General features: G+C 30.9%; 65 protein-coding genes (2 of these 65 only partly in view). 39 read left to right on the forward strand and 26 right to left on the reverse strand.

From position 1 onward, the window contains the following. On the forward strand, positions 1-488 hold the 3' portion of the coding sequence (locus tag ACZ5LY_RS03190) for a phosphatase PAP2 family protein (RefSeq protein WP_013413986.1). 97 nt of this gene lie to the left of the window's left edge; the window shows 488 of its 585 coding nt (coding positions 98-585); its start codon lies off the left edge, out of view; the stop codon is at positions 486-488. Here ACZ5LY_RS03190 and prf1 read toward each other — a convergent pair. Beyond that, positions 468-1,586: a peptide chain release factor aRF-1 gene (prf1, locus tag ACZ5LY_RS03195; RefSeq protein WP_464577920.1), complete on the reverse strand. Its 1,119-nt coding sequence runs from the start codon at positions 1,584-1,586 to the stop codon at positions 468-470. The genes ACZ5LY_RS03190 and prf1 overlap by 21 nt on opposite strands. Positions 1,587-1,718: 132 nt before the next feature. Between prf1 and ACZ5LY_RS03200 the strand changes: the two genes are divergently transcribed. After that, the gene (locus tag ACZ5LY_RS03200) at positions 1,719-2,168 is read left to right on the forward strand and encodes a DUF308 domain-containing protein (RefSeq protein WP_013413988.1); all 450 of its coding nucleotides are present in this window, start codon (positions 1,719-1,721) and stop codon (positions 2,166-2,168) included. Between the two features lie 11 nt (positions 2,169-2,179). On the opposite strand, the gene ACZ5LY_RS03205 is transcribed toward ACZ5LY_RS03200, so the two are convergent. Further along, the gene (locus ACZ5LY_RS03205; protein WP_245526727.1) at positions 2,180-2,380 is read right to left on the reverse strand and encodes a DUF2116 family Zn-ribbon domain-containing protein; all 201 of its coding nucleotides are present in this window, start codon (positions 2,378-2,380) and stop codon (positions 2,180-2,182) included. Position 2,381: 1 nt separating this feature from the next. After that, a complete protein-coding gene (pyrH, locus tag ACZ5LY_RS03210; RefSeq protein ID WP_013413990.1) occupies positions 2,382-3,053 on the reverse strand; it encodes a UMP kinase in 672 nt (223 codons plus the stop codon). Between the two features lie 82 nt (positions 3,054-3,135). Here pyrH and ACZ5LY_RS03215 point away from each other — a divergent pair, with 82 nt between their 5' ends. The 7 genes from ACZ5LY_RS03215 to ACZ5LY_RS03245 all read left to right on the forward strand — a co-directional run bounded on the left by ACZ5LY_RS03215 (position 3,136) and on the right by ACZ5LY_RS03245 (position 9,116). Further along, the gene (locus ACZ5LY_RS03215) at positions 3,136-3,312 is read left to right on the forward strand and encodes a hypothetical protein (protein ID WP_187286180.1); all 177 of its coding nucleotides are present in this window, start codon (positions 3,136-3,138) and stop codon (positions 3,310-3,312) included. Between the two features lie 77 nt (positions 3,313-3,389). Continuing rightward, the gene (locus tag ACZ5LY_RS03220; protein WP_464577922.1) at positions 3,390-4,016 is read left to right on the forward strand and encodes a hypothetical protein; all 627 of its coding nucleotides are present in this window, start codon (positions 3,390-3,392) and stop codon (positions 4,014-4,016) included. Between the two features lies 1 nt (position 4,017). Further along, positions 4,018-5,106 (forward strand): rod shape-determining protein, encoded by a 1,089-nt coding sequence (locus ACZ5LY_RS03225; RefSeq protein WP_013413992.1) that lies wholly within the window; start codon positions 4,018-4,020, stop codon positions 5,104-5,106. Then, positions 5,103-5,705, forward strand: a complete 603-nt coding sequence (rnhB, locus tag ACZ5LY_RS03230; protein ID WP_464577924.1) for a ribonuclease HII — start codon at positions 5,103-5,105, stop codon at positions 5,703-5,705. The genes ACZ5LY_RS03225 and rnhB overlap by 4 nt, the downstream gene beginning before the upstream one ends. A gap of 2 nt (positions 5,706-5,707) precedes the next feature. Further along, the gene (locus tag ACZ5LY_RS03235) at positions 5,708-6,859 is read left to right on the forward strand and encodes a radical SAM protein (RefSeq protein WP_464577926.1); all 1,152 of its coding nucleotides are present in this window, start codon (positions 5,708-5,710) and stop codon (positions 6,857-6,859) included. A 235-nt stretch (positions 6,860-7,094) separates the two neighbouring features. Then, complete coding sequence (gene hmfA, locus ACZ5LY_RS03240; protein ID WP_013413995.1) at positions 7,095-7,304, forward strand: histone HmfA; 210 nt, start codon at positions 7,095-7,097, stop codon at positions 7,302-7,304. Between the two features lie 33 nt (positions 7,305-7,337). Then, positions 7,338-9,116 (forward strand): ribosome biogenesis/translation initiation ATPase RLI, encoded by a 1,779-nt coding sequence (locus tag ACZ5LY_RS03245; RefSeq protein ID WP_464577927.1) that lies wholly within the window; start codon positions 7,338-7,340, stop codon positions 9,114-9,116. A gap of 90 nt (positions 9,117-9,206) precedes the next feature. Here ACZ5LY_RS03245 and ACZ5LY_RS03250 read toward each other — a convergent pair whose 3' ends face one another. The 3 genes from ACZ5LY_RS03250 to radB are packed head-to-tail and all read right to left on the reverse strand — an operon-like array spanning position 9,207 to position 11,396. Then, positions 9,207-9,509: a hypothetical protein gene (locus ACZ5LY_RS03250; RefSeq protein WP_013413997.1), complete on the reverse strand. Its 303-nt coding sequence runs from the start codon at positions 9,507-9,509 to the stop codon at positions 9,207-9,209. Between the two features lie 4 nt (positions 9,510-9,513). Then, positions 9,514-10,650, reverse strand: coding sequence for a pyridoxal phosphate-dependent aminotransferase (locus ACZ5LY_RS03255; protein ID WP_464577928.1), 1,137 nt, complete (start codon positions 10,648-10,650; stop codon positions 9,514-9,516). Between the two features lie 41 nt (positions 10,651-10,691). Continuing rightward, positions 10,692-11,396, reverse strand: a complete 705-nt coding sequence (gene radB / locus ACZ5LY_RS03260; protein ID WP_013413999.1) for a DNA repair and recombination protein RadB — start codon at positions 11,394-11,396, stop codon at positions 10,692-10,694. 70 nt (positions 11,397-11,466) lie between these two features. Between radB and amrS (ACZ5LY_RS03265) the strand changes: the two genes are divergently transcribed. Beyond that, positions 11,467-12,510 (forward strand): AmmeMemoRadiSam system radical SAM enzyme, encoded by a 1,044-nt coding sequence (gene amrS / locus ACZ5LY_RS03265; RefSeq protein ID WP_013414000.1) that lies wholly within the window; start codon positions 11,467-11,469, stop codon positions 12,508-12,510. Continuing rightward, entirely contained in the window at positions 12,507-13,061 is a 555-nt protein-coding gene (locus ACZ5LY_RS03270) for a DUF483 domain-containing protein (protein WP_464577929.1), read from the forward strand. The genes amrS (ACZ5LY_RS03265) and ACZ5LY_RS03270 overlap by 4 nt, the downstream gene beginning before the upstream one ends. 311 nt (positions 13,062-13,372) lie before the next feature. Here ACZ5LY_RS03270 and ACZ5LY_RS03275 read toward each other — a convergent pair whose 3' ends face one another. Next, positions 13,373-13,630, reverse strand: coding sequence for a UPF0147 family protein (locus ACZ5LY_RS03275; RefSeq protein ID WP_013414002.1), 258 nt, complete (start codon positions 13,628-13,630; stop codon positions 13,373-13,375). A 346-nt stretch (positions 13,631-13,976) separates the two neighbouring features. Here ACZ5LY_RS03275 and ACZ5LY_RS03280 point away from each other — a divergent pair, with 346 nt between their 5' ends. Next, the gene (locus tag ACZ5LY_RS03280; RefSeq protein WP_464577931.1) at positions 13,977-15,155 is read left to right on the forward strand and encodes a GMC family oxidoreductase N-terminal domain-containing protein; all 1,179 of its coding nucleotides are present in this window, start codon (positions 13,977-13,979) and stop codon (positions 15,153-15,155) included. A gap of 174 nt (positions 15,156-15,329) precedes the next feature. Beyond that, on the forward strand, positions 15,330-16,217 hold the full coding sequence (locus tag ACZ5LY_RS03285) for a pseudomurein-binding repeat-containing protein (protein ID WP_464577932.1): 888 nt from the start codon (positions 15,330-15,332) through the stop codon (positions 16,215-16,217). A gap of 79 nt (positions 16,218-16,296) precedes the next feature. On the opposite strand, the gene ACZ5LY_RS03290 is transcribed toward ACZ5LY_RS03285, so the two are convergent. Further along, positions 16,297-16,419 (reverse strand): hypothetical protein, encoded by a 123-nt coding sequence (locus ACZ5LY_RS03290; RefSeq protein ID WP_464578035.1) that lies wholly within the window; start codon positions 16,417-16,419, stop codon positions 16,297-16,299. A gap of 37 nt (positions 16,420-16,456) precedes the next feature. On the opposite strand from ACZ5LY_RS03290, the gene ACZ5LY_RS03295 reads away from it, so the two are divergent. From ACZ5LY_RS03295 to ACZ5LY_RS03320, 6 genes are read left to right on the forward strand one after another with little or no spacing between them, the layout of a single operon-like run. Continuing rightward, positions 16,457-17,599, forward strand: coding sequence for an ATP-grasp domain-containing protein (locus tag ACZ5LY_RS03295; RefSeq protein ID WP_464577934.1), 1,143 nt, complete (start codon positions 16,457-16,459; stop codon positions 17,597-17,599). After that, a complete protein-coding gene (locus ACZ5LY_RS03300; protein ID WP_464577935.1) occupies positions 17,587-18,015 on the forward strand; it encodes a DUF61 family protein in 429 nt (142 codons plus the stop codon). Before ACZ5LY_RS03295 ends, ACZ5LY_RS03300 begins: the two co-directional genes overlap by 13 nt. A 1-nt stretch (position 18,016) precedes the next feature. Beyond that, positions 18,017-18,172: a hypothetical protein gene (locus tag ACZ5LY_RS03305; protein ID WP_464577936.1), complete on the forward strand. Its 156-nt coding sequence runs from the start codon at positions 18,017-18,019 to the stop codon at positions 18,170-18,172. A gap of 9 nt (positions 18,173-18,181) precedes the next feature. Beyond that, entirely contained in the window at positions 18,182-19,342 is a 1,161-nt protein-coding gene (locus tag ACZ5LY_RS03310) for a hypothetical protein (protein WP_013414009.1), read from the forward strand. A 28-nt stretch (positions 19,343-19,370) separates the two neighbouring features. After that, complete coding sequence (locus tag ACZ5LY_RS03315; protein WP_464577939.1) at positions 19,371-20,384, forward strand: cobalt-precorrin 5A hydrolase; 1,014 nt, start codon at positions 19,371-19,373, stop codon at positions 20,382-20,384. After that, a complete protein-coding gene (locus ACZ5LY_RS03320; RefSeq protein ID WP_464577940.1) occupies positions 20,384-20,932 on the forward strand; it encodes a class II aldolase/adducin family protein in 549 nt (182 codons plus the stop codon). Before ACZ5LY_RS03315 ends, ACZ5LY_RS03320 begins: the two co-directional genes overlap by 1 nt. A gap of 1 nt (position 20,933) precedes the next feature. Here the strand turns inward: ACZ5LY_RS03320 and ACZ5LY_RS03325 are convergent, their stop codons facing one another. From ACZ5LY_RS03325 to ACZ5LY_RS03335, 3 genes are all read right to left on the reverse strand, one after another. Then, entirely contained in the window at positions 20,934-23,126 is a 2,193-nt protein-coding gene (locus tag ACZ5LY_RS03325; protein ID WP_464577989.1) for a DEAD/DEAH box helicase, read from the reverse strand. Between the two features lie 765 nt (positions 23,127-23,891). Further along, the gene (locus ACZ5LY_RS03330; RefSeq protein WP_464577941.1) at positions 23,892-24,335 is read right to left on the reverse strand and encodes a hypothetical protein; all 444 of its coding nucleotides are present in this window, start codon (positions 24,333-24,335) and stop codon (positions 23,892-23,894) included. Positions 24,336-24,444: 109 nt separating this feature from the next. Next, positions 24,445-25,305, reverse strand: coding sequence for a stage II sporulation protein M (locus tag ACZ5LY_RS03335; RefSeq protein ID WP_464577943.1), 861 nt, complete (start codon positions 25,303-25,305; stop codon positions 24,445-24,447). Between the two features lie 445 nt (positions 25,306-25,750). On the opposite strand from ACZ5LY_RS03335, the gene ACZ5LY_RS03340 reads away from it, so the two are divergent. The 6 genes from ACZ5LY_RS03340 to ACZ5LY_RS03365 all read left to right on the forward strand — a co-directional run bounded on the left by ACZ5LY_RS03340 (position 25,751) and on the right by ACZ5LY_RS03365 (position 30,951). Further along, on the forward strand, positions 25,751-28,228 hold the full coding sequence (locus tag ACZ5LY_RS03340; RefSeq protein ID WP_464577945.1) for a right-handed parallel beta-helix repeat-containing protein: 2,478 nt from the start codon (positions 25,751-25,753) through the stop codon (positions 28,226-28,228). 151 nt (positions 28,229-28,379) lie between these two features. After that, positions 28,380-28,508: a hypothetical protein gene (locus ACZ5LY_RS03345; protein ID WP_464577946.1), complete on the forward strand. Its 129-nt coding sequence runs from the start codon at positions 28,380-28,382 to the stop codon at positions 28,506-28,508. Further along, positions 28,471-28,635 (forward strand): hypothetical protein, encoded by a 165-nt coding sequence (locus tag ACZ5LY_RS03350; protein ID WP_464577947.1) that lies wholly within the window; start codon positions 28,471-28,473, stop codon positions 28,633-28,635. The genes ACZ5LY_RS03345 and ACZ5LY_RS03350 overlap by 38 nt, the downstream gene beginning before the upstream one ends. Positions 28,636-28,735: 100 nt before the next feature. Then, positions 28,736-29,527 (forward strand): cysteine peptidase family C39 domain-containing protein, encoded by a 792-nt coding sequence (locus ACZ5LY_RS03355; RefSeq protein ID WP_464577949.1) that lies wholly within the window; start codon positions 28,736-28,738, stop codon positions 29,525-29,527. 68 nt (positions 29,528-29,595) lie between these two features. Further along, positions 29,596-30,363, forward strand: a complete 768-nt coding sequence (locus ACZ5LY_RS03360) for a stage II sporulation protein M (RefSeq protein ID WP_464577951.1) — start codon at positions 29,596-29,598, stop codon at positions 30,361-30,363. Between the two features lie 276 nt (positions 30,364-30,639). After that, the gene (locus tag ACZ5LY_RS03365; protein ID WP_013414018.1) at positions 30,640-30,951 is read left to right on the forward strand and encodes a hypothetical protein; all 312 of its coding nucleotides are present in this window, start codon (positions 30,640-30,642) and stop codon (positions 30,949-30,951) included. Between the two features lie 110 nt (positions 30,952-31,061). Here ACZ5LY_RS03365 and ACZ5LY_RS03370 read toward each other — a convergent pair whose 3' ends face one another. After that, a complete protein-coding gene (locus tag ACZ5LY_RS03370) occupies positions 31,062-31,964 on the reverse strand; it encodes a hypothetical protein (protein ID WP_464577956.1) in 903 nt (300 codons plus the stop codon). A gap of 45 nt (positions 31,965-32,009) precedes the next feature. Beyond that, the gene (gene bchH / locus ACZ5LY_RS03375; RefSeq protein WP_464577957.1) at positions 32,010-35,567 is read right to left on the reverse strand and encodes a magnesium chelatase subunit H; all 3,558 of its coding nucleotides are present in this window, start codon (positions 35,565-35,567) and stop codon (positions 32,010-32,012) included. Positions 35,568-35,709: 142 nt separating this feature from the next. Between bchH and ACZ5LY_RS03380 the strand changes: the two genes are divergently transcribed. Then, complete coding sequence (locus ACZ5LY_RS03380) at positions 35,710-36,042, forward strand: hypothetical protein (RefSeq protein ID WP_013414020.1); 333 nt, start codon at positions 35,710-35,712, stop codon at positions 36,040-36,042. Here the strand turns inward: ACZ5LY_RS03380 and ACZ5LY_RS03385 are convergent. The 5 genes from ACZ5LY_RS03385 to ACZ5LY_RS03405 are packed head-to-tail and all read right to left on the reverse strand — an operon-like array spanning position 36,037 to position 38,568. Next, positions 36,037-36,594 carry a ZPR1 zinc finger domain-containing protein gene (locus ACZ5LY_RS03385; protein WP_013414021.1) on the reverse strand — a complete coding sequence of 186 codons (558 nt, stop codon included), beginning with the start codon at positions 36,592-36,594 and terminating at the stop codon, positions 36,037-36,039. The genes ACZ5LY_RS03380 and ACZ5LY_RS03385 overlap by 6 nt on opposite strands. Continuing rightward, positions 36,572-37,549, reverse strand: coding sequence for a 3H domain-containing protein (locus ACZ5LY_RS03390; RefSeq protein ID WP_464577960.1), 978 nt, complete (start codon positions 37,547-37,549; stop codon positions 36,572-36,574). Before ACZ5LY_RS03390 ends, ACZ5LY_RS03385 begins: the two co-directional genes overlap by 23 nt. 13 nt (positions 37,550-37,562) lie before the next feature. Then, positions 37,563-37,910: a roadblock/LC7 domain-containing protein gene (locus ACZ5LY_RS03395; RefSeq protein WP_013414023.1), complete on the reverse strand. Its 348-nt coding sequence runs from the start codon at positions 37,908-37,910 to the stop codon at positions 37,563-37,565. A 45-nt stretch (positions 37,911-37,955) separates the two neighbouring features. Continuing rightward, a complete protein-coding gene (locus tag ACZ5LY_RS03400; RefSeq protein ID WP_464577963.1) occupies positions 37,956-38,171 on the reverse strand; it encodes a hypothetical protein in 216 nt (71 codons plus the stop codon). Further along, entirely contained in the window at positions 38,155-38,568 is a 414-nt protein-coding gene (locus ACZ5LY_RS03405) for a hypothetical protein (protein WP_464577966.1), read from the reverse strand. Before ACZ5LY_RS03405 ends, ACZ5LY_RS03400 begins: the two co-directional genes overlap by 17 nt. A gap of 89 nt (positions 38,569-38,657) precedes the next feature. Between ACZ5LY_RS03405 and cbiM the strand changes: the two genes are divergently transcribed. The 6 genes from cbiM (at position 38,658) to ACZ5LY_RS03435 (ending at position 43,639) form a co-directional block, all read left to right on the forward strand. Continuing rightward, positions 38,658-39,341, forward strand: coding sequence for a cobalt ECF transporter S component CbiM (gene cbiM / locus ACZ5LY_RS03410; RefSeq protein ID WP_464577969.1), 684 nt, complete (start codon positions 38,658-38,660; stop codon positions 39,339-39,341). Position 39,342: 1 nt separating this feature from the next. Continuing rightward, entirely contained in the window at positions 39,343-39,630 is a 288-nt protein-coding gene (locus tag ACZ5LY_RS03415; protein ID WP_013414026.1) for an energy-coupling factor ABC transporter substrate-binding protein, read from the forward strand. Between the two features lie 31 nt (positions 39,631-39,661). Then, entirely contained in the window at positions 39,662-40,441 is a 780-nt protein-coding gene (gene cbiQ / locus ACZ5LY_RS03420; protein ID WP_013414027.1) for a cobalt ECF transporter T component CbiQ, read from the forward strand. Between the two features lie 75 nt (positions 40,442-40,516). Further along, positions 40,517-41,509, forward strand: a complete 993-nt coding sequence (gene purE / locus ACZ5LY_RS03425) for a 5-(carboxyamino)imidazole ribonucleotide mutase (RefSeq protein WP_013414028.1) — start codon at positions 40,517-40,519, stop codon at positions 41,507-41,509. Further along, positions 41,509-42,765 carry a UbiD family decarboxylase gene (locus tag ACZ5LY_RS03430; RefSeq protein WP_013414029.1) on the forward strand — a complete coding sequence of 419 codons (1,257 nt, stop codon included), beginning with the start codon at positions 41,509-41,511 and terminating at the stop codon, positions 42,763-42,765. The genes purE and ACZ5LY_RS03430 overlap by 1 nt, the downstream gene beginning before the upstream one ends. Positions 42,766-42,793: 28 nt before the next feature. Further along, positions 42,794-43,639 carry an MBL fold metallo-hydrolase gene (locus ACZ5LY_RS03435; RefSeq protein WP_464577972.1) on the forward strand — a complete coding sequence of 282 codons (846 nt, stop codon included), beginning with the start codon at positions 42,794-42,796 and terminating at the stop codon, positions 43,637-43,639. Here ACZ5LY_RS03435 and ACZ5LY_RS03440 read toward each other — a convergent pair. From ACZ5LY_RS03440 to thiL, 4 genes are all read right to left on the reverse strand, one after another. After that, a complete protein-coding gene (locus ACZ5LY_RS03440; protein WP_464577974.1) occupies positions 43,629-44,723 on the reverse strand; it encodes a glycosyltransferase family 2 protein in 1,095 nt (364 codons plus the stop codon). The two genes, ACZ5LY_RS03435 and ACZ5LY_RS03440, sit on opposite strands and share 11 nt — an antisense overlap. 115 nt (positions 44,724-44,838) lie before the next feature. Further along, complete coding sequence (locus tag ACZ5LY_RS03445; protein WP_048060580.1) at positions 44,839-45,192, reverse strand: hypothetical protein; 354 nt, start codon at positions 45,190-45,192, stop codon at positions 44,839-44,841. A gap of 65 nt (positions 45,193-45,257) precedes the next feature. After that, positions 45,258-46,262, reverse strand: coding sequence for an AmmeMemoRadiSam system radical SAM enzyme (gene amrS, locus ACZ5LY_RS03450; protein WP_464577975.1), 1,005 nt, complete (start codon positions 46,260-46,262; stop codon positions 45,258-45,260). 15 nt (positions 46,263-46,277) lie between these two features. Beyond that, positions 46,278-47,270 (reverse strand): thiamine-phosphate kinase, encoded by a 993-nt coding sequence (thiL, locus tag ACZ5LY_RS03455; RefSeq protein ID WP_013414034.1) that lies wholly within the window; start codon positions 47,268-47,270, stop codon positions 46,278-46,280. Positions 47,271-47,365: 95 nt separating this feature from the next. Here thiL and ACZ5LY_RS03460 point away from each other — a divergent pair, with 95 nt between their 5' ends. The 7 genes from ACZ5LY_RS03460 (at position 47,366) to fen (ending at position 53,084) form a co-directional block, all read left to right on the forward strand. Next, positions 47,366-47,764, forward strand: coding sequence for a Zn-ribbon domain-containing OB-fold protein (locus tag ACZ5LY_RS03460; RefSeq protein ID WP_013414035.1), 399 nt, complete (start codon positions 47,366-47,368; stop codon positions 47,762-47,764). Then, complete coding sequence (gene cfbA / locus ACZ5LY_RS03465) at positions 47,736-48,176, forward strand: sirohydrochlorin nickelochelatase (protein ID WP_464577977.1); 441 nt, start codon at positions 47,736-47,738, stop codon at positions 48,174-48,176. The genes ACZ5LY_RS03460 and cfbA overlap by 29 nt, the downstream gene beginning before the upstream one ends. Positions 48,177-48,267: 91 nt before the next feature. Further along, entirely contained in the window at positions 48,268-49,002 is a 735-nt protein-coding gene (locus ACZ5LY_RS03470) for a tRNA (adenine-N1)-methyltransferase (protein WP_464577978.1), read from the forward strand. A gap of 123 nt (positions 49,003-49,125) precedes the next feature. Further along, the gene (locus ACZ5LY_RS03475) at positions 49,126-50,298 is read left to right on the forward strand and encodes a homocitrate synthase family protein (RefSeq protein WP_013414038.1); all 1,173 of its coding nucleotides are present in this window, start codon (positions 49,126-49,128) and stop codon (positions 50,296-50,298) included. Positions 50,299-50,310: 12 nt separating this feature from the next. After that, complete coding sequence (gene hacA / locus ACZ5LY_RS03480; RefSeq protein ID WP_013414039.1) at positions 50,311-51,549, forward strand: homoaconitase large subunit; 1,239 nt, start codon at positions 50,311-50,313, stop codon at positions 51,547-51,549. 5 nt (positions 51,550-51,554) lie between these two features. Further along, positions 51,555-52,079 carry a chorismate pyruvate-lyase family protein gene (locus ACZ5LY_RS03485; protein WP_013414040.1) on the forward strand — a complete coding sequence of 175 codons (525 nt, stop codon included), beginning with the start codon at positions 51,555-51,557 and terminating at the stop codon, positions 52,077-52,079. A 21-nt stretch (positions 52,080-52,100) separates the two neighbouring features. Beyond that, the gene (gene fen / locus ACZ5LY_RS03490; protein WP_464577981.1) at positions 52,101-53,084 is read left to right on the forward strand and encodes a flap endonuclease-1; all 984 of its coding nucleotides are present in this window, start codon (positions 52,101-52,103) and stop codon (positions 53,082-53,084) included. Here the strand turns inward: fen and ACZ5LY_RS03495 are convergent. The 4 genes in view from ACZ5LY_RS03495 to ACZ5LY_RS03510 are tightly spaced (at most 26 nt apart) and all read right to left on the reverse strand, a layout consistent with a single transcriptional unit that may run on beyond the window. After that, entirely contained in the window at positions 53,053-55,053 is a 2,001-nt protein-coding gene (locus ACZ5LY_RS03495; protein WP_464577982.1) for an IGHMBP2 family helicase, read from the reverse strand. The genes fen and ACZ5LY_RS03495 overlap by 32 nt on opposite strands. Before the next feature lie 9 nt (positions 55,054-55,062). After that, positions 55,063-55,665 carry a DUF2119 domain-containing protein gene (locus tag ACZ5LY_RS03500; protein WP_048060581.1) on the reverse strand — a complete coding sequence of 201 codons (603 nt, stop codon included), beginning with the start codon at positions 55,663-55,665 and terminating at the stop codon, positions 55,063-55,065. 26 nt (positions 55,666-55,691) lie between these two features. Continuing rightward, positions 55,692-56,945, reverse strand: coding sequence for an adenosylhomocysteinase (gene ahcY, locus ACZ5LY_RS03505; RefSeq protein ID WP_464577984.1), 1,254 nt, complete (start codon positions 56,943-56,945; stop codon positions 55,692-55,694). 8 nt (positions 56,946-56,953) lie between these two features. Further along, positions 56,954-57,671, reverse strand: the end of a protein-coding gene (locus ACZ5LY_RS03510; RefSeq protein ID WP_013414045.1) for a CDC48 family AAA ATPase. Its footprint extends 1,481 nt past the window's final position; the window shows 718 of its 2,199 coding nt (coding positions 1,482-2,199); its start codon lies off the right edge, out of view; the stop codon is at positions 56,954-56,956.

A 57,671-nucleotide genomic window follows, 5' to 3' on the forward strand; every position in this document is an offset into this window, starting at 1 on the left:
CAATTACCAATTTTGGAGCCCCTAGTGTTTTATGTTTATTTTTTATAGTAATGTTTTTCCTTAGCAATAAGAAAGATAAAAAAATAGCTTTACTTTCTGTTTTAAGCATAATTATTGCGGAAAGCATCGTCACAATTTTAAAATATACTGTCAACGAACCTAGACCATTCCTTGTGATTCCAAACGTAGATCTTTTGGTTGTAGAAAAAGGTTATTCTTTTCCATCAGGCCACTCTGCAGCTGCATTTGCAGTAGCAATGATACTTGGAAATAAATATTATATTAAATTAAAAGGGAGAAACATTTCAATGTGTTTAACACTGTTTTATGCAATCTTGATAGCATTTTCAAGAATTTATATAGGAGTTCATTATCCTATAGACGTGGTTGGTGGAGGAATTGTAGGAATTTTCTCTGCATATGTTATTTTAAAATTTGAAAATAACATTTACATGATTTTGAAAAAATTAATCAACTCTATACCTTAAAATAGCAGCTATACCTCCAAAAGCCTGCATTAGTTGTTTACCTTCATCGGTATCTGTAGATACAAATATTATCTCAGCTCCAGTATTTTCTGCAAGATCCATTAATTTTTTAACAAATTTTTCATTTTTTGACCCAAATTCTTCAGAAATTAGAAGAGTTTCTACAGCACCCATTTCTAAACATTTTAATATTTCATTCTTACCATATGCCGCAAGTCCTTCATCTTTTACTAACTCATTTAAAAATTTTTGCACAGCTTTTTTCTCCTGAACAATACTAATTTCAGAGAGAGTATCTGTAGCTTTATTTACAAGTTCTTTCAATCCAAATTCTCCTGTATATGATATATCAAAAGTACCAATTATCTTTTCTTTGAGTTCATAATGCAGATAATCTCCCTTTGCAAAATCTTCTTTTGTTGGGCCAGGACCACCTATTAATATACCTTTCAATTCATCTTTCATAGGTAAAAATAATTCATTCATGTGTTCACCGATCCTTTTTAAAAATTCATGTGCTGCCCACTCTATTATCCTGTCAAATCGTCTTTGTGACTGTCCTCCTGCTTTATGTTTCCCAGGGACACCACTAGTTAATACCTTAAGTACTTCAATTCTTTTACCTTTAAGTAATCCAATAGTAGCTTCTCTACGATCTATAACAGCCAACCCATATACGTCCTTTTCTTCTAACATTTCCTTTAAAGGTTCTAAATAAAATTTAGAATTGCAATGATATACATATGATGTTATTGGCTCTGGTGGCTCAAGAACATAAGTTTCCATTTTTTCTGTACCAGGTCCACCTTTAGGAATCATCCCTGTAAATATAACAAGTCCATTTTTTGGAGGTTTATCAAAAAGTTTCAGTCTTTGCATTATCACCTCTATTCCTGACTGCACGTTTTTTCTTGTTTGTTTACTTTTTATATTAGCACTTTGGCTCAATTCTTCACGCATATGTTTCATAACATCGCTAATTTGTCTGTCAGGTGGTATATATACAGATATTAATTCTGTACCTCTACCTTTTTTCTTGGATAATTTCTCTATAGTTCTTTTAAGTTCATATCTGTCCCTAGATGATTTGCTGTCCACAATTTTCCTCCTAGTTTTTTATAATATTGAATTTTTGATTTTGCCTTTATAACTTTTTTCGAAACAAAACATAAAAAATTTAAAAAACATTGTCGAAATAAACCATTGTATAAAAAATGTTGAGGTGAAGAAATGTTGTGGAGAGGAATACTATACATAATATTGGGGATTTTATTTTTAATGTCTCCAATTGGCGGTGTTAAACTTTTAAGTATATGTACGGGACTAATACTTCTATTAATTGGTATACGACTGATTTTAACAGCAAAAGGCTTATTACCATTGAGAATATATCATCTAATTTTGGGAGTTATTTTAGTGATAGTCAGTGTCTTATTAATATTCCAAATTATTCCTATTAGCATATTCCTGACAGCAGGATTGTACATTGCAGGCATCTTAGTGATTATTGCCGGAATATTCATGTTTACATTAAATCTCAGGAATATTGGTGTTCTATCTCTGCTAATAGGAGTTCTCTATATAATAACCGGAACTTTATTATTAAATCCATTCTACCTTGGAACAATAATTGGACTAATATTTTTAATACATGGAATTATTCTATTAAGGACATTGTAGATTTAAGCGATTCAATGTTTACTAAGCATCATATATATCCAGACTGCAATGAAAGCTAGAAGTGCTAAATACATTACCATCCTTGTTTTTTTAATTCTTTCGTGATTTTCGATTAATATTCTTTCACATTCAGGAGAACAAGTTCTCTTGTCAAGTGGTATAGGTTTACCACAAACAGGACAATGTTTATGTGGCTCTACCAATTTAAACACCTCACTTTGGAATGACTGTTGTACCTACTTCACCTTTAAGGACCCTTAAAAGATTTTGTGGGTCTTTTCCATTTGCAATTTTTAATTTTATTTTTGACCTACTAACAACATCTAACGCGGTTCTATCAAAAAATTCATAAGTACCTGCCATAGATTTGTTATCTAAAACCTCTAACATTTTACTTATAGTTACTTTACTATAAAATTTCGCATCCTTATATTTTTTTGGGTCTTTATCATAAAAACCATCTACAGATGTTAAGTTAATTAAGATATCTGCATCCACAAACTCTGCCAATATCGCTCCAACAGCGTCTGTACTATGTGCAGGTTCTGTTCCTCCCATTATAACTATTTTCTTGCTTTCAGAAAATTTCAAAGCCTCTTGAAAATTTTTAGCTATTTCTGGATATGCACTGTCTCCCAAGGCTATTTTTAATAATTTTGCATTAAGTCTAGTTACATCAATTCCAATATCATCACACTGTGCTTCATTAGCTCCTAAAGATCTTGCTAAGGCTATATATTCTCTTGCAGGTTTTCCACCACCAATAACTATCCATATTTTGTGATCTTTACTTAAATCTCTCAGTATTTTTGCATATTCTCTGAATTTTTTGGGATTAGAATCTTCCATAAGTACTGATCCACCGATGATGATAACGATCTTCATATTACCACCTTGCTACAAATAAATCTGTAACATTTATATCAAAGCACTTTATATAAAAAGACATAAGTTTTAGGTGAAAACTATGGAAGAAGATGACCTTTTCGATTTCGAGGAAGAGAGTAGAAGGTTCACCGAAATTGTAAATGAAATTCGAGAACGGCGTATTAAAGCCGAAAGAAGGCGCAAATTTATTAGAATATTTTTCCCCATCCTTGTTGTTATGGGGATGTCCATAGCTATCTTATTTTTACTCTTATAAAAATAATTTTATTAAACTAGTTTAGATTATTAATTTGTCAGTCAAATTTATTTTACTAGCTTAATGTGGAGGATATAATGATAGAGGATAAAATAAAACTACTTAGAAAAGCTGCACAGGTATCTACAACAGAAAGTGCAGAAAATGTATGGTGTGTCATAGTAGGAAACAAAGAAGTAATAGACACAATAGTTTATGAAGTAATGTCATTAAAAGAGAATGTCAAAATATTATTAAAAAGAAAGATGAAATTAAATGAATTATTCATAACTCGAAAATTTAATTTAATGGTGCTATATGGTGAAGAATCACAAATACGTGAATTAAGTTTAATATGTAAAGAAATAGGAGGTTTAGCATTAAAAATTGCGCCATATCATGTTAAAAACAATTCCAATTTGGTACTTATTGTGGGCTTACTACCTCATGTAAAAAAATATATTGGTAAATTAGAAGATAAAAATATAAAATTTTCAATAATCTTAAGAGAAGAAACAAGTAGTTTTATAGACACTGACGTCAGATTACTAAAATATTTGCCAAACTTTGTTAAAGATATATTGGATCCACTTTTTAAAGTTACTGATGTCCTAGTATCTACAATTTTACTATCAATAGATAAAAAAGATTTTGAAAAAATAGATAAAATAAAAAGCAAAGATGTGTTCGTCTTGAAATTCAGAGAAATAATGGGAGAGAAATAAAATGTTTTTTAAAAAAGAGAGCGAAAAAAAAGAGAATAAAGAAAAAGTGACAAGAAAAAAAGTCTCAAACGTAAAATCTTTAGGAATTGACCTAGGTACCTTAAATACGGTTGTAGCAGTTCCAGCAGGAGATAAATTTGAAATATATGAAATACCATCTGTAGTAGCTGTAAAAAAAGAAGATCCATCACATGTATTAGCTGTTGGAGAAGAAGCCAAATTAATGCTTGGAAGAACTCCTGAAGATATAATAGCTGTAAGACCATTGAGAAGAGGAGTAATAGAGAGCATTTCACAAGCTAAGGCCTTACTCATTCATGCGGTGAAAAAAGGTTCAAAGAACGATGTTTCTTCTGTTGAAAGAATAGTAGTTGGTGTTCCTGGAGATGTCTCAGAAGTAGAAAGAAAAGCTGTAGAAGAGATTAGCAAGGAAATCGGAATAAAAAATGTTATAACTATAAGTGAAGCATTGGCAGCTGCAATCGGTGAAGGTTTACCTATTGCAGATGCATCTGGTACAATGATTATTGATTTGGGTGCAGGATCCAGTGACGTCGCTGTTATATCACTTGGAGGAATTACAGATATTGAAACTTTCAGATATGGTGGAGACAATATCGATGAAAATTTAGTTAGGCTTGTAAAAGAAAAATATGATGTAGAAATAGGATTACATGAAGCAGAAAAATGTAAGATCAAAGTGGGAATGGTTAAATGCAACAAAGAATTAGAAAATAAAAAAATTAAAATAATTGGAAAATGTTCAAAAACAAATAAACCAAAAGAAATAACTGTGGATTCTAAGATGGTAGCAGAAGCTGCTGAGCCATTAATGAAAAAACTTATAAATGCATTATCTGACATCTTAGAAAGATTGTCTCCAGAATTAATTTCCGGTGTTTATAAAAGATCTGTTGTAGTTGGAGGAGTCTCACAGATAAGGGGGTTAAAGGAAAGAATATACGAGGAAGTAGGAATTCCTGTAAAAATCTCTAATGATCCATTGAAAGTTGTAGCTAAAGGGGCAGCCATAGTAGCTGCAGAACCTAGGGCATTAGAGCCAGAAATAAGATTGAAGGCTATGAAATGAGCATACTTGGGATAGATGAAGCAGGTAGAGGTCCAGTTTTAGGCCCATTAATAGTTTGTGGTGTTTTGGTTGACGATGAAAATAAACTAAAAAAATTAAATGTAAGGGATTCTAAATTATTAAGTCCTAGAAGGAGAAAAATTTTAGCAAAAGAAATAAAAAAGGTGTCAAAGTGCTTTATAGTAAAAATACAAGCATATGAAATTGATAAATTGAGAATTGCAGGTATTAGTTTAAATGAAATTGAAAGGATAGCTATGAGCAAAATTATTAAAAATGCAAAGCCAAAGAAAGTAATAGTGGATTCAATAGACATTAAACCTAAAAGATTAAAGAAAAAACTACAGAAAGAAAACATTGAAGTTATTGTAGAACATAAAGCAGATGAAAAATATCCAGTAGTTTCAGCGGCTTCAATAGTTGCAAAAGTTGAAAGAGATTCTGAAATAGAAAAATTGAAAAAAAGATACAATTGTGATCTGGGTTCAGGTTATCCTAATGATCCAAAAACTATAAAATTCTTAAAAAAATTTAAAAGGAGTGAACTACCTGATTTTGTTAGGAAAACATGGAATACAGTGGAAAAATTATGTAAATAAGCATGAACATCAAAGAATTTGAAAATAAAGAAGAAAAAGTGTTTCTTATAAGGAATATAATAGAAGTTAGGATTCCAAAGAAAAGCTATCTTAAACTTATAAAAAAATATCCAAAAGAATACATAATTTCCTTTTCTAAAGAAAAAAAGATTTTTCATAGCATCACACATAGACCTCTCTACTATATAACAAAGGAAAGTGGAATACCTCTACTTGGATATAATGCATTTGGATTGATAGACAGAGGAACAAATTTAATACAAGTTAGGCCAATAACTGGATGTAATTTAAATTGTATATTTTGTAGTGTTGATGAAGGAAGGTTTAGCAGGAGCAGATTTGTGGATTATATTGTAGACGTTGATTATTTAGTTGAGGAATTTGAGAAAATATCTAAATTTAAAGGAAAAAATTTAGAAGCACATATAGATGGGCAAGGAGAACCATCCTTATATCCCTACTTAGTTGAATTAATAGAAGGTTTAAATGATTTAAAGGAAGTAAGCATTATTTCTATGCAAAGTAATGGTATTCCATTAAATAAAAAAATAATAGATAGACTAGAAGGAAAGTTAGATAGAATAAATTTATCTATTAGTGCATTAGATCAAAAAATAGCAAATAAGCTTCATGGTGTTAAATATCCGCTGAAAAAGATCCTGGAACTTGCGGAATATATAGCTAATTCTAAAATAGATTTATTAATAGCTCCAGTATGGGTTCCTAATTATAATGATGAAGAAATTACAAAAATAATAGAATTTGCTTTAGATTTAGGCGCTGGTAAAAGATTTCCACCATTAGGAATACAAAAATATATACCTCACAAACATGGTAGGAGACCAAAAACAACTGTAATGACTTTTAAAGAATTTTATGCAAAACTAAAGGAACTTGAGAAAAAATATGATGTAAATTTAATACTTAAACCAGAATATTTTGGAACTGAAAAAAGAAAAAGAATTCCAAAGCCAATAAGAAAAGGAGAAAGTTATAATGCTAAAATAGTCTTACCTGGAAGATTAAAGGATGAAAAACTATGTATTGTCAAGAACAGATTAGTTTCTATAAGAAGTAATAAAAGAATTGGAAGTTTTGCAAAAATTAAAATAATTAGAGATAAAGATGGTATATTTTTTGGAAAAGAAATTTAATATGATAAAATTTTTTAATTTTGACGGAGTTTTTCTGAAATTTTTATAAAATTCTGGTAAAAATATTATACAAAAATTATATTATAATTTAAAATTTCTGTTTATTTTTTATTTTACTTTTTCTATTCTATATTCTTGCTAAGTAGATCACAACAGCTAGCAATGTTTACTGCAGTAAAGGAAACCGATAAATTTAAATATTAGGACAAGTTGATGTGATAGTGGAGGTGATAACGTGGGTGAGTTACCAATTGCCCCAATCGGAAGAATCATAAAAAACGCTGGTGCTGAAAGAGTTAGTGACGATGCAAGAATTGCATTAGCAAAAGTTTTAGAAGAAATGGGCGAAGAAATAGCTTCAGAAGCTGTGAAATTAGCAAAACATGCGGGAAGAAAAACAATAAAGGCAGAAGACATTGAATTAGCTCGAAAAATGTTCAAATAATTTCTTTTTCCTTTTTAATTTTTTGGTGATAAATTGAGCAGGCTTGCAATACTAGATAAAGACAGGTGCCAACCAAAAAAATGTGGATATTTATGTCTAGAATATTGTCCTGGAGTTAGAATGGGTGAAGATACTATTGTAATCCATAAAAAAACAAAAAAACCTATTATTTCTGAAAAATTATGTTCTGGTTGTGGAATATGTGTAAAGAAGTGTCCATTTGACGCCATCAATATTATTAATTTACCTGAAGCTTTGGGTGACCCTGTATATAGATATGGAGAAAACATGTTTGAATTATTTGGATTACCTATTGTCACCGAAAAAGAAGTTGTTGGATTATTAGGTCCAAATGGAATTGGGAAATCTACGATACTTCGTATATTAAGTGGTGAACTTAAACCAAATCTTGGTAATTATCAAAATCCTCCAAGCTGGGAAGAAATATTTGAATTTTTTAGAGGGTCTCAGTTACAAGATTATTTTAAAAAATTAGCAAATAAAGAAATAAGAGTAGCACATAAACCACAAGCTGTAGATTTACTACCAAAATATGTGAAAGGAAATGTAAAGGATTTATTAGAAAAAACAGACGAATTAAATAAACTGGATGAAATCTCAGATCTTCTTAATTTAGAAATATCTCTGAAAAAAGATATTAAGGAATTGTCTGGTGGAGAATTACAAAGAGTAGCAATTGCAGCTACATTGTTAAAGGATGTTGATTTTTATTATTTTGATGAACCAAGTTCATGGTTAGATATATACCAAAGATTAAACATGGCAAAGGTTATAAGAAGATATGCTGAGAAATTTAAAAAATCTATATTGGTTGTTGAGCATGATTTATCAGTTTTAGATACAATTTCTGATTATATACATGTATTGTATGGTGAACCGAATGCATATGGAGTTGTATCAAATAAAAAAAGTGTAAGAGTTGGAATAAATGAATATCTTAAAGGATTTTTAAGAGATGAAAATGTAAGGTTTAGAAGGGAAGAGTTGAAATTCCATGTATCTAGAACAATTGAAACAACAAAAAAAGGAACAATAATCAAGTATCCATCATTTGTAAAATGTTATAATGGATTTAAACTATATGTGGATTCAGGAGAATTATATGAAAATGAAGTTGTAACTGCTTTTGGTCCAAATAGTATTGGTAAAACAACTTTTGCTAAAATATTAGCTGGGGTTGAAAAACCTGATAAAGGTAAAATTGAAGAAAATATAAACATAGCATATAAACCTCAATATATTTCTATAGAATTTGATGGTACTGTAGAAGAATTTTTACATAAAAATGTAACATATTATGGAACAACAGCATTTAGAACAGAAATATTAAAGCCATTCAAACTGGAAAATTTACTTCATAGAGAGGTTAGTACATTAAGTGGTGGAGAATTACAAAGGTTGATGATAGCAACTGTTTTAGCGGAGGATGCAGATCTTTATGTACTTGATGAACCTACAGCATTTTTAGATGTTGAAGAGAGATTAAGTGTTGCAAAATCAATTAGAAAAATTGTTGAAAATAAACATGCTGCAGCAATTGTAATTGATCATGATATTCTATTCCTTGATTATATTGCTGATAGAGCAATGGTTTTTTATGGAAAACCAGGTGTAGAAGGTCATGCTACTAAACCAATGTCCCTGAGAAATGCAATGAACAAATTTTTATCACAAGTTAATATCACATTTAGACGAGATAAGGAAACTAAAAGGCCAAGAGCTAACAAACCAGACAGTTACTTAGATAGAAAACAAAGAGAAGTTGGTGAATATTACTACTATGATACATGAGTCATCAAATACTAAATTAAGATAAGAAAAAGGTTTTTCAGTTCACCTCCTTTTCATCATGAAATCAGTGTGGAGTCTCATCATTCAAAATTATATTTTTTCTATACAAAAAATTAAATCTTTCTCTTTATCAACTATCCAATAATTTGAAATATTTTTCTTTACGTTGCCTATACATTCATTAATTATTTTGAGAACTCCGTTTACATCTTCTTCTCTCAAGTAAGGCTCAGACAGACTCACCTGACGTGTTTCAATTTTGTATTTGTCTTTATCCTTATACACCACTATAAAATGATATTGATTTAAAAATTTTTTAACATAAACAAATTTTTTTCCTTCTTTTAAATCTTTTAAAATTTTTTCTGCAGTTGATTTCACACCTCGTGTCAAATTTTCACCTACTGCTTCTAGAACTTAATTTTTTCATTCCCGAAACAAATTTTTCTGCAAATTTCATTACTTGTTCTTTTGGAATAGAAAAACTTACTCTAACATATTTTTCGCCATGTAACCTGCTTGTGTATGTTCCTTCTCTTATGAAAATATTATGTTTAAGTAAATAGTTAGCTATATCTGAAGGCCTAACACCTGTTTTGTGGATATCTACTACTAACATATTAGCATTAGAAGGGTATACTGGTATAAAGGCTCCATCAATTTCATCCACAGCATCTTTTATTATTTTTTGATTTTTTCTTGTGCGTCTTTTAACCTTGTCAACCCACTTATTTTTATGTTTTAATGCTGCAATAGCTCCTCTTTGAGCTAAAACATTTGTACCTAAATCATTAATTATTGATGAACGAACAGATTCCATAAACTCTGCAGGAACTATTAAGGATCCAACCCTTAGTCCAGCAAGGCCACAAATTTTTGAAAAACTATATACTGTAAAAGAACGTTCTGGAGCATATTTAGCTACAAGATAATGTTTTTCGGCAAAATCCCGATATGTAATATCATGCAAAAGATATATATCGTATTCTTCAGCTATTTCAGCAAAAGCTTTTATTTCAGATTTAGTATAACATGATCCTAATGGATTTAAAGGATCTATAAGTGATATTAATTTTGTATTTTTAGTTATATTTTCATTCACTAAATCAGGTGTTAATTTATAATTACAGTCTTCATTGTAAATTGACACTGAAATTACTCTTCCAAATCTTCTTGCAAAATTATCTATGATAAGATAACCCGGATCAGATGTTATTATTTCATCTTCAGAATCTAATAAAGTCTGCATTGTGATGTAAAGTGATTCCGTGCCACCAGCAGTTATCAAATTATCAAATTCACCATTGTTTAATTTTAAATCTTCTAAAACCAATCTTTTAAGTTCTTTAAATCCTTCAGGAGGAGGATATTTACAATATTCATGATTGAGTATTGAATCTATTATTGCATTTATGATCCTCTCATCATGATTTAAATGATTTGTATTCTGACCCATCCATATCATTTCTTTTTTATGGAAGATATAATCAAAAAATTCATTTGAAGGTTTAAGTCCTTCCGATAATGTCTTCATATTTAAAAATTCGGGGAAAACCATATTAATCACGATCCTCTTTATTTCGATAACCCATTTTCAACAATTTTAAACCTAACTTTTAAACCTTCTTTTTTATTTTTATGTCTTTTAAGTATTGCATATCTTTCACCACTTGACGACCCCATCTTTAATTCTACTATAATTTTACTCCAATATTTTAATGTTGTTCCTCCGACTGGTTCTATATTAGAACCATCCTCGTCAAACAAAGAATATATATGGTTCGTTATTACCACTGCCAAATTATATTTTCTGGCAATTCTAAGTAATAAAGCCATTTGTTTTCCTAACTCAACATTTAATTTGGAGGAATTTCCTTCTTTTAATCTGTAAAGTGCTACTGCAGAATCTAAGATTATTGCGTCAAATTTTTTGCCTTCTTTTTTTAATAATGAGTTTATTTTTTGTATGACAATTCCCTGTTCATAAAAGGATGATGGCTCATAAATTAATATATTGGGAGCTACCTTGTTAAAGTTATCTCCTGCAATTTGTTTCACCCTTTCTATAGATAATCCGCCTTCAGTGTCTATAAATATTACTTTTTTACCTCTTTTTGCAACTTCTACTGCTAATTTTATTGCAATATTTGTTTTTCCAGAACCTGGTGGACCATAAAATTGTGTAATAGTTCCTTTTTCTACTCCTCCACCTAATATTTCATCTATAGGTGAATTTGTAGGTATTTTCTCTGTTTCTGCTATTTCAGAAAGTGGCTTCATGTTTCTCAACTTCAATGCTTTACATCCCTAGAAAATCTTTAAGATAAAAGAAATATAAAAAAATTTTGTGATGAAAGCATTAAAATATCCAACTGTTAGAGAAGCACTCCTTTATAAAAATACAGATTCTGAATCTGTAATGTGTGAATTATGTAATAGAAAATGTATTATTCGTGATGGTCAAATGGGATTTTGTAAAACTAGAATCAATAGAGAAGGAAAATTATACACTTTAGTGTATGGAGATATTAATGCATTAAGTAGTAGGCCAATAGAGATAAAACCATTTTTTCATTTTTATCCTGGCTCAACATCACTAACATTCTCTACATGGTCGTGTAATTTCACATGTCCATGGTGTCAAAATTATCATCTTTCAAAGAAAGCACCAAATCCTAAAAAAGCAAATTACATATCTCCAGAAAATATTGTGGACCTTGCTTTAAAAATGGGAGATGAAGGTGTCTGCGTTAGTTTTACAGAGCCAACATTACTATTTGAATATAGTTTAGACGTATTTAAGCTTGCAAAAAAGCATGGTTTATATACTTCCTATGTATCAAATGGGTATATTACTGAGAAAGCGTTGGTTCTATTAAAGAATGCAGGAATGGATGCAATAAATATAGATATAAAAGGAGATTCTAAGACATATAAGAAATATTGTGGAAACATTAAAGCTAAATTTGTGTGGAATACTGCAAAAAAAGCTTTAGATATGGGTATTCATGTTGAAATTGTAAATCTCATAGTTACTGGAGTGAATGATAATTTAAAAACAATAAAAAACATAGTGAAATTACATTTAAAAAATTTAGGACCTGAAGTACCAATCCACTTTACTAGATATTTCCCTGCTTTTAAATTTAACGAACCACCAACTAAAATTGAAGTACTTGAAAAAGCATATGAAATTGCAAAAGATTTTGGTATTTTATATCCATATCTAGGAAATGTACCAGGGCATAAATTTGAAAATACTTATTGTCCAAAATGTGGTGAATTATTAATAAAAAGAAGAAACTTTAAAATCCTTAGATGGAAATTAAAGAATTTTAAATGTCCTAAATGTAAATTCCCAATAAAAATAACAGGAGAGTATGTTGCCAAATGAATGGTGTGGAAGCATTGAATAAAATATGTAAAAAAATACTGAAAATTAGGAAAGGACAGAGGAAAGATATAGGACCAGGTATAATTAGAAATATGGAAGATTTCCATTTTAATTACTTAATTGATAGGCTTAAACTGGAAATAGAAATAGTAAAGAAATATTCCCCGAAAGTCAGGCCTGCAATAGATCCTGTGGTTTCAACTGAGTTAGGTATATATAGAGGGTATGACGTGGAAGTTGGAAAACTTTTAGGATACCCTATTTGTTGTATAAAAAGTTTTCTGGGAGGTAGGATAAGTATAGATGAAAATCATTTAAAAGAAATTTCAGAACTTAAAGTACCTAAAAATGCTTATGCAATTATCATGCCTTCTGGATTTATCCCATGTAGCTTAAAATGTAAAAAAGCTTGGAAAAGGAGACTAATAAATTTTGTGACAAAAAAAGAATATGAAAATATACTTAAACTAGAAAAAGAATTAATTACAAATTTACCTCATTTTCATCCAGCTTACGATGAATACTATGAAAAAATCTTACTTTCTGAGTGATCAAAATTATAGTAGTCAATGTAATCAATTGAGTATTTAAATTTTCTTTTTGGAGCTATAGAAAGATATAAGATTCATTAATTTGGCATTTAGGCGATTTTGTTATAAGTACTCCTCCAGTAAGTGTATGATTTCTAGATAAATTCCATATGCTTGGGGAGATTGCCAACAGAACTAGCAATGTTGAGAGGATTAATACAGATTTATATGGAAAAGAAAACACTATGAGAATATAAAACAGCTAAAAAAGGCCAAGTAATTAATTTGGATTCTTTTTATCTAAAAAAAGAAAAGTAAATAGAATTAAAAATTTACTCTTTCAATGCCTCTAATTCACTTAAAACTTCCCATATCAATGTTCTAGCATGTACAGGAATATTAGGATCATTACTAATTTCGTCCAAAATCGATATAACGCTACTTGTCCTTACACTCAATTCTTCTTCTTCATTATTTAAAATTTCTTTTGATTCTTCAGCGGCTCTTCTAATATTTCGAGGTATACTCGTATCATTAACAATATTATCTAATATTTCATTAACATGTTGAATTGTTTCTTTCTCACTCATGGATAGACCTCCCAAAAAATAATATATATCTAAGATTCTCATTACTTAGCAAAGATATATAATTTGCTGAGACTTTACTCACAAGATACGTTTTTAATAAAAAGTACAAATTTTTAGCTTCTAATACTTTTTAATGAATCCTGGAACACTGAGGAATTTATGATTCACAGACCTATTATTGTTAGTAGTAGTTTTTAATTGATAAATATAAAAAGCTTTCGTAACAGATCTTTTTTGGTTATAAAAACTAAATTTTTTATAAATATGGAAATAAACAAATTATAATGTTACTTTATGTGAACTATTTTTTTAACTCTCCACATATAGAAGGAAACAAAGTGATTTGATGGTTGTAGTTATTGGATCGGGGGCAGGCGGTGCAACTGTAGCTAGAGAATTATCAAAAGCAGGAATAGATGTCAAAATATTGGAAAAAGGACCATATATTTCACCAAAGAAAGCATATAAATGTTATGAGAAGGATGATAAAGTTTTAAGGACTTCTTGTGTAGGTGGAACAACATTAGTATCAATGGGAAATGCTCTAAGGACTTTAGAAGATGAACTTCTCAAATATGGTATAGATTTATCAAATGAATTTAGAGAACTTGAAAAAGAATTATCTATTTCACCACTTCCAGATTCTCATTTTGGTAAAGGTACAAAAATGCTTATGGATGCTGCTAAATCTTTAAATCTTCCTGTTAAAAAAATGCCAAAATTTATAGACCCAAACAAATGTGAACCATGTGGCAAATGTCCATTTGGTTGTCCAAAAGATGCAAAATGGACATCTTTGAATTATATAAATGAATCTTTGAAATATGGGGCAAAGTTATATTCTAATACTGTAGTTAAAAAAATACTTGTTAAAAATGATGAAGTTTGCGGTGTATTAACAAATAAAGGGAAAATAAAAGACAAAAATGTTGTTGTCGCTGCGGGCGCAATAGAAACTGCAAAATTACTTAAAAAAGTGGGTATAAAAGCTGGTGAAAAATTTTTTATGGATACTTTTATTACAGTTGGAGGTATTCTCAAATCAATAAATTTTCATAAAGAAGTCCAAATGAACATGTTCATTGAGATGGATAAATACATTTTGTCTCCACATTTTTCAACATTGCTTAGAGATAAGTTAAAATGTAAAAACAAGGATATAATCGGGATAATGGTCAAAATTAAGGATGACAGTTGTGGTAAAATTAAAAATAAAAAAATTATAAAGTATCATACAGAGAATGACATAGAAGCATTATGCGATGGTAGTGTACTGGCTACATCATTACTTGAAAAAATTGGAGTATCTCCTAACACTATCGTATCAACAATTCCTCGAGGTGCTCATCCTGGAGGAACAGCCCCAATTGGAGAAGTAGTAGACAACAACCTCCAGACTAAAATTTCAGGTTTATATGTTGCTGACGCAAGTGTATTACCTGAATCTCCTGGTGCACCGCCTATTTTAACTATAATGGCCCTTGCAAAACGGCTTTCTAAATATTTATTGAATTCATTACGATGAATCTCTAATTCTAAATAATTTTAATAAAAGTAAAGTAAGTTTGATATCCACGATAAAAACCGAAAAATATATATAGGGACGAATTCTGGATATTTTGGAGTGTTTAGACCCTGAAAGAACAATTAAAAAAGAAAAAGAGGAGGAAGTTATATTAAGCGAAGATCGCCGTATAGTGTGCCACTTGCACTTATATTGGCATTAGTATGTGTAAGTGGCGCACATGCTATAGATGATACAAACATGACAAAAACGCCAAAAGATGTTGGTAATTTATTTTTAAATGACAAAAATTCTAAAATAAATAGTGTTTTGGATGGAGCATCTAAAGCCTATGATTTTATAAATGAAAAAAACAGTGTTCCAGATTGTTTAGAAACTTCTGATGGTGAAACTGTTAAAAAACCACAATTTATACATCTAATGGCAAAAACAATACTCTATTTAGACGATCCAACACAAAATGAAATTGTGGAAAATGACTTCAACAACAATATAAAACCAGCTTCCACACCTTATTATGGTACTAGTTATTGTGAACTTAAAAAAACTGAATATCTAGATATAGCAAAGAGACTTGTGAATTTTGTTGAGAAGAACAAAAGGTTGCCAAACTATATTAGTACCAAATCAGGGAAAATAGGATGTGATCTATTATTTGCAGTCTTTTCAAATGTATTGACCACATACAAAAATACAGGAGAATTGCCAGAAAATGTAAAAATTTGTTTAGCAGATAAATATCAGGTTATTGGTCAAATAATGATGAAAGCAGCAAAATACAGATACATTAGTGGAATTAGCACTCTTGAAGAGTTTTTAAGGGCAGGTGGAGGCGACTGCTGGGCTATGAGTGAATATTTATTTAATGAACTTACAAAAGCTGGAATAAAGGCTAGAATAATTCAATATGCAACTGCTTATGCGCCAAACCACAGAACTGTACAATATTTCAAAGATGGACGGTGGATTGACCTCCCATACAGAAGTTACCCAATAAATATGCTGTTTTGGAATACCTACAGTAAGCCATGCATGTGTGTAATAAAAGTAAACAACTGCTAATTTCCCCCCTCTTTTTATTTTTTAACTATTTACCATGTATCAGCATTGATGGATTTTTAACAATCATTGTTCCAGATATTTAAATGGGATATCCACCAAGGATTATTGTTTTTGTTTCATTTGGCTTTAGAGTTATTGTTAATTCCTTATACCTGACTTTAGTTCCATTAACCGGATTTGTGATGTAATATTTTTTATGCATTAATCTCTATAAGTTTTCTCAAATATAAAAAAATTCTATGAAACTATTAATAGTTGGTATAAATACTAGGCCAATAGCTCATGCTGCCTATAACCTGGGTCATGAGGTATATTCTGTCAGCTATTATTGTCCTATAGATTTCAAAGCTTACAAAGATAGAAAATGCATTTTAAAGTATAAACCATTTAAATCCTGTGGAAAATTATCGGAACGTTTTAAAGAAAGATATTTAGAAGAAATGTCCAAAGAATGGATAGATAAAGTAGATTATATAATTCCATATACAGGTGCTCCTGTCAACAGCTACCCACAAAGAAAAATCTTAGGAAATAACAAAATAGAAAAAATAGAAAATAAATATAAATTGTATAAAATTCTTAGAAAACATTTTAACGTGCCAAAAACATATTTATTGTCGGATATTGATGAAGCTAAAGAAATAATTAATAATCATCCAAATAAGAAATTCCTAATAAAACCTGTGAAAGGTTCTGGTGGTTATGGGATATTCCATGCCAACAATTTTTCAAATAATTTTGGCAATAAAAAATTCTTATTACAAGAATACATAGATGGCGTTGACGTCAGTGCTTCTGTAATTAGTAATGGAAAAGAAGCTAAAACTATTTTTACGAGTAATCAATTACTAAATTTAAATGTAGCAGGATGGGAAGGACATTTTATTTATGAAGGCAACATAGTGCCTTCAATTTATGAAAATGAAAAAATGAAAAATATTGCAGAAAATGTTATTAAAAAACTTTCGTTGGTGGGATCTAATGGTGTAGACATGGTAATGACACATGACAAAATTTATGTTATTGAAGTTAATCCCAGGTTGCAAGGAACATTTGAATGTGCAGAATTACTAGGTATAAATGTTCTTGATGCGCATATAAAGGCATGTAAGGAGGGTATCTTAATAGATAGGATGAATATTAATGAAATAGCTATTAAAAAAATAATATATGCTAAAAATAAATTATTTGTGAAAAATACTGATTTTCCAAAAAATGTTCATGATATTCCTGCTAAGAATGTCATAATAGAAAAAGGAGAACCTGTTGTTACCATTCTTTCAAAGGCTAAAAAACTTAAGACCGCACTTAATAAATTAAATAAAACTAAAGAAATAATAAACAAAAATTTAAAGAAAGTAAGATTACTATGCGAGATTTAGATAAATTAGGTAGGATCTTAAAAAAAGAAATATTGAGTCTTAATCGCCACGTGCCAAGACGTAGAAAAACCTTAAAAGAATTACTTGAAGAAAAAAAGCCACATGTTATTGGTTTAAATGGGAAAAGACACAGATTCAAAAAAAATGAATTAAAGCTTATTGCTTCTATTTTATCTCCTGAGGAATATGAAAAGATCAAACTTCCAATATATCTTGAAATGGGTACATCAACATCGGGGATAAGGATTAGAGGGAAATTAGAGTCCCGTGTCATATTATATGTACTTGGCAAAGAAAAAGAGATAGATGAACTTAAGAATGAAAATGAAATCTACATATATAAACCAGAGCTTAGAATTGTAAGACAAAAACTTCCAACCACTACACAATACATCTTTGTAACAAAAGGTGTTTAAAATGTATAAAGATCCATTGACTGAACTTTTAGAGGATCCTGATAAAAGAGCTAAGTTATCCGTAATATTTGTTGGATTAGTAATTCTTTCCACAGTAATGATTGTTTCGGGCATGATTATTTTTATATACCTGTTACTTAAGAAATATGGTCACTAGGTGATAAAAATGAAAAAGATAATCGCATTTGTAATTTTAATTATTGCTGGATCACTATTAGCATTTAGTTTTTTTACCAGTAAAAATACGAGTAAATCATTATTTGAAGATATAGAAACAGATCCTGCACATGCTTCATACATAATTTTAGGTGCCTCTTACATAAAAGTTCCAAAAGGCGCAACAGTTGTTACACAAGTTGATAGGGTGATAAGAGATAAATCATCAAGATACAATGTCAATGTTCCACCAAATCACATTCCAAAATCTCCTAAAGAACTTGTACCTTGGATGGAAGGAGCAAGAGTTGCAGAATTAATGAAATATGCTAATGTTAAAGTTATACCAGCCACTGGTGTAGTTATTAAGAAAATTAATGGAACATGGTATGGACCAGATGAAAAAGGAAATTATATATTTGAAGTAGATCCAAGTAAAGCAGGCCCGCCATTTTCCAAGAAAATAAATGAAAACACAGCAATAGAAATTGACACTCATGGCATGAACGTCATGGTACCCACTGCCATAAAAGAGCATGCATTTTTAGTTATTGCATGTGGAGATTTGATTGGTAAAGCCAAAGCAGAGATGTACATGGCAAAAAGAGGTATAAATTGTTATGCAGTATGTGATAGATATACACCTTATTGTTTAGGTTATCAAGGGCCAGGTGTCATTCTTGGTGGTGCCCCTATAAGACCTATTAAAGAAGGAGCAATCATAGGTGCTCAACCAGTATATATAAACACCAAAGAATTAATAGTGGCACAAACAACTCATGTAGCTTACCCATACCAATACTGTGATACTCCAGCAAGATTTTTCAACATGTTACAAAAGAAATATGGAATAAAATTAAATGTAAAGATTGTAGATTCAACAAATGCTGTGAAAGTCGTTGAAGAAGCAGAAAAAACAGGTGCAAATGTTATTGGTGTCAGAGTTGTTACATATCAAGATAAAAAGGCTGTTGAAAAATGGCTGAAAGAAAATCCTAACCATAGGGCAATATTGTTCCACTCTGCAGCATATGAACCTGGGTACAAATTATTCTTTGAGTTTCCACAACAAGTCACTGGTCAGGATCCAAGACCAATATTTGTAAAAGACATCCCAATTGAAGAATTACAGAAAAAATTGGAAGAGATAAGAAAACTATGGACAACATAACTTTTTGCCAATGTTGGATGGATAATCCATGCGTGTCATGATAATTTCAATAACAGAACAAGGGGAAAAAATAGCAGACAAGATATATAATAAATTTAAAAATGATCCCAGAGTTATCAAAGTAAGCAAATTCCACAAAAACGTCAAATCAGTGCTAAAAAAATATTTTAAAGAATATGATGTAATTATAGGAATAATGGCAACTGGAATCATGGTAAGAAGTATTGTAAACCTTTTGTCAAAAAAATATAAAGATCCTGGTGTAATAGTTATAGATGATGCAGGTAAAAATGTTATAAGTCTTTTATCTGGACATTTAGGCGGTGCAAACGAATTAACAAAAGAAATAGCAGAAATAATAAATGCAAATCCAGTTATAACGACGTCTACCGATGTACATGGATTTGTTGGGATAGATTCTTTAGCAAAAAAATATTATTGGAAAATATTAAATCCAGAACTAATAGTTGAGTTTAATAGTGCAATTCTAAAAAATAAAACTATTAAATTATTATCTCGAAAAAATTTAAGATATATATTTAAAAATCCTAAAGTTAGTAGATCATATTCATGGGAAATGGCAGATGTAAATGGAATACAGGCAATTTTAAATAATAAAAAATTAAAAATGGTTCCTCTCAACTTAGTTATTGGAATAGGAACAAAGAAAAATATTGAAAAAAGAAAAGTAATAGAAGCAATAAATGATGCAGTTGAGATATTAAAAATTGATATTAAAAGAATAGATGCATTAGCCACTGGAGAAATGAAAAAAAATGAAGTTGGACTGCTGAATGCTGCAAAAGAATTAAATTTACCTCTTTTACTTGTTAAAAAAGAAGAATTAAAAAATAAAAATTACCCATCTGACTCAAAATTTGTAAGAAAAAAATTTGGCATTGGTAGTGTATGTGAGCCTGCTGCTCTTCATGTCGCTGGAAAAAACTCACAACTTATTTTAAGAAAAATTACAAGAGATGGCGTAGCTGTTGCTGCAGCAGTAGGAGAAGGAAACTTGAAAGGAAATAAGGTGACATCATGATGAAGAAAATTGTAAAGTATGCACACTATTTACATAGGAAGGGTTTTACTGCTGGCAATGCTGGAAACATAAGTGTCTTATATAGAAATAAAATTATGGATGTTGTTGCCATTACATCTAGTGGTTCATGCTTAGGAACAATTACTGAAGATGAAATTGTATTGTTAGATCTTGATGGGAATGTGATATCTGGCAAAAAACCTTCATCTGAACTACATTTACATATGAACCTTTATAAAATAAGGGATGATATAAATGCTATAGTTCATACTCATCCTCCTTATACAGTAGCACTAACAATGAAAGATATTAGAATCGAAAGACCAGAAGGTGTTCCTGGAAATAAAAAATTTTTAGAAGAAATTCCATATTATAGACCTGGGAGTATTGAGTTGGCAAATGCATGTTCAAAAAAATTAAAAAAAGAAAAAATTTTAGTATTGAAGAAGCATGGTTTAGTTACATGCGGATCTTCACTAGAAGAAGCTGTGAATTTAACAGAATTAGTAGAAAATGCGGCTAAAATAACTTATATATCATCTCAATAGTTTATTCTTCAAATTTAGAATCTGTAACTTCCTTAATATCCTTTGCAATTTTTTCTCCAATACCTTCTACCTTCATCAGTTCTTTCTCAGATGCATTTATAACATTTTTAACAGATCCAAACTTTCTGAGTAATTTTTTTGCATTTACAGCTCCTATATGTGGAAGTGATTCTATAACGTAAAGTTGTTTTTCTCTTAAAGTTAATGGCTTCCTTTCCGTACGTATTGGGATTTCTCTTTTTTCATGAAGTTGCTCACGAACAGCGATACGGTATATAATAGCTGCTGTGTCTTCAGGAGATTGGCTAGGAATTATAGGAATATTAAAATCTAGAGCTATTGATGCAAGAGCTCCTCTTATTGCATTTGGGTTCATAAACCTGGAATACAAATCTTTACCTTCTAATATTAAAACTGGCCTTGTAAATTCTTCTGTAAGTCGTTCAGCTTGTTTATATAATCTTTTATCAATTATTGAATTTATGAAATCATCTACAGTTTTTCTTTCAATTCCTACTTCATCGCTTACCTGATAATCAGCTACTGCAAGCGATCTAATTTTAATTTTAGCATTTAATTTTGTTAGTTCTCTTAATACTCCTGAATTATATTCCCTAGAATCAGCATAAATGACAACTTCTTTTTTATTTTTATGTTTTCTTTCTTTTCTAAATTTTACATGAATAGGTCTTTTTAGTTGTTTCTTCATTTTGTTTTCTTTTCTTATACTTGACCAGTAATAAGCTTCATCCCTTGTACCTTCTGAAATTAATACAATCATTTTACCTTTTCTTTTTCTTCCAGTCCTTCCTCTTCTTTGAATCATTCTAATCTCTGATGGAACTGGTTCATAAAGTATTACGGTGTCTACAGCAGGTATGTCTATACCTTCTTCAGCAACGCTTGTGGATATCAATACGTCGTATACTCCTGCCTTAAATTTTTTTATTATTTCTTTTTGTTCTTTTTGGGATAATCCTTTCTCACCATCTCTACCTCTTTGCCCATAAAACTTAACAGAGGATATGTTATTTTCTTGACATTTTTTATGGATTTGTTCTACACTATCTCTAAATTGTGTGAAGACAATCACTTTATTTTTGTTTGCGATTTCTTTTTTGAGAATTTTAATTAATTCATTTAATTTTGGATGTTCTTGATTTCTCATAAATCTTCTTTCTACCAAAGAAATAGCTTTCCTAAAATATATGTCTTTCACCAACGATCTAGATGCTTTAGTTTGTTTTTTCTTTAACCTTTCTAAATACTTGTATAATGCATTTATAGTTTGTGTTTCTAGTAGTTCTAATGCATGTTCAATATTTATGGATGCAACTAGAAGAGATATTGCAGTGTATAATTTCCTTGAAGAGTCTATTGTAAGCATTTTTTTAAGTTCCTTTCTAGCATCTAATAAATCTTTTTTTGTAACATTTTCATTTTTTATAATATCCATTCTTTTCAATAGTTTTAGACGACGTTTTAAAGACTTTTCCATGAGTTTTTTAATTCTTATTAATTCATCATCTAGCTTAACTTTAACCCATTTAGTTTCTATTGGATTGAAATAAGGTGAAACATCTTTATCTTTTTCAGTTTTTATGATAACGTCATCAATAGATAAATTTTTACATACTTCATTTATTTTTTCTTTATCAGATCCTGGAGATGCTGTAAGTCCAATTATTAATGGATTCTCAGCATCTTCTAAATATTTTGAAGCTAAATAAACATATGAATATGAACCAACAGCACGATGACATTCATCAAATACAACTAATGAAACATCCTTTAGTGAATAATTTCCCCTTATAAGATCAGACTCTATCGTTTGTGGTGTAGCACAAATTACTCTAGAATTTTCCCATAATTCCACACGTTTTTTTGGTGGTATGTCACCTGTTAAACAGGAGGTAGGTACTATCATAAACTCTTTAAATTTTTGATGATGTTGCAATGCTAATGGTTTGCTAGAGGCTAAAATAAGTACTCTAGAGTTTTTATATTTATGAAGACGTTCAGCAGCTACAAGTATTGCTATCACAGTTTTACCTAAAGCTGTAGGTGCCACTATCATTGTGTTTTTATTATTTTTTAAAATTTTAGCAGCTATTATCTTTTGATATAATCTAGATTCTATTTTATTTTCTTTAATGAGGGGATGGGATATATATTCCAGATCTACTACCCCCATACTTTTTTGCAAAATTTAACGATGATTAATTTTCATTGTGAAAGCAATTCACATTATAATTTTTCCATTTCAACTACATAAAGTTAAAATTCCGATAAACGATGTTGTAATTTTTAAAAATAATAAGACTATTTTTCTATTATTAGTATGGAGAGATATAGCTCTTTGTAACAAATAAAGAATTGACGAAAATATTAAGGCAATTTTCTATTTTACCAAGTTATGGGATTTAACAAAGATAGTCCAAATTAAGGAAAATCCTAAAAAACAATGACACTGAAGAAGAGTACCATACATACCCAAATCAACATCGAAAATGCCAGTATCACCAACTTACATCCTTTCCTCTTTTTTCAAGTAATTAGAGTGTAATTTACTAGGGTTGACTCAAAGAGATGTGTGAAAAACAGTCATTCTATTCCTCTCTATTATCTTCTTTTCATGTTAAAGTTTGCAAAGAGCTTGTCAATCCTTTCCAACTTCCTTATCCCCTCTATTCTAATGTTTCTGTACTATTCCTTAACCACTATTGTATAGACTACTATGTCGACCTAATCGTTGGTTTTTCCTCTGAAGTATAAATTAATATAGCTCCTACAAGATAATAGAAAATGCCGTCAATAATCTTAATATATTTTGAATGAAACTTTGCTTATACCCTGAGTCTATATGTCTTCTCATGATTTATGCTCAACACTATTGTCAATACACAAAATTAATATATTGACCCTAATATTCTAATAGCTACTAATAGGTACCACACCATCACCTATGAGGTATTTTACCTAGTTTTCGTAAAATAAAGTATATGATTGTTATAAGAATAACTTCGGCGATAAGTATTTTTTGTCCCACATCACTTATATTCTCCAACCATGCTTGCTTTGTTAATCCACCTATTTTTCCTAAAAATATAAATGAAATCATAAAGAATGCTAAAGGCGTTAAAAATCTTCCTAAAAGATCAGTATTTCTAACATCCTTAATCTTTGATCCATACCTGTCCCAATATAAAAATAGAAATACAAGATAAATACCTAGTGCGGCAGAACTTATACAACCTCCTAGCAGAATTACAAACATATGTGTTTTTGCCCAGGGCAGTAAATTAGGCCGGGACTCAACTATCCACGCCAATACTATGAAAAAAGTAAAGAATATGCCTAATATACAATAGGCCGCCTTTAATAATCTTAATCTTGATACCACTGACATCACCTATCAATAATATATCTAGTTCAGGTATTCTTAATCTTCTTTTTCGGAGTCATCCTCACATTATTTAGTAACACAAACCTGAACAATGAAAGAGAATCTCTCATGGGAATATTTGATGCGCCCACCATGGTGTCCACCAGGTTTCAAGGATGGCAGCCACAAATAAAAGAAAGATACTAATTTTAAGTATTTTCAATCCCCATTTAATGGCCTCTTTAACCTCACCAAAATTCCCGCGGATCCTACGAGTCCTTAAAACATCTATTATGGCTTTAAACATATAACGACTTACATTTACACTTGCAATGAAAGATAAAAACATTGCTGGAAATTCTAAGTGGGCATGAAGTGATCCTAGCACAAGTAATGCTCCTTTCCAATGCCATGCATGTATAGGACTTACATAGTGTCCTGCAATTATTAATCCTCCATATGCCAACCCTACAAATGGTCCAATTATTGTAAAACCTTTTATGAAATATAATATGGCACACATAGCATTGTGTAGGAATATGGATAAAAAATTGTTTAAGGGACCTGCATCAATACCTGTATCAAGATCTAAACATCTTATGTTAATGGTTTTAAAATTAGTTTCGTTGCTATAGAAGTAAACCTTATTTTTAGGATGCTCAAGAGGTTTTAATATGTTTACAGGCACTTTAAATGCAAGTATTGCGCCAACTATCATAAATATTAGTGTAAAAGATACCAAAGACATGTAAAACAATTTATTGCTTTTCTCAAATACAGAATAGAGAGAAAGCCACATGAATAAAGTTGTCAAAAAAACAAGAACATCTAATCCACCTGTCATATTCTTTTCAAAATCAATATCAATATCAATTCCATGCATTGTAAGAGTTAAAGAAAAACAAAAACCACTAATAATACTAACAGCAACGATAATGCCAAGTGCTATACACCTTTTTGACTTAAGACTGGAAATCCATTGTAGCATATCCTTACACCTACTAAAAAGAAATTAAAGTTGTTAAATCAGGTGGTTTTCTGCTGAAACACAACTCAGGAATACTAAAAAACCAGGGTTAGTAATATTGGGAAGAGAATTTTCCTTTTCGGAACCATTTCCCACACTCCTCAACTATGTATCATCCAATAGTAATACAAAAATAGCTTATAAAGATTACTTCCTGCACAATGATGTACATGAAGATGTCGTTAAACTTACCTTTAGCGACATATATGATTTCTAACCTCTACTTAGATGCGATGGGAAAATGCCTTAACTCATGATTAGAAAACAGTGGTTCGTTTAAATACATAGATTGTGATGGATATTTTTTGATCACTTAAGGACAGCTTTATTCATGTTATTAGCATTGCATTGACAAAAGTATAAAATTACATAATATATATAACATAAAATCAGAGGGGGTGCCTAAATGAAGTTTAAAGCTGTATTGATCCTCTCAACATTAATAGTTTTATTGGCAATTTCCCAAGCATATGGAGTTAAAGAAGTTTATCCAAAGTATGGTACCCTCAAAAATATAATAAAAAATGCTAAACCTGGAGAGACAATATTCCTGCATAAAGGGACATATCATGCTTCAGGAATTGTGGTAGATAAGAATTTAACTATTGTAGGTGAAGATAGGGATGGAGTTGTAATTGATGCTCTAGGGCAAGGCCCTATATTCATAATTTCCAGCGGTGCAAATGCAAGGTTGATAAATTTAACATTGACCAATGGATATGGAGCAGGAGGTGGTGCAATAGATAATAATGGATATTTAGTGGTTAAGAACTGTGCTTTTGTGGATAATTATGCTAGCGAAAAGGGCGGTGCCATTTTTAACAATGGTACTTTAACAATAAATGGTTGCAGATTTAAAAATAACAAGGTCATCATACTCGGCGGCGGTGCTATCTACAATTCTCGTGAAGGTCAGGTTACAATAAGTAACAGTGTATTTGTGAATAACAATGCTGCTGTTTTTGGAGGAGCTATAGATAATGATGGTTATTTAACAATCAAAAATTGTGTATTTGAAAACAACACTGCTTTTATTGGCGGTGCTATCTATAATAATGGTGATTTAACAATAATACATTCCACATTTATTAACAATGGTATAGTGCGGGGATTTGAAGGTACCATCAGTAATAATGGTAATTTAACAATAATACATTCTACATTTGACGGAAAGAAAGTTAGCTATAAGAAAGAGAAAGTAACAATGCCAACACCAAAGAAACCACCTATAAAATCGTCATTTGATTATTTTTGGGTTACAAATACAGATGATGGCTCTGTTTCTAAAGTAGACAAAACAACAATGCAGGAAGTTGCTCGCTATAGAGTTAATCCAAATAATAATACTTGGACATGTAGAATTGCTGTCGACAAAATGGGTAATGCATGGATTGTTAATACCAATGTAGGCACGGTAGTAAAAATTTTAGGAAATACTACTGGTTTAAACAATACCTCTACAGGACCTAACGACATAAAACCATGGGGACAGGATCAAGCAGTACAATATGAAATTGTATTAATACCAGGAAAAGAGGGGACATATAAGCCAGGTACATATACAGGAGGTTATGATCCCAAAGGCAAATATGGAGAAAATGGAGCACCATCTCCTAGAGCAATTGCTGTGGATAAATATAACAACGTGTGGGTAGGGACATATGGAACCCAGATGTTATATTACATTAATGGTAGTAATGGACAGATAATATATAAATTTAATCTCACAAATAATAGTATTCATAATGTTTCTTCTAACTTTAGGCCTTGTAATGCCATTATAGATGAAAACGGATATCTCTGGATTACTGGGGACCTCAGTGGGTCAGTATTAAGGGTTGTTTATGACTATAATAATGATACTGTACTCATTAAGAGAATTGATGAAATACCTTTGGGAGGAAACGTAGATTATGCATATGCAATTGCATCTGATCATAAAGGTAGGATTTTAGTCACGACGTATTCTAAAATTATCGGTTATCTTTATATTATAGATTCAACAACAGGTAGTATATTAAGAAGTGAAACATTATTACTATATCAGTATCCTACAGGAATTGTAGTGGATGATAATGGGAATATTTGGATTGCATGCTATTATGGCGTAATTAGGTTGGCTAGTGATGGCAGGATAAAAGCTATAATACGAGTAGGTTATTGGAATACAGGTGTAGGGATAATAAAAAATGAGACAGGATGGAAAATAGTTGTAACGAGTTATAAAGATAATCGTGTTTATACAATAGACCCAAATACAAATAAGGTAGACAACAGTGTTGCTGTTGGCCCATGTGGACACTATATGTATGGTGATTTTACTGGATATGAGATATTAAGAACGTTAGCAGCAGATCTATCAATAGTGAAGAATGCAAGCGCAACAACTGCAAGACTTGGAGACAGAGTTACATTCACAATAACAGTCATGAACAATGGACCAAACAATGCAACAGATGTGAATGTAACAGATAAGCTACCTTCTGGACTTGAGTTTGTAGGCTGTTATGCAACAAAAGGAACCTACAATCCAACATCAGGAACCTGGAATTTTACAAATCTAATAAATCTTCTAATAGATAGATGGTTGCATCTTCTTAATATGACATTTTCTGATAATATGACGTGTGGAATTGATTACTATGTAAAGAATAACAAGGCAAAATTCAGCTTAAAAGTGATTATGCCCACAAAACCACTTAAACTTGGAAAACCACATGTTCTAAAACCACCAAAACCAACAAAGATTAAACTCCTAAAGAGAGGAAAAGAAAAGATAGGTAAAAAGAAAATTAAGATACCAGTTACTGGAGTGCCTCTAACTTATCTATTACTTGGATTAATCCTAATAATCCTTGGACTATCAGATAGAAGAAAAACATAACGCCTACTTTTTTATATTCTATTTTGTTATTTCCTAAGATTTTTTCTTTGTGGGTAGCTGTTGAAGTGACACAAAATTTTTTTATAGTCAATTTTTTAATATTTTATACAAATTTTTGAATTTTAGTGGTGCTAGTTGGAGGGACACTCCTATGGCAAAAGGAGTTGTTTATGTATTAGCTGCGTTAGTTATTTTATTTGGCTTGTTTTTTGTGGCAATATTGCTTAGCCCTACAAAAAGTGGTGAAGAAGGTATACAAGGTAAGATTTCATCGAATTAAAGAAAAGGTAAAAAATGTTCCAAAACAGATTTCAAATAAAGCCACACCTGGTCCTACCCCTCCTGAACCAGGACCTACACCACCTGAAGAATCACAGCAAGGTGGAGAAGTACCTAGCGGTGGATAACGAATAAATTTTTAGTGTTCTTCTTTATATTTATTTTAATTTCGTGACTGTAATATATATATGAGTTTTTTCAGAAAATGTATTACCCATTATGTGCTCTATGAAAAGTTTCTATATATGGACAGTTTTAGTTGTTCTTGTGGCTATGGTGTCTGTTAGTTGTGTTTCAGCTGCAGACACAATTAGTAGTCAACACTCCAATGATACACTCTGTACAACGAATGCAAACGGATACACAGCCGATAACAGCACTATTCATTCCGAAATTGAAAATACCACAGTAGACACTAAAGATGTGATCCTCCAAGATAAGGATTACACTTGTGGACCAGCAGCACTCTCCATAGTCTTCCAGAAACTTGGAATACAGGCAACCGAGGATGAACTGGCAGCACTCGCAAGGACCACAGAGAATGGGACAACAATGCAAGGTTTAGTGGAAGCAGCAAAAGCTAAAGGAGTAAATGCAGTAGGAATGAAACTCGGCATAAATGAACTTAAAGAAAATATGATTGTACACCTAATGAAGGATGGCGAAGGACATTATGCTGTAGTTAAAGAAATAACAGCCAACACCATCAAATTGGCAGATCCAGGTTTAGGGAACATAGAATTATCACTAGAAGAATTCCGGGAAATCTACACAGGAAACGCTTTAGTAATCAACCAAACAACAAACCAGAACACCTCCAACACAAATAAAGCAGAAGAAAACATAACTACATCAAATAAAATCCTCAGCAAAGAAGAAATGCAGAACATTAAGGGTAAAGGATGGCTAAATAGGCTTTGGAGAAAAATAAAAAGGGTCCTCCTGATATGGTGGAAATACAGAAGCTCGTCATGGCAATATTACTCATATCCTCCTTACGGGGGTATGGTGAAAATATAAGCCTGGCAAGCCTTGAGTACAATTATTATCTTTAGGCTTATTAAATTTTTTAAGAGGTGGTTATCATTATGAAGGAGTTGAGTGAGTCTCAAAAGACATTTCTTTTGGTTTTTGTGGCTTTTTTGTTGGGTGTAGTTACAGGGCCTCTTATCCCAGCCCTTATGCTTGAATGTATCTATACTCCTTATCCTAATATTCTAGGACCATTTTTAATGTTTTTCGCTTGGCTTTGCATTCTTTCTAGCTTTAAGAAGGATAATAGGTGGTTTTATGTTCCATTAGCAATTTTCTTGATATTTACTCTAGTCGCTCCATTTTTGGGTATGACGGAGGTTATCCCAAAAGTGAAAGAGAGAATAGCGCATCCACCAAGCCAAGGATTAATAGGAGTAAAACCTTATTCATTCACTACATTCATAACAATCTTCACTCATAACTCCAGAGTAGGTATATTAAATTATCTTTCAGGAGTTAGTATAATTTTACCTTTCCTAGCAGAGGCAATATGGGATCTTTATTTCTCTACTATGACGGCCGCATTTATATCCTATTGGCACTGGAAGGGTCTAAAAGTCATTCTTGGTAGTCTCTTTATATACTTTGAATACTCTGCATCATATTTATCTTTCATTGCAGGTGCAAATGTAAGTCGTTATATGTTTAAAGCCATAATAGATGTTTTAAGGACTCGTAGGATCCGTGGGAATTTCAAAGAGGTTAAAGAGGCCTTTAAATGGGGGTTAAAACTGGTTGGAATCAGTATTGTTCTCTTCTTTGTGGCTGCAATCTTTGAAACTTGGTGGGCGCCATGGTGGTACAAACAAATATTTCCATGAGAGATTCTCTTTCATTGTTCAGCTATATGTGTTGATGATATTCTATTTTTTAATGCCATGCTTTCTCTCAGTATTGATTATTGGACCATTGGAGAAGTCCTGGTCTCCAGTACACACATCAATAATACATACTTTTTATTAAAAATTAAAATAGGGTTATAATATCTCTTTACTTAACAGTTTTTTATGTATGTCCAAACGTACACATTAGTGCAGTTAACATATATGCATAAAATAAAAAAATTTTATTTTTAAGAATAAATAGGAGTGTAGTTGATGAAGAATATTATTTTTTTAGCATTACTAGTAGGCGTGGTAATTGGATTAAGTATTGGATTTATGAGCAACAATGTTAATAATATCAATTCTATCTTTAAGAATGGCACAGTACAAGAATCTAAGAGTTCAAATCGTATAAGTTACGTTAACAGTGAAAAATCATATTCATGGACTTGTCCTAACTGTGGAGGACATTCATATCACATAGAAGAGCATATAGGATACGATGAAAATGGTAGTATAATTGGAGGTTCAAAATACCGTGTATGTGATAATTGCGGATACAAAGAGGAAATTGGAGTCGGTTAACAATGTCAAGAGACAACAGTGAACCACATAGCAAAGTTGATTAAAAGATCAAAGATAACTATACTTTCTTTTTGCATTTCTTATTTATCGTAGTTTATAATTTTACAAATTTAGAGTTTATGTGCATATTCTTCGTTTGCTCGTTTTTTAAACCATTCTACAAAATTTGGAAATGAATCTTTCTTTATTATATCTTTCACGTCGAAAACATGAAGATACGCATGTCTAGAAAAATATATTCCCAATCGTTTTATTTTATAATTTGATGGCATTCCATCAATGCCACCAATTTTGTAGAGAATATAGTAACCTATCAACTGATTAAAATAATCTCTTCTTAATTCAAGGTTTTTTGTAGTTTTTATATCTATTATCGTATCATCTATCACAATATCACAATCTGCTCCCCCAACCAATTGAGATGCTTCCCCAAATGTTGGATTCAATACACATATTTTCTTTGCCTTGAAATATTCTGGCTTCACTATCGATATTAAATTCTTTAAATCTTTTATGTCATTTTCATCGACACTACCTAAATTTTTATCTACGACCTCAGCCCTATATATTAAATCCACCTGAGCCAATAACAATGCTGCTTTGTATAAATCAGAATTCATCTTCCCTGTTTTAATAAATTCATTATAGACCTTCTTTGAATACTCTATTATTTCTTCAACTTTATCATAAACGTAAGGATCAAGTAATTCAGGATTTATAATTGTATCAACGTCGTCAGAGAAAATTTCATCTTTTGTAAACATTGATAATAATTGTAATCTCTCTAATAATTGAAGAGATGCTTCACTAACCCAAGGATGTTCAACAGCATCAGGATTCAATCGTTTTATATAAAAACGAAGTAGATAATCAAATGCCATGCCTACAAGACCATAATGGTTTGTTAGAGGAGGTGCCAATAATTTTCTTTGGACTTTTAATCGTGGTTTTTTAAATTCTCGTTTAAAGGCCTGCCTCACATCTTTTATTTTAATGAAAGATGTTAGACTCATAATTTAAACTCCATTTTATTAATAACCATTATCCCCTTCTAATTATTATAATTCTCCCTCTAACTCTGCATCTAAATTCATATATTTATTCTTTAGCTTCTTTATAGTTTTTTCATCACTTTTCCAATATCCTCTTTCATATGCTTCAAGAAATCTCTCCAACATTTTTTTAGTAGCATATTTATTGTTTTTTTCTAATTTTCTATACATCTTTTCATCAAAAATGAAAGTGTTAACAGCTTCATCCCATATCCAATTATCGACGGCATTAGTAGTTGCTGATAATCCTAGTAAATATTCAACCCTGTCTGCTATTTTTTGAACACCGGAAAAACCATGTTTTAACATGGCATTTATCCATTTTGGATTGAGAGTTCTTGTTATTGAACCTCTTTTTATAGAATCATCAATTTTTTCTACTTTTGGAATTTCTTTCGTACTATCTGCTATAAGCATTTCTGGTTTTTTACCATCTCTCAGAATCTCAACAGATTTTGACAAACCACCAAAAAATTCATAGTAATGATCTAAATCTGTTATTTCGTAATCATGAGAATCTCTTACTTGTGAAATAAGATCTACATTCTTTAATAATTTTTCAAAAACTTCTTGAGCCTTTTTTGAATAATGATTTTTTGTGTATGCATAACTCATAGAATGAATATATGCTTCCGCCAAATCATTTTCATTTTTCCAAGCACTATCCTCAACAAGTTCTAATAATCTTGTATTGTATTCTGTTGATTGTGGCCCGAAAATTCTAGCTTTTGCTAAATCTCCATGTTCCTCAAGTTCAGTTACATGTTTTTTTACAAAATTTTCATTTTTTGATTCTGGAAGTTCTGCTACCATTCTAAATGCCCTGTCAAGAAGTTCCATAAGATTTGGAAACATCTCTCTAAAGAATCCACATATTGTAACGACAACATCTATCCTTGGTCTTTTAAGTTTCTCAATGGGTATTACTTTTAATTTTTTCTCCCAAGGTGTTTTGTGAATAATTTTTACGCCTAGATAATCTAATATTTGGGCAATGGTTTCACCTTGAGTCTTTGCGGTTTCAAAACCCCAAAGAACTACTCCAACAGTCTCTGGGTATTTTCCATGTTTTTTGAAATAATTTTCTATCGTAAGTTTTGCTATTCTTTTACCTCTTTCAATTGCTGCCTCAGTAGGTATTTTTTGTGGATCAAATTCATGAATGTTTTTTCCTGTTGGTAGAACTTCTGGATTTCTTATTACATCCCCACCCACAGAAGGTTCTATATATGAGCCATTTAAACTTTTAATTAAATTTTTCAGTTCTAGGGAATTATCTACGAAATTTTTAACTCTTTTAACACAGTAATCTATAGTTTCCTTTATGTCTTTTGGTAATTTTTTGTTATTCAAATACTGTTTTACAAGCTTTTTAGCTTTTTTATCAATTTTTCTAAGTATGCGAGGATTATTAAGCACTTTTTCATATTTTAATCCCATTCTTTCAGCTATAAGTCTATGTAGTGATTTAACGCTGCCTCTATCATATCTAGCAATGGCTGTTATAAGTTCTATTAAATCTTTCTGCTTTAACTCGTATTTCTCTCCAACTACATGTAATCCTTTTGGAATTATCGAACGTCTATATTCATAAAGTTTTCTTTCCAATTGATTTAAATCTTCTCCCAAATGAAGTTTTTTTGCCAATTTTAATGCTTTTTCTTTTGCTATTTTCGCTCTAATTTTATCTTTACCTTTAGCTTCTCTATATTCATCTAGTAAATCTTCTAATTTTGCATATTTACCATACGATCCTGCAGTTGTATATGGTGGTGAATTGTAACTAATTAAAGTTCCATAAAGTCTTCTTTTAGCTATAGATGCTTCTGAAGTGTTAATAATATGATAAATATAAACATTTGGCATATTACCAATTAAAATATCAGGGAAACATTTTGAACTTAATCCTATTTCCTTACCTTTTGTAAATTCAGCAGTGCCATGAGTTCCAAGATGTATAACACAATCAGCTTTAAAAACGTTTTCTATCCATTTATAGAACGCTATATATTGATGATGAGGTGGTTTTGTGTCATCATGAATTGCAGAATCTATATCTTCATTACTTAATGGTGGCCTGGATGGTTGAACACCTATAAAAACATTTCCAAGAGTTACTCCAGGAATCAAAAATTTATTTTTATCAACTAAAATATCTCCAGGAGGAGGACCCCATGTGTTAATCACATCTTTCTTTACTTCATCTGGAAGTTTATTGAAATACTTTAAATATTCTTCAACATTTAGTTTTGGACATTCGTAAATTATTTCTGAATTGAAAAGCCTTCTTTTTATGAATAATTTTTCTAATTCTTTTCTGTTTTTTACTTCAACTTTGTAACCATTCTTTTTTAAAATTTTTAAAATTTTTTCAAGACTGGCAAAAGTGTCTAAATAAGCAGCGTTTCCAAGATTTTCTTCTCCAGGAGGATAATTGTAAATAATTATAGCTATTTTCTTTTCTTCATTATTTTTCCTTTTAAGTTTTAACCAGTTTTCAACCCTTTTAACAAACTTATCAACTCTATCTTCTATTGGTACAACTTCATAATTTTTTACACCGCATAGTGGGATTGATTCAACGCCCCCATCTGTTTCTGGCAATGTAACAGAAGTTATTGTTTGTAATGGTGATAAACCTCTCTTATTTTTTCTCCAATCTTTTATTTCCTGCATTAACATTAAAGATGGCGTAAAAAGTTTAGAGTCTATATTTTTTAAAAATTCTATTGTTGGTTTAGAATCACCGCCTAAAGGACCGCCATTCAATTTAAACCATAACAAACTTATTATTCCATCAAGCTGCTTATCTTTAAAATATTTTTTCATAGCTTCTAGGTTTCTAATTCCATCAGTATAAACAGGAATTATATTACAATCCAATTTTTTACAAATTTCTTCTAAAAGAGGTAGGGAAGCATCTCGATGCATTCCTCCATAATAAATTACTCCCACTGTAGGTTTATCTGGTGAAATTTTAATTTTATCACCATATACTGGATGATACAAACCAAATTCTGGATATTCTATTGGATCTTCAACCTCCACATCTAAACCCTTCAACTTACAAATGTGAAGAAACATGTTCTTATAATTATTATAGCCACCATTTGCCCAATATTTTAAAATTTTAATATAATTTCTAGCATCTTTCAACACTGTAATAGGTAAAAATTTTCCAAGGAACTCTATAATCTTCTGAATCCTTTTAATCCATTTCATCATGCTTTCAGGGTTACCATATGACATTGTACATTTATCACTTTTCATTATTTTACTCATTTTAAATTTGCCTAATTTTGCAAGAGATAAAATAGATGGAGATCCACCTACTAAAGCAACAACGTCCTTATTTTTGTAATTGAGTTCTGTAAGTGAAAGAGGATCACCCCTAACATCCATCAAAATTATATCTGCCCAATCAACATACTTTTGAAGTGTAGATTTTTTAGGAAAATCATGAGCAAAAATTAATTTAACATTTGTATAATCCGAGACATCTTTGATAGCTCTATGTAAATTCCTACTTACAACAGTGGATATCAATAAGATATTTGGTTTCATTGCTTTTGCCTCCATATATATGTGATTTTTAGTTACTAAAATATTACCAAAATATTTTTTTGTTTAGTCACTTTCTAGGCATTGCAAAGTTTTAAGCATGTGTTTGTGAAAATTTAAAGTATAGATTAATGGAGGAGAAAAAATGGAAGAAAAATTACCATTTGCTAAAGCAGAAGTAGTAAGATTAATGAGAAAATATTTAGATGACGATAAAATGATAAGAGAACGTGTAAAAATAGAGATGAATAAGTTTTTAGGTGAAATTGTGAAAAATATTTGCAAAGAACTGAATAAATATCCTTACACAGTTGTAGAACATGACATGTTCAAAGAATGCGTATATCCCTACAGAAATTTAGATAGAATCAATGAAGAAAAAGAAAGAATGATAAAACATTTAGAAGCTATAAAATCTGATTGTGATGCATTGATATCTGAAATAAAACGAAGTTTTGATTTGACAAGTAAGCTATAATTCTATAAATCCTGTTTTAAGGTTTTTTATTTCTTCTTCTGTTAATTTTCGTTTAGAAACTTCTGGGTGATCGATAAAACTCTGACCTAAAGGATCCTCTAAAATCATTTTAACCTTTCTTTTACCATTTTTGACTTCTTTTAATTTTTTAGATATTTCTTTTATTTTTACTCTAGTTTTTTTGTCTTTAAATAATATCTTAGAACTTTCAATGACTTCTTCAAATCTATTTAATACACCTTCAATGTTAGATATATATCCTTGAGATTTTGGTCCAGGTTCAACCTTTAATCCTAATTCAGGTATTCTTATAGTTGCTGATTGAGATTTCACAACCCTTGCATTAAGTGTTTCTAAATGTACATCAATTGAATATCTCATAGGTTCTTTTGATTCAAGACAAAGAATATCACTGTCTCTGTATCCACAATTTTTACAAATAGATGCAAATTCCAAAACTTCTCCGAAATATGGTATTTTTTGTGTTGTAGTTATTACGTTTAAGGATCTGTTTTGGCAGAGAGGACAATTAGCTATCATTTTTTGTTGCAATTGCACCACCTCTGTATAGTAACCCTTCCTTATCTAATTCTTCCACAATTTTTTCCAATGTCTCTTCATCTGGTGCACATATCTTATGAGTATGTATATTGTTTGACAATCTATAAATTCTTTCCAAGTCTTTCTTACGTTTTGGGTTTTCTTCCAATATTTTGATAAATCTTTCTGCATCTTTTGGATCATAGATATCTACTTTACGTCTTAAAGGTTCTGAAAATCCTGGAATTGGGTATGATACATCGACAATACGGCCATCATATTTCTCTATTACAATTTCAACAACTTTTTTTAAGTCCTCAACCGGATGTTGTAATACTATTCTTTTACAACATTGTTTTATAAAAGATAAAATACGTTTAACTGTAGATTCTAATTCTTCGTTGTTAATAACAGGGACATTGTGTTCTTTTGCCTTTTCAACTAAATAATCATGTATAATGCGGTTTTCTCTAAAATATTCTAAGTGTTTGCCTCCCCTTTTTATCTCCATTGCTCTCTTTACAAATCTCTCCTTATGTGTTTTCTCATCTGCAGACAAAACAATGAAGTGAACAGAAGCATCTTCCTTAAACTTTTCTATGTCTATCATTCCTGGTAATAAATGGACACCTTCAATAATTACATCGTCATGATCATCAATAGCTCTTCTAATAACCTTTTCTATAGCAGGTATTACAAAGGAAGCATGTTCCTCAAAACCTGCTCTTACCAATGATTCATGATCTTTAAATTTTTCTTTATATCTTAAAATTGTGTAGGCATCATATGATGATTTATGCAATGCTGGTGCATAATCGTCCCCTATAATACCTCTTACAATTTCTCTAATAAAATCAGTCTCTATTAAATGCTTAATTTCTAATTTTCTTGCAATTTCAGATGCAACTGTAGATTTACCAACTCCAGATGCGCTGCCAATTAATATAACATATGGTTTTTTCTTCACGACAAACACCTAACTACGATAGGAAATCCTTTATCCTCTCAGCACTCCTTCTCATCTCCAACCTTATTAATCCCAAATTAACATCCTCATCTGTCAAAACGACCAATATTCCTTCACCAACATCCTTCATAAGCATTTTTCCTCTTGATCCTTCAATCATTACCTGTTCCAAAGGTTCCTGTTTTAATTCTTCAACAGATTCCTTTGCAGCCCCAAAAATAACTGATGACCTTGCAGCAACAATTTCAGCATCCATATCTGAACCCAATTCACTCTCAATTATCAATCCATCCTTACCAACAACCAACGACCCATTAACACCATCTATTCTAGTTAAATCCCTTAACACTCTTGAGATCATATAATAACCTCCTAATTAACAAATATACTTAAGAATATTTAATCTTTATGAGTTGAGTTCCCTAACTACATCATCAACATTGTTGAAAGTATAGATAAAAATTAAAAATTCTTCTAAATTTTTAAATTTTACTTCTCTTTGATATTCATGTTCTTGATATTTTATTTGCAATTTTAAATTGTTTTCATTGCTAAAATTTATACATGCCAATATTTTATCCTTCTCGATTTCAAATAAAATTTTATCATTCTTTATTTTCACATTCCCCGTCTTTGTCTTGAATTTCAACATCTTTTTTCACACCTTCAACAGATTTTTTTGATACTATTTCATCATGATAATTTATCCAATCTCTAATTCTGTCCACAAATCTCTTCCTTTTAAAAATATTAAATATGAAATCTGAGAGCGTTTCATAAAATACATAACCGAATATTCTCCTATTCTCAGATTTTAGGTAAGGACCAGCCTCAACAAAAACTTTCCCATCTTTATAAAATCTTATTGTAGTTACCCATTTCCAGCCTCTCTCAGGATCTGAATCTTGCGTAGTTTTTACTTTAAAAACTAAATACAAAGAATCTTTCATGTGTCTTGCCAATATCATCCTACTTTCATCTATCAATATTTTTTTCTCTGCTTTGATTATTTCTTCCATGTTACCTTACCTTTTTTCTAATTTAACCGAAAAATTTATAACACATAATTTTTCAAATATACTTTGTAAAAAATCAAGGAGGGTATTAGTTGCATATAATGGAAGGATATCTACCACCAATTTGGTGTGCTGTATGGTATGCAATAGCTTTACCAGTAGTTGCATATGGTATCTACAGATTGATAAAAATTACTGATGAGAATCCAGAGAGTAAACCTTTAATAGCTATGGCAGGAGCATTTATGTTCGTTCTTTCTTCATTAAAAATGCCTTCAGTTACAGGTAGTTGTTCACATCCTACAGGAAATGCTCTAGGAGCTGTATTGTTTGGACCAGCAATTGCAAGTGTTTTAGCATTTATAACTTTGATATTTCAAGCACTTTTGATGGCACATGGTGGTCTTTCAACATTAGGAGCAAACACAGTGTCAATGGGAATTGTTGGTACAGTTGCAGCATGGATTGTTTGGAAAATCTGTGAAAAAGTAAACATATCTCACTCAGTAGGTATATTTTTAGCAGCAGTAGCAGGAGATTGGTTAACATATGTGACAACATCAATACAATTGGCCTTAGCATTTCCAATACCAAATGTTGCTTCAGCAGCATTGAAATTTATGGCAATATATGCTTACACACAGGTGCCTCTAGCAATTGCTGAAGGTTTATTAACAATGGTTGTATTTAGAGAAATAATTAAAAAGAGACCAGATATTTTAGAAAACTTGAAAGTTGTTGTAGCCCCAAAAACTACTGAAAGTGAAGGTGAATGAGATGGATAGGATCACTATAGTATCTTTAATATTGGTTGCAGTAATCTGTGCTATTCCCCTTATCATGTATGCTGGTAAAGGAGAGGAACAAGGATATTTCAAAGGTTCTGATGATGTAGGAACCGAAGCAATAGAAAGTACTGGATATAAACCATGGTTACAACCTATTTGGCAGCCACCAAGTGGGGAAATTGAAAGTTTATTATTTGCAGTGCAAGCAGGGATCGGTGCATTTATCATTGGTTATGTCTTTGGAAGATACATGAAAAGTAAAAGCTCCAAAACCTAATTTCTTTTTTTAATTTTTTTGAGGTGGTTATTTGTTTGAAAATAATCTAGATTATATAGCACATACAAACAAACTTAGGAATGTAAATCCAGAATTAAAAATATTTTTTGCAATTTCAACAATGATTGTGAACTTAATCTCAAATTCTATTTTAGTTCCTCTTATTATAGTGGTTATAGTAGGTTATTTGTTAATACGTAAGGCAGGCATATCAAAGAATTTTTATTGTAAATTTATGTTTATACCTTTTGTTTTTGCGCTTATAACATTTATATTTATGGCATTTTTCTTTGGAGTGGGTAAACCTTTGTTGAACTTAGGAATTTTTGGACTTTCAATTACTGAAGATGGATTAAATAGAGGTTTAACCGTGTTTACAAAAATTATTGGAGGATTTTCTTGTTTAGCATTTCTAGCCATTACTACTCCAATTAATGAATTCTTTAAAAGCTTGAAAAAATTTAAAATTCCAGAAATATTTTTAGAAATTACAACCATGATGTATACAAGCATTTTTATTATCATTGAAGAAGGATTTAGAATGTATTATTCTCAAGAAACAAGGCTTGGTTACAGGGATTTAAAGACAGCATATAAATCTCTTGGAATGTTGGCAGCTAATTTATTTTTAAGAGCTTGGGAAAGAGGTGAAAAATTATACCTATCTATGGAGTCAAGATGTTACCAAGGTAAAATACCAAGCCTGAAAAAAAATTCATCACCTGACATCAAATATTTTATCTTATTAATTTTCTTTGAGGTGTCTCTTTTCTGCACATCATGTGTGTCTCATAAAATTTTTGGTTTATAATTTTTCCATGCTAATTTTTATATATATTAAAATTTAACAAATTAGTTTAAAATGTAAAAAATGGAGGGTAATTTTGTGAAACCAAAAATTACAATAATTCTTGGTAGTTCATCTGATTATAAAATTTGTGAAAAGACTATCAATACTCTTGAGAAATTAAAAATTCCTTATGATGTTAAAGTTGCTTCAGCTCATAGAACTCCCCAAAAATTAAAATATCAAGTGTCAAAAGCTACTGAAGAAGGAACTGAGGTTTTCATTGGTATAGCTGGTTTATCTGCACAGCTTCCAGGAATAATAACATCATACACTCATAAGCCTGTTATAGCAGTTCCAGTAGATGTAAAGGTTGGAGGATTAGATGCGCTACTCACATCCTCACAAATGCCATTTCCAGAACCGGTTGCTACTGTAGGTATAAATAATGGTGTAAATGCAGCCATTTTAGCTGCACAAATATTAGCAGTTCATGACAAAAAGGTAAAAGAAAGATTAATATCAATGAAAAAAGATTTTTATGAAAAAATTATAAAAAGCGAGGAAGAAATCACTGAAAAAATAAAAGGGAAGTATTATTCCCCGCAGAAAATTGAGACTCCTGAATTTGAAATAACTACTCCAGATTCAAATTCTGAGATTGATGTATGTGTAATGTCTGGAAGTTATTCAGATATGAACATTGTTAGGAGAGTCACATCAGTGTTAGATAGAGCTGATATAAATTATGATTTAAGAATTGTCTTTCCATTTAGAAGGCCAGATAAATTCGAAGAATTAATAAAAAATATGAATACGAAGATTTTCATATCTGTAACTGGTGTAGCATCACATATAACCGGAATGTTGGCATCTTTAACATTGAGCCCAGTAATTGGCGTGCCATGTACATCTCAGCTACAAGGATTAGATTCTTTATTATCGATGGTTAACATGCCTCCAGGAGTTCCAGTTGCAACTGTTGGAATAAATAGAGGTGATAATGCAGCAATGTTGGCATTAGAAATATTAGCTATGAACAATGAAGAATTAGAAGAAAAAATAAAAAATATAAAATGGAAGAGATCATAATGAGCGATTTAAAAACTTTTATTGAAATTCTTGATGAAAAATATGGTGTGAAGGAAATAAATAAAGAGGTTTCTACAAAATTTGAGATTGCCAAGATAATTAAAAAATATGAAAATAAAACGTTAATATTTAATAATATTGCTGAATCTGATATCCCTATTGTTTCAGGAGTATGTAACACTAGAGAAAAAATTTGTACTGCCTTAAATTGTAAAAATTTATTGAAAAAAACATTGGATGGAATGGATAACCCAAAACCAATAAAAAAGATTGAAAAATTAGATAAAAAAGAATATACAACAAAAAAAGTTGATTTAAATCTCTTACCTATACTCAGACATTATAAAAAAGATGGTGGAAGATACATAACTTCAGGGATAGTAATAGCTAAAGATCCTAATACTGGTATAAGAAATGCCTCAATACATAGAATGATGGTAATTGATAAAAATAAAGTCGCTATTCGTATTGTACCAAGAGATTTGTATACATATTACAAAGAATCTGAAAAACTTGGGAAAGATTTAGAAGTTGCAGTGGTTATAGGTGTCCATCCAGCTGTTCTTTTTGCATCAAGTATTTCAGTTCCAATAAATCAGGATGAATTGGAAATTGCAAACTATTTCCATCAAGGAGAAATGAAACTCTTTAAATGTGAAGATGTAGATATAGAAGTACCTAAATCTGAAATAATTCTTGAAGGTAAAATATTGGCAAACAAACGTGCAGAAGAAGGTCCATTTCTTGATATAACCGGCACTTATGATCTTGTAAGAAGAGAACCTATACTAAAATTTGAAAAAATGCATATAAGAAAAGATGCTATATATCATGCAATTCTACCAGCAGGATATGAACATATGTTACTCCAGGGAATCCCACAAGAAGCAAGAATATATAAAGCTGTTAAAAATACGTTGCCAACAGTGAAAGATGTCAAGCTAACAGAAGGGGGATGTTGCTGGTTACATGCAGTAATTTCAATAAAAAAAAGAACAGAAGGCGATGCTAAAAATGTCATTATGGCTGCATTATCAGCACACCCTTCTCTCAAACATGTGGTTGTTACAGATGAAGATATAGATATATCTAATTTAAGAGAAGTTGAATATGCAATAGCAACTAGAGTCAGAGGAGATAGGGATATTTTGATAATACCTAATGTTCGTGGATCTTCATTAGATCCTATGGCAAAACCTGACGGTACAACAACAAAAGTAGGCATTGATGCTACAAAACCCCTCAAAAATGGATGAAGGAGGATTCTAGATTAAAATAATACCTTTGGCTTCTGAGAGTTTAGGTGTTAGAAGTCTTTCATTATATATTGAAAATAAAAATGAAAAAATAATTATAGATCCTGGGGCTGCTTTAGGACCACGAAGATACTCACTTCCCCCATCAAAAGTAGAATTGAAAGCATTAGATTATAGTAAGAAAAGAATATTGAATTTTTTAGAAAAATCAGATATCGTTATTATTACACATTATCATTATGATCATTACACTCCAGAAGCTGATTATAGTGAAAAGAGAGTGTTGTTAAAGCATCCGAAAAGAAATATAAATTTAAATCAGAAAAGAAGAGCATCTAAATTTATAAAAAATTTAGAATTTTATGAATATGCAGATGAAAAAGATATAAATATTGGAAATACAAGAATAAAGATTTCTCCACCAGTTCCTCATGGTAAAGAAGGAACTAGGCTGGGATTTGTAATAATGTGTTTAATAGAAAATAAAAAAAGGATCTTATATGCAAGTGATAGTCAAATGTTAAATGAATTGTGTGTTAAATGGACTATTAAACAAATGCCTGATATTGTAGTGACTAGCGGTCCTCCAACCTATTTAAGACATGTAAAATCAACATGGGAATTAGGTGTAAAAAATATTAACAAAATAATATATGAAACTGATGCAAATTTAATTTTAGATCATCATATTGTCAGAGATAAAAGATATAAAGAATTTTTTGAAGAAATAGATTGTGAAGTTTTAACATGTGCAAAATATTTAGGTATGGAAGATATACCATTGGAAGCATATAGGGGTGAATTACATAAAATGGAAAAAGGTAAGAGTGTCAACATTCCTTTTTCGATTCCTAAGCATTTAGCTAGCTATTAATTTTTCTTTCAGGACTTCTCCACTTAACAACGTGTAAAGGTGATATTAAACCTTTATATGAAGTTCTAACCACTGCAAATGCATTTATTGTAAAGAAAAATATGAAATACCATGGAGCATAAATTAAATACTGAGGAATTTTCGGATCGTATTTTCTGTATAGTATTGATGCTACTGTGGCCTGTATTATCCCTAAAGCTGTAAGAAATGACCCTCCCCAAGCTATTAATTGTATATTGATTCCTAAGTTCAAAATTTTAGATAAAACTACATAAATTATCAATAAAACAAAATCAAATGACCAAACATAACTCAAAATTACATCTATGTAGAGAGGCCAAAGAAAACTTTCTTTAAAATTTTTAAATATTGTTCTATGAGTTCTTAATAAATGCCAGCCCCCCAGTGCCCATCTTTTTCTTTGATTCCAATAATCCTTAAAATTTTCAGGAGCATGAATAAATACAATTGCATCGGGTTCAAAAACAACCTCCATTTTCAATCTTTGGATTTTCCAAGTAACATCAATGTCTTCAGTAGCTGAGTAAGGTGAAAAACCACCTACATCAATTAAAACATCAGTTCTATATGCAGCGGCACAACCGGAAACTGAAAATATACGTCCAAAAATACGTTGAGACATCTTAATTAAGCCTATTATTGATGTAAATTCAATAGTTTGTAATTTACCTAAAAAACTTTTTCTATTAAATACAATGGGGTTTGCAGTAACTGCACCAATTTTTTCATTTGTGAAATGAGATATTAAGGCTTTTAAAGCACTGGGATGTAATATTGTATCAGCGTCTATAACAACAACGTAAGGGGTAGATACAAATCTTAATGCTATATTTAAAGCATTTGCTTTCCCTTGATTTTCTTGTAGCCGTAACAAATAAAAATTTTCATTATTTTTAACAAATTCTTCAATTTTTTCAGGAGTTTTGTCTGTTGAGGCATCATCTACAAAAATTACTTCATACTTCGGATAATCTAGAAATTGTAAGGCAGTTGCAGTTAATTCTATAGAATTTTCTTCATTGAAACAAGGTATTAAAATTGTAACAGGAGGCCACTCTTCCATTTTTTTCTTTTTCTTAATTTTTTGGGAAAAAAGTAGAGAACCAGTGATCCAAAAAATAGCCATGATAAATGGATAAATAAAAACATACCACATCATAAAAAATATAATATCCACCTTATCCCTCCATGATTCTTAAGAGATAATTTAAATATTTTTCAGCCCCCTTGTTGGCAATTTTTTTAAGTTTAGAAATTTTTAATTTTTTCTTTTCCTTAAAACGTTTTTCATTTTTTACCTTGCAATAATATACAATAGTTCCATTCGTTGAACCTCTAAAAATTTTATTAATAGCTTCTTTTGATAAAAATAATATTTTTTCTCTCTTTTTTATATGATGAGGGTTTTTAATTTCCTTCTTTTTGTATGGGGGCCACCCAATTAATTTTCTGTAGAGGTAATTAACAACGCAAATATACATAATAACATTGAAGGTTATTAATATGAAATATTTTGTTTCAAAACAATTCAAATAAATAATCCAAAAAATAAAACAGAGAACCCATCCTAAGATACCAAGAAAGAAATGTCCTAAATTCATAAGATTATGTCTATTTTTGCTCCGCATTTTGGACATGCTTTATCATCTAAGTTTATTTTACTTACTCCAAACCCTCTTCTCTCTATCAGTAATTCACCACACTCATAACAATACGTATTTTCAAATTCTGTTCCTGGAACATTTCCAATGTAGACATATCTCATTCCCATTTTTAATGCCATTTCCCTTGCTTTTACTAGAGTGTCCACATAGGTAGGTGGTAAATCACTTAATTTATAATATGGGAAAAACCTTGTAAAATGGAGTGGAGTATCAACTCCAACTTCTTCGACCATGAATTCAATCAATTCCTTTATCATCTCTTTAGAATCGTTATATTTTGGTATTATTAAATTTGTAACTTCTATATGTACTCCTGCTTTTTTCCATCTAACTATATTTTCAAGTACAGGGTCAACACTAGGAACTCCGCATATTTCTCTATAAAATTTGTCTGACATTGCTTTAAGATCAATATTTGCAGCATCAAGAAATGGTTTTATTTTTTTGAATGCCTCTTTACTCATATAGCCGTTAGTCACATAAACAGTTTTTATTCCATTCTCTTTAGCAATTTTTGCAGAATCTAACGTATATTCAAACCATATGGTTGGTTCATTGTATGTCCATGCTATCATCTTACAATTATAGTTTTTTGCTGCTTGTATTGCCTCTTCAGGAGATATCTCCTCAGTTGCTACGCTTTGCCATTCCTGAGATATTGTCCAATTTTGACAATGTTTACATCTGAAATTGCAGCCGACGGTTCCTAGAGAATACACATTTTCTCCTGGGTAAAAATGGAATAATGGCTTTTTTTCTATTGGATCAATTGCCACAGAAGAAACTGTAGAATAGATTAAGGTATAGAGTTTTCCATCTTTATTTTCTCTGGTACCACAAAATCCTTTTTTATTTGGGGGAATAAGACATTTGCGCATGCATACATTACATCTAACTTTTTTATTAATTTTTTCATATAGGTAAGCTTCTTTAATCATTTTTAAACCTCAGTATTAAAAGTGTTCATATCCTCTAGGTAATAACTCATCAATTTTTCCATTTTTTCTTACAATTTCCATTCTACCTGTATCTGTTATTTCCCCAATTACATATATATTGAGAAGTTTTGATAATTTTTTTAATCCATTTTTCTTTATAATTACCAAAAGTTCAAAATCTTCACCATAATGAAGAGCAAAATCTATAGGATCTCTTTTTAAAAACTTTGCAACATCAATTACATAATCTGGAATTGGAATCTGAGATTCATATATCTTTATTCCGATCCCATCATTCATTTTCAATATTTCTTGTAGTTCACTAGCTAATCCATCAGTTATGTCAGTTGCCGCCTTAACTAATCCAGATTTTGATAATATTATCCCTTCTTTTAATCTTGCCAAGGGCATTAAAGCATGTCTAACAATCTTTGATATCGTTTTCCTGCCAAATTTATTATTAAAAAATGATAAGGGCTTGTTTGAAAGTAATATTTCTGTTCCAGCTGCAGATATTCCTAGTGGACCTGTCACCGTTATTAAATCACCTTTTTCTGCTCCAGTCTTTAATAAAACTTTATCTTTGTCAACCTTCCCTATGGCTACACCAGATAATACTAATTTTGATGATTCATTTACATCGCCGCCAATTAATGAAGTACCATAGTATTTACATGCATTAATTATACCATCCACAAGATCATCAAAATTCTTTAAATCAAGATCTGCAGGCATGCCTATAGACACTAAAAATCCTAGTGGATATGCACCCATAGCTGCCAAATCACTTATATTTGCTGTCACTGTTTTCCAACCTTTTTGATAAAAGGTCATCCCTGGTGGAAAGTGCTTATCTTCCAACAATAAATCAGTTGTAATAGCAAGATAACTATCTATAGCATCAATAAGTGATGCATCGTCTCCAAGTATCTGATCTTTTGAAATTTTCTTGATTTTATTTAAAATTCTATTTATAATATTTTTTTCACCCAAATCTTTGATTTTCATTTAAATTGTAAATTGTAATAAGAAAAATAAAAAATTATTTATATAATTTTAAAAATACTACATCACCTATAACGTAATATTTTGGAGGAATTTTTGTGAGTGAAATTACTAGAACATGGCGTCATATCCCACAAAGGTATAATCTAATTGGTTCAAAATGTAAAAATTGCGGATCTGTTTTTTTCCCAAAACGCATAATATGTCCAAACTGCAGAAGAAAAGGAAAAATAGAGGATTTTAAATTTAGTGGACATGGAAAAATATATACTTATTCTGTTGTACATGCTGCACCTGAAGAATTTAAAGAAAACAGCCCATATATTGTTGCTATTGTGGAATTAGATGAAGGTGCCAAAGTTACAGCACAAATAGTTGATTGCAAGCCAGAAGACATAAAAATTGGAGACGAAGTAGAAATGGTCTTTAGAAAAATTAGAGAAGAAGGAGAAGATGGGGTGATTACATATGGCTTCAAATTTAGACCAAAAAAATGATATAGCGATTTTGCTTGTAGGCCATGGTAGTAGATTGCCGTATAGTAAGGAAGTAATAATGAAATTAGCTGAAATGTATAAAGAAAGGACGGACCATCTGGTTGATGTTGCATTTATGGAATTGGCAAAACCATCGATACCTGAAACTGTAAATAAGCTTGCTAAAAAAGGTGTAAGAAAAATAATAGTTATACCTGTTTTTTTAGCGCATGGTGTTCATACTAAACATGATATTCCTCATATTCTTGGGCTAAAAGATGACCATGAACACAGTCATGGGCATCAACATGAACATGAAACTGTAGATTTTGATGGAGAAATCATATATACGGAACCTCTTGGTGCAGACCCAAGGATAGTTGAAATTATTGAAGAAAGAGTGGAAGACGCAATTAAACAACAAAATTCATAATTTTTTTATTTCCTAAAATTTTTTAAACTTTTTTTGCTAGTTCTAATAAATATAATTTTAGCGATTAAACAATTAGCCTAGGTTAGATAACATGCTAACACTTATTGATGAAAGAAATAAAAAATATGTGGTGGATGGTAAAAAAGATTTTCATACTGATTTGGGAGTTATTAAGGCTGAAGATATCCAAAATTCAAAACCAGGAAGTATCATCAAAACACATTTAGGCCATGAAATGAAAGTCATTAAAGCCAATGTAAATGATTATATAGATGTAATGGAAAGAAAATGTACAATAATTTTACCAAAAGATATTGGAATTGTAATAACTTATACAGGTATTGGATGTGGCGATAAAGTTGTAGAGGCGGGTACTGGAGCAGGAGCAACTACTTTACGTTTTTCTAGAGTGCTTGGAAATGAGGGAAAAATATACACCTATGAAAAACGTAAGGAATTTTATGAAATCGCTAAAAGAAACATAGAAAAATTTGGTGTGAAGAACGTAGTTATGAGATATAGAGATATAAGGGATGGAATTATTGAAAGTGATGTAGATTTAGTTTTTTTAGACATGCCAGATCCATGGAACGTTGTTGAACATGCATATGAGGCTTTAAAATATGGTGGATGGTTTGTTTCATACAGTCCTTATGTTGAACAAATGAAAAAAACAAGAAAAAAATGTGAAGAATTTAACTTTAGTGAAATTTTCACTTATGAATGCTTGTTAAGGGAAATGGAAATTAAAAATGATGCTGTGAGGCCCAAAACACGTATGATAGGACATACAGCATATATAACATTTGCAAGAAAAGTACCATAACCAATTCATTCTACTTCTGGTTAGTAAGAAATATTAATCATCTCAACAAATATAAGGAAAATAATTCTGACAGGAAACCATTTAAAAAAATAATTCTGATCAATTTTTTAGGAGATGAGAGAATTGAAATTTTTTGTAAGCCCTTTCAATAAAAAAGTAAAATTAAAATTTCCAGATAGAATTATAATATATGACACAACATTGAGAGACGGCGAACAAACGCCAGGAGTTTGTTTAAACCTCAATGAAAAATTAGAAATTTCAAAAAAATTGGATGAATTAGGAGTTGACCAAATAGAAGTTGGATTTCCAGTAGTTTCTGAAAAAGAAAAAGAATCTGTTAAAACAATAGCAAATGAAGGTTTAAATGCTGAAATATTAGCATTATCACGTGCAAAAAAAGAAGATATTGATACTGCTGTTTCATGTGATGTTGATGGAGTGATCATATTTCTAGCTACATCTGATCTGCATCTTAAATATAAATTACATATGACTCAACAGCAAATTTTGGATATGTGTTTAGATTCTATAGAATATGCAAAAGATCATGGCATATTTGTAGCATTTTCAGCTGAAGATGCTACTAGAACTAATTTAAGTTTCTTAAAAAATGTTTATAAAAAAGCTGAAGAATATGGGGCAAATAGAGTTCATATAGCAGACACTGTAGGTGCAATACATCCACAAGCAATGTTTTTCCTTGTCAAAAATATTAGAGATGAAATAAATATTGACATTGGATTGCATTGCCACAATGATTTTGGATTAGCTCTAGCAAATTCTATTTCAGGTTTATTAGCTGGTGGAAATGCGGTTTCCACTACTGTAAATGGCATTGGAGAAAGGGCTGGTAACACCCCTTTAGAGGAACTTATAATGGCTTTAAAAATTCTTTATGGAATTGATTTAAAATTAAATATTGAAGTTCTCTATGAACTTTCAGAGATTGTAGAAAAATATACTTCTGTAAAGAAAGCTGTTAATAAACCTATAGTAGGTAAAAATGTCTTTAGACATGAATCTGGAATTCATGTGGATGCCGTAATAGAAGAACCTTTAACTTATGAACCATTTCTTCCAGAGTTGGTAGGAAGGAAAAGAAAAATAATACTTGGTAAACATTCTGGAAGTAGAGCAATTAAAGCTAAATTAGATGAGTATGGAATCAAAGTTACAAAAGATGAGCTTTGTAAAATTGTGGAAAAGGTAAAAGAAAAAAGAGAAGAAGGTGTATATATCACTGATGATGTATTTTGTAAAATTGTAAAGGAAGTTAAAAAAGAAAATGATTAAAAGGGATATGTTATGAATCTAACAGAAAAGATATTGGCAAAGGCTGCAAACAAAAAAGAAGTCTCACCAGGTGAAATTATCAAAGTAAATGTTGACTTGGCAATGACTCATGATGGGACAACGCCACCAACCATAAAAAGTTTTAAAAAAATCTCAAATAAAGTTTGGGATCCTGATCGTATAGTAATTGTATATGATCATAATGTACCTCCTAATAATATAGGTGCAGCTGAATTTCAAAAAGTTACACAGAACTTTGTAAAAGAACAAGGTATAAAAAATTTTTATAATCATGGAGAAGGTATTTGCCACCAAGTTTTACCAGAAAAAGGGTTTGTTTTTCCTGGAATGGTTATAATTGGTGCAGATTCTCACACATGTACTTATGGAGCATTTGGTGCATTTTCAACAGGAGTTGGTGCCACAGACATGGCAGTAATATTTGCAACAGGAAAAACATGGCTTTTAGTACCTGAATCTTATTTAATTGAAATTAATGGTTCTCTAAATAAATATGTTACTGCAAAAGATGTTATATTAAAAATAATTGGAAAAATCAAGGCAAAAGGTGCTGTATATAAATCTATAGAATTTAAAGGAGAAACAATCTACAAAATGAATGTCTCTGGTAGAATGACTATGTGCAATATGGTTGTTGAAATGGGTGCAAAAAATGGCATAATGGTGCCAAATAAAAAAACTATAAAATATTTAAGGAAATTTAAAAAATCTTTTCGCATATATAAACCAGATAAGGATGCTGAATATGAAAAAGAATTTTACTTTGATGTTTCAAATATGGGACCACAAGTCGCATGTCCACATAACGTAGATAACGTAAAACCTGTATATAAAGTAGAAGGAAAACATATAGATCAGGCTTTTTTAGGTTCTTGTACAAATGGTCGTATTGAAGATCTGAGGATTGCAGCAGAAATTTTAAAAGATGGTAAAATACATGAAGACGTAAGAATGATAGTAGTACCTGCATCAAAGGATGTTTACATGAAAGCTGTTAAAGAAGGAATAATTGAAACATTCATAAAAGCAGGTGCTATAGTTTGCAATCCAGGATGTGGCCCATGTTTAGGGGCACATATGGGTGTATTAGGACCAAAAGAAGTTTGTATATCAACCAGTAATCGTAATTTTAAAGGAAGGATGGGAGATCCAACATCAAAAATATATTTAGCAAATCCTGCAGTTGTTGCTAAATCTGCAATGGAAGGCGTAATTACATCTCCTGAGTGAAAAACATGATTAAAAGCATTAAAAAAATTGAAAAAGATGTAGGGCCTCTTTCAGATGTTCAAAAAATATTGTTGACGACAGATGGTTCAGTTACGAGAATTTTAGAGGCACTTGGTTATGATGTAAATATAAAGGCTATAAAGCAAGAAATTGTATCAGCAGATAAAAAACTCTCAAAAGAGTTGAATATTTCTTTGGGAGAACCTGTTAATCATAGAGTTGTGATAATAGAAAGTAAAATACCACTTATTTATGCTGTGTCATACATGCCAATCAAAAGATTAAATAAGAATTTTAAATTTAAGAGAGACGTAATGAATGCAAATATCCCAATAGGAAAAATCCTAAAGAAGCATCATATAGAATCTAGGCGTGAGATTGAATATATTGGTGTTGAAAAACCAAATGACTCTATTAAAAATATTTTTAATACCAATGAATTGATATTGGCAAGAACATACAACATAATTCATAGAGGTGAGATACTAATAAGGATAAATGAAAAGTTTCCAATAACATGGTTTAAGTAGGTTCATTATGGATGGTCTAATATGGGTGTAAATTTAAGAGATATTATATTTTTTGAAAAATTAGAATTAAAGGATCTTGAAGGCTTAACAATTGCCATAGATGCATCTAATTGGATATATCAGTTTTTATCAAGCATTAGACAAAGAGATGGCACTCCACTAATGGATAGGAAAGGTAGAGTCACTTCACATCTTGTTGGTATACTTCATCGTACTTCAGCACTAGTTGAAAATAACATTAAACCTGTGTATGTTTTTGATGGAAAATCTTTAGCATTGAAAAGTGAGACAATATCTGAGAGAACAAGAATGAGATTGGAAGCAGAAAAACGTTGGAAAGAAGCTCTCAAGAAGAAAGATTTAGAAAAAGCTAGAAAATATGCTTCAAGAGCTAGTAGGATATCAAAAGAAATAATAGAATCTTCAAAAGAATTACTGGATGCAATGGGAATACCTTATATTCAGGCTCCAAATGAAGGTGAGGCACAAGCAGTATATCTTGTAAAGAATGGAGATGCATGGGCAGTAGCATCTCAAGACTATGATTGTTTATTATTTGGTGCACCAAGAGTAATTAGAAATTTAGCAATAAGTTCAGATATAAATTTGGAGTTATTGGAATTAGATAAAATTTTAAAAAAATTAGGAATTAGTCAAGAACAGCTCATAGATATTGCATTGTTGGTAGGTACAGATTTTAATCCAGGTGTTAAAGGAATTGGTGCTAAAAGAGGATTGGAGTTAATTAAAAAATTTGGAGATATATATACTGTAATAAAAAGGATGAATCTTGAGGTTGATTTTGATCCAGAGGTTCTTAGGAATATTTTTCTAAAACCTAAAGTAAAAAAGAAGTATAAAATTGTTTGGAAGAGACCAGATAAAGAAAAAATGATTAAGTTTCTTTGCGATGAACATGACTTTTCAAAAGAAAGAGTTTTAAATGTATTTAAAAAATTAAAAAAAGTTGATTTTACGCAGAGGAGACTGGAAGAATGGTTTTAGATAATTTATAATAAAATCTATTTTCTTTACAATATTCTATAAGTCTTCTGTAAGAAGGATGTACACTTAAAGTTTCTGAATCTCCAATTATAACTAATTTTCTTTTAGCCCTTGTTAATGACACGTTTAATCGTCTTAAATCTTCTAAAAATCCAATTTTTCCTTTTTTATTACTTCTTACCATTGATATTATTATTATTTCCTTTTCTCTACCTTGATAACCATCAACTGTATTTACTTCTACCTTTGCAACCTTACTGAGATAATCAACTTGATCATCATAAGGTGTTATTATTCCAATGTCATCGGTGGAGACACCGCTTTTTATAAAGAAGTTTTGGATTAAAATACATATATCAGCTTCCAGTGGATTGTAAAGAGAAGGTGATCCTTTAAACCTTCTTTCAAATTTATTATCAAGATCACAGGTATCTATGAATGTTAAAGGATCTCTTATTAACATTTCTTGCAATTCTTTACTTAAATTTTCATCCTTTATTTCTTTCTTTATTAAATCCTTTGGTGAAAGTTTTTCTAAACCTGCTGCACTTTTTATTTTTCCATTGTAGAATTCATTATTTGGAAATTCCATTAATTTTGGATTCATTCTATATTGATATTCTAGCATATGAGATTTTGAAGGATATTTACTTATTAATATTGAAAATAATGTCTTTTCTAATTCTTTAGCATCAGGATTTAAAATTGTAGGTGGTAATTGACGATGATCACCCGCTAATATGAAACGTGGGGCTCTAGAAAGTGGAATAAGCACGCTTGGAATTGTTGCTTGGGATGCTTCATCAACTATTACAACATCAAATTCAACATCTCTTAAATATTCAAGATATACTGATGAATTTGTTGATAAAACAACATCAGATTCTTCAATTATGTTTTCTACAATTCTATTTTCTATTTCATCAATTTTATTATATAATTCAGTTATTCTATTGTTTATTCTTATCCAATTTGCCATTGATATCATGACATTAGGTGATATTCCACGTACACCTCTTCTCCTTCTGGCATTTCGAATTATTTGCCTATCACTTAATCCACGTCTTAATGCTGGTGTTGGTTTATGATATCTATCTCTTTCCTTAGTTAGCTTATCAATTTTCTTTTGCAACCTTTCAATTTTGGAATATTTAGGATGTTCTTCAACTTGGAATGCTAAAGTACGTTCTATATTCTTTTTGGATACTCTTTGTGGATGACCCACTCTTACACATTTCATATTTTCAGGAAGTCTTTCAAGTATGTTGTCAACTGCAATGTTACTTTCTGCTGTGACAAGCACTTTATTACCTCTTTTGACTTCTTGTTTGATGATTTCTAAAATAGTCCTTGTTTTTCCTGTACCAAATGGCCCATGAATCAAGAAAAAGTCTTTAGTTGCTAAAGCTTTAGATATTGCTTCTATTTGTGATTCATTTAATTTTTTATCTATAAGTTCGAACTCTTCTTTTTTAATATCTAAATCAGGGGTAGCTTCATCAAGGATGTAAGATAAAACTTTGATTGTGTTCTCATTTAAGTTTTTTAAATTATCAATCATTCTCCTGAAAGTTATATCATTTGCATAGAGGTCAATTCTTACATTTTTTAATGCCCATTTAGGAACATCTTCTAATGCAACTGTTATAAATCGGTTACCTTTTTCAGCGACGGTCCCTACTAAATCACTGTAAAGAGGATTTCCCTTACTTATTAAAACTAAATCACCAACTTTTATTTCAGTTTCAATTTCTTTTCTACGTCCATATCTCACAAGTGTAAAACCTAATTCCCTTCCTAATATTTTTCCATTGAGATTGTTTATAGCCCTGCCTACCTTTTCTCTCTCCCGGGCTGAAAGCCTTGCCATTTCAGCTCTCATGGCTTCTATTTCTGCTTCTCTTTCCATTTCAACAAGTCTTATAAGCTTTCTAACATAATTTTTTATTTTTCTCTTTATTCTAACCATGGTTTTACCTCAGAAAGGAGGATAATTACCAAAAAATTCCCTTGCATACTCTCTGGCTATTTCAACTTGTTTTGGATATTCTTTATACATTTTATTTTCTAAATCTTTACGATTTTTTGACGTTACTATATATTTCAATATCTTTACATATTTACTCAACTGTTCACAAGAACAAGGCATTTCCAAAGTTATACATACATCTTTTTTCTTAAAATATTTTGTCCTTATATGTGGTGAAACAGATCCTATCAATATTCCATCTTCCAATTCTATGAGTGGTGGTACGCCATATTTCCATCTTCTTTCCGGGTCTACAAGTTTTTTATAGTTTTTAGGGTTATAACAATGCGCTTCAACATATATTCTGGGTTTATACTTAAGTATTAAATGAATTAAATATTTTCCTATTGGTGTTTGATAATATTCTTCACATAAAGTACTAATATACCTACTTTTATCTCCATTGTAAATAATGACTTTTCCATCTTCTACAATGTTTGGAGTTATCTTTCTTAATGCATGTATTGTTACTTCTGATTCTTCTCCATGCAATCCGCCTACGAAAAGCCTGACTGGTTTTGAACTTTTCTGGATCATTCTGAAAAAACTCAAAATAACACCTAAAAATTGAGGTTTGTTTAGGTTCCTTCTTCCCAACTTGAAAGATATTTCTTTTGTTTTTCAGTGAGTTTATCAATGCTTATTCCCATGGCTTCTAATTTTAATTTAGCTACTCTAGTATCTATTTCTTCTGGAACGTTATATACACCGATATCTAATTCATTCTCAGATAAATATAAAACTGACAAGGCTTGAAGAGAAAAACTTATATCCATAATTTCTGATGGATGTCCCTGACCTCTACTTGATGCAAGATTTACAAGCCTTCCTTCTGCAAGGAGATATAACCTTCTACCGTCCTCAAGAACAAACTCTTCAATATCTTCATTAATTTTTTTATGTGAAATAGAAATATCAATTAAATCATCGCGGTTTATCTCAACATTGAAGTGGCCAGAATTTGCTAATATACATCCGTCCTTCATGTTTTCAAATTCTTTTCTAGTAACAACATCTATATTGCCAGTTGCAGTTATGAGAATATCAGCATATTTTACTGCATCACTGATTTTCATTACTCTAAATCCATCCATTCTAGCTTCTAAAGCCCTTATTGGATCAACTTCTGTTACAATTACTTCAGCTCCTAAACCCTTAGCTCTAAGTGCTATACCTTTACCACACCATCCATATCCACACACTACAACAGTTTTTCCGGCTATTAGCATGTTTGTTGTACCCATAATCGCATCAAATGTAGATTGTCCAGTTCCATACCTATTATCAAAAAGATATTTTGTTTTGGCATTGTTTACGGCAATTACTGGAAACTTTAGTTCACCATCCTTATTCATAGCTTTTAATCGTTGGATACCTGTGGTTGTTTCTTCAGATGCGCCTCTTATATTTTTGATGAGTTCTCTTCTTTCCCTATGAACTAAAAATATCATATCAGCTCCATCATCGATCAATATATCTGGTTCATGATCAAGAACTCTATGAATGTTCTCATAGTATTCCTCTGTAGTTTCATGTCTCCATCCATATATATTAAGACCCAAGGATGCTCCTGCTGCTGCAGCATCGTCTTGAGTTGACAATGGGTTGCAGCCAGTCATTGCAACTTCTGCTCCACCTTCCATCAATGTTAATCCTAAATTAATGGTCTTTGGTTCTAAATGTAAACAACTACCTATAGTGATTCCTTCCAATGGTTTTTTATCTCTAAATTCTTTTTTTATCTTTTCCAACACAGGCATATGTCTTTGGACCCATTTTATTCTTTTTTTACCTTTTGGAGCTAAAGAAATATCTCTAACTTTATATGACATTCAAACACCTATCTATATTGTATTTGTTCTTCCCTAGCTTTTTTCTGGGGCTTTATTTTTTCAATTGCCTTCTTAAAGTTTTTCATTGGCACTTCTTCTGCATCAAGATTTTCTCTTAAAGTCATTAATGCGGCTTCTCTACATACAGCCTCTATGTCAGCCCCAACAAATCCTTCGGTCATTTCTGCTAATTTTTCTAAATCAACATCATCTGCTAATGGCATATTACGTGTGTGTACTTTAAATATTTTAAGTCTTGTTTCTTTATCAGGTTTGCCAATTTTTATTTGTCTATCAAATCTACCAGGTCTTAATAATGCTGGATCAATTATGTCAGGCCTATTTGTAGCTGCTAATACTACTACATCTTCTAGTTCTTCTAAACCATCAATTTCTGTTAACAATTGATTTACAACCCTTTGTGTAACACCAGAATCAGCAGAAATACCAGTTCTTGTAGATGCTATTGCGTCTATTTCATCAAAGAAAACTATTGTTGGTGCAGTTTGTCTAGCCTTTCTAAATACTTCTCTAACACCTTTCTCAGATTCTCCCACCCATTTTGATAACAATTCAGGACCCTTTATTGCAATGAAGTTTGCACCACTTTCATTTGCAACAGCCTTTGCTAGCAATGTTTTTCCAGTTCCAGGTGGTCCATATAGGAGTACACCTTTTGGAGGTTTAATTCCAAATTTTTTGAATTTTTCTGGATATTTAAGTGGC

The organism is Methanothermus sociabilis (assembly GCF_055392295.1).

Coding starts and splice junctions, on each gene's coding strand:
- ACZ5LY_RS03200 (WP_013413988.1), top strand. CDS start 1,719: ATGTTGTGGAGAGGAATACTATACATAATATTGGGGATTTTATTTTTA.
- pyrH (WP_013413990.1), bottom strand. CDS start 3,053: ATGAAGATCGTTATCATCATCGGTGGATCAGTACTTATGGAAGATTCT.
- ACZ5LY_RS03215 (WP_187286180.1), top strand. CDS start 3,136: ATGGAAGAAGATGACCTTTTCGATTTCGAGGAAGAGAGTAGAAGGTTC.
- ACZ5LY_RS03220 (WP_464577922.1), top strand. CDS start 3,390: ATGATAGAGGATAAAATAAAACTACTTAGAAAAGCTGCACAGGTATCT.
- ACZ5LY_RS03225 (WP_013413992.1), top strand. CDS start 4,018: ATGTTTTTTAAAAAAGAGAGCGAAAAAAAAGAGAATAAAGAAAAAGTG.
- rnhB (WP_464577924.1), top strand. CDS start 5,103: ATGAGCATACTTGGGATAGATGAAGCAGGTAGAGGTCCAGTTTTAGGC.
- ACZ5LY_RS03235 (WP_464577926.1), top strand. CDS start 5,708: ATGAACATCAAAGAATTTGAAAATAAAGAAGAAAAAGTGTTTCTTATA.
- ACZ5LY_RS03255 (WP_464577928.1), bottom strand. CDS start 10,650: ATGAAGACATTATCGGAAGGACTTAAACCTTCAAATGAATTTTTTGAT.
- radB (WP_013413999.1), bottom strand. CDS start 11,396: ATGAAGCCACTTTCTGAAATAGCAGAAACAGAGAAAATACCTACAAAT.
- amrS (WP_013414000.1), top strand. CDS start 11,467: ATGAAAGCATTAAAATATCCAACTGTTAGAGAAGCACTCCTTTATAAA.
- ACZ5LY_RS03270 (WP_464577929.1), top strand. CDS start 12,507: ATGAATGGTGTGGAAGCATTGAATAAAATATGTAAAAAAATACTGAAA.
- ACZ5LY_RS03275 (WP_013414002.1), bottom strand. CDS start 13,630: ATGAGTGAGAAAGAAACAATTCAACATGTTAATGAAATATTAGATAAT.
- ACZ5LY_RS03280 (WP_464577931.1), top strand. CDS start 13,977: ATGGTTGTAGTTATTGGATCGGGGGCAGGCGGTGCAACTGTAGCTAGA.
- ACZ5LY_RS03290 (WP_464578035.1), bottom strand. CDS start 16,419: ATGCATAAAAAATATTACATCACAAATCCGGTTAATGGAACTAAAGTC.
- ACZ5LY_RS03295 (WP_464577934.1), top strand. CDS start 16,457: ATGAAACTATTAATAGTTGGTATAAATACTAGGCCAATAGCTCATGCT.
- ACZ5LY_RS03300 (WP_464577935.1), top strand. CDS start 17,587: ATGCGAGATTTAGATAAATTAGGTAGGATCTTAAAAAAAGAAATATTG.
- ACZ5LY_RS03305 (WP_464577936.1), top strand. CDS start 18,017: ATGTATAAAGATCCATTGACTGAACTTTTAGAGGATCCTGATAAAAGA.
- ACZ5LY_RS03310 (WP_013414009.1), top strand. CDS start 18,182: ATGAAAAAGATAATCGCATTTGTAATTTTAATTATTGCTGGATCACTA.
- ACZ5LY_RS03315 (WP_464577939.1), top strand. CDS start 19,371: ATGCGTGTCATGATAATTTCAATAACAGAACAAGGGGAAAAAATAGCA.
- ACZ5LY_RS03320 (WP_464577940.1), top strand. CDS start 20,384: ATGAAGAAAATTGTAAAGTATGCACACTATTTACATAGGAAGGGTTTT.
- ACZ5LY_RS03325 (WP_464577989.1), bottom strand. CDS start 23,126: ATGGGGGTAGTAGATCTGGAATATATATCCCATCCCCTCATTAAAGAA.
- ACZ5LY_RS03335 (WP_464577943.1), bottom strand. CDS start 25,305: ATGCTACAATGGATTTCCAGTCTTAAGTCAAAAAGGTGTATAGCACTT.
- ACZ5LY_RS03340 (WP_464577945.1), top strand. CDS start 25,751: ATGAAGTTTAAAGCTGTATTGATCCTCTCAACATTAATAGTTTTATTG.
- ACZ5LY_RS03345 (WP_464577946.1), top strand. CDS start 28,380: ATGGCAAAAGGAGTTGTTTATGTATTAGCTGCGTTAGTTATTTTATTT.
- ACZ5LY_RS03355 (WP_464577949.1), top strand. CDS start 28,736: ATGAAAAGTTTCTATATATGGACAGTTTTAGTTGTTCTTGTGGCTATG.
- ACZ5LY_RS03360 (WP_464577951.1), top strand. CDS start 29,596: ATGAAGGAGTTGAGTGAGTCTCAAAAGACATTTCTTTTGGTTTTTGTG.
- ACZ5LY_RS03365 (WP_013414018.1), top strand. CDS start 30,640: ATGAAGAATATTATTTTTTTAGCATTACTAGTAGGCGTGGTAATTGGA.
- ACZ5LY_RS03370 (WP_464577956.1), bottom strand. CDS start 31,964: ATGAGTCTAACATCTTTCATTAAAATAAAAGATGTGAGGCAGGCCTTT.
- bchH (WP_464577957.1), bottom strand. CDS start 35,567: ATGAAACCAAATATCTTATTGATATCCACTGTTGTAAGTAGGAATTTA.
- ACZ5LY_RS03380 (WP_013414020.1), top strand. CDS start 35,710: ATGGAAGAAAAATTACCATTTGCTAAAGCAGAAGTAGTAAGATTAATG.
- ACZ5LY_RS03395 (WP_013414023.1), bottom strand. CDS start 37,910: ATGATCTCAAGAGTGTTAAGGGATTTAACTAGAATAGATGGTGTTAAT.
- ACZ5LY_RS03405 (WP_464577966.1), bottom strand. CDS start 38,568: ATGGAAGAAATAATCAAAGCAGAGAAAAAAATATTGATAGATGAAAGT.
- ACZ5LY_RS03415 (WP_013414026.1), top strand. CDS start 39,343: ATGGATAGGATCACTATAGTATCTTTAATATTGGTTGCAGTAATCTGT.
- ACZ5LY_RS03430 (WP_013414029.1), top strand. CDS start 41,509: ATGAGCGATTTAAAAACTTTTATTGAAATTCTTGATGAAAAATATGGT.
- ACZ5LY_RS03440 (WP_464577974.1), bottom strand. CDS start 44,723: ATGGAAGAGTGGCCTCCTGTTACAATTTTAATACCTTGTTTCAATGAA.
- amrS (WP_464577975.1), bottom strand. CDS start 46,262: ATGATTAAAGAAGCTTACCTATATGAAAAAATTAATAAAAAAGTTAGA.
- thiL (WP_013414034.1), bottom strand. CDS start 47,270: ATGAAAATCAAAGATTTGGGTGAAAAAAATATTATAAATAGAATTTTA.
- cfbA (WP_464577977.1), top strand. CDS start 47,736: ATGGCTTCAAATTTAGACCAAAAAAATGATATAGCGATTTTGCTTGTA.
- ACZ5LY_RS03470 (WP_464577978.1), top strand. CDS start 48,268: ATGCTAACACTTATTGATGAAAGAAATAAAAAATATGTGGTGGATGGT.
- hacA (WP_013414039.1), top strand. CDS start 50,311: ATGAATCTAACAGAAAAGATATTGGCAAAGGCTGCAAACAAAAAAGAA.
- ACZ5LY_RS03485 (WP_013414040.1), top strand. CDS start 51,555: ATGATTAAAAGCATTAAAAAAATTGAAAAAGATGTAGGGCCTCTTTCA.
- fen (WP_464577981.1), top strand. CDS start 52,101: ATGGGTGTAAATTTAAGAGATATTATATTTTTTGAAAAATTAGAATTA.
- ACZ5LY_RS03495 (WP_464577982.1), bottom strand. CDS start 55,053: ATGGTTAGAATAAAGAGAAAAATAAAAAATTATGTTAGAAAGCTTATA.
- ahcY (WP_464577984.1), bottom strand. CDS start 56,945: ATGTCATATAAAGTTAGAGATATTTCTTTAGCTCCAAAAGGTAAAAAA.